Origin of the sequence: Flavobacterium psychrotolerans (assembly GCF_003097635.1) — a bacterium.
Lineage (GTDB): Bacteria > Bacteroidota > Bacteroidia > Flavobacteriales > Flavobacteriaceae > Flavobacterium > Flavobacterium psychrotolerans.
The window spans coordinates 1-57671 of the sequence record NZ_QCZI01000019.1 but is presented as its reverse complement, the minus strand read 5'-3'; the positions used below and the strand labels follow the sequence as shown (position 1 = coordinate 57671).

47 protein-coding genes (1 of these 47 running past the window's edge) are annotated in these 57671 nt (G+C 35.7%); 29 read left to right on the top strand and 18 right to left on the bottom strand.

Annotated features, from left to right (window positions below; all coding sequences use genetic code 11):
* From DB895_RS12740 to topA, 8 genes are all read right to left on the bottom strand, one after another.
* Positions 1-1498: the 5' portion of an FN3 associated domain-containing protein gene (locus DB895_RS12740; RefSeq protein ID WP_166426977.1), read on the bottom strand. Its footprint begins 602 nt before the window's first position; the window shows 1498 of its 2100 coding nt (coding positions 1-1498); its start codon is at positions 1496-1498; the stop codon falls past the left edge of the window.
* Between the two features lie 670 nt (positions 1499-2168).
* Complete coding sequence (locus DB895_RS12735) at positions 2169-3212, bottom strand: NAD(P)/FAD-dependent oxidoreductase (protein WP_116725749.1); 1044 nt, start codon at positions 3210-3212, stop codon at positions 2169-2171.
* A gap of 65 nt (positions 3213-3277) precedes the next feature.
* On the bottom strand, positions 3278-4168 hold the full coding sequence (porN, locus tag DB895_RS12730; protein ID WP_116725748.1) for a type IX secretion system ring subunit PorN/GldN: 891 nt from the start codon (positions 4166-4168) through the stop codon (positions 3278-3280).
* 47 nt (positions 4169-4215) lie between these two features.
* Positions 4216-5769, bottom strand: a complete 1554-nt coding sequence (porM, locus tag DB895_RS12725; RefSeq protein WP_116725747.1) for a type IX secretion system motor protein PorM/GldM — start codon at positions 5767-5769, stop codon at positions 4216-4218.
* Positions 5770-5819: 50 nt separating this feature from the next.
* Positions 5820-6470 carry a type IX secretion system motor protein PorL/GldL gene (porL, locus tag DB895_RS12720; protein ID WP_116725746.1) on the bottom strand — a complete coding sequence of 217 codons (651 nt, stop codon included), beginning with the start codon at positions 6468-6470 and terminating at the stop codon, positions 5820-5822.
* Between the two features lie 55 nt (positions 6471-6525).
* Complete coding sequence (gene porK / locus DB895_RS12715; protein WP_116725754.1) at positions 6526-7953, bottom strand: T9SS ring complex lipoprotein PorK/GldK; 1428 nt, start codon at positions 7951-7953, stop codon at positions 6526-6528.
* A 241-nt stretch (positions 7954-8194) separates the two neighbouring features.
* Positions 8195-9346 carry a formimidoylglutamase gene (locus tag DB895_RS12710; protein ID WP_116725745.1) on the bottom strand — a complete coding sequence of 384 codons (1152 nt, stop codon included), beginning with the start codon at positions 9344-9346 and terminating at the stop codon, positions 8195-8197.
* 3 nt (positions 9347-9349) lie between these two features.
* Complete coding sequence (topA, locus tag DB895_RS12705; RefSeq protein WP_116725744.1) at positions 9350-11866, bottom strand: type I DNA topoisomerase; 2517 nt, start codon at positions 11864-11866, stop codon at positions 9350-9352.
* A gap of 244 nt (positions 11867-12110) precedes the next feature.
* Between topA and gpmI the strand changes: the two genes are divergently transcribed.
* Positions 12111-13628 carry a 2,3-bisphosphoglycerate-independent phosphoglycerate mutase gene (gene gpmI, locus DB895_RS12700; RefSeq protein WP_116725743.1) on the top strand — a complete coding sequence of 506 codons (1518 nt, stop codon included), beginning with the start codon at positions 12111-12113 and terminating at the stop codon, positions 13626-13628.
* 398 nt (positions 13629-14026) lie between these two features.
* Here gpmI and DB895_RS12690 read toward each other — a convergent pair whose 3' ends face one another.
* Complete coding sequence (locus tag DB895_RS12690) at positions 14027-15301, bottom strand: acetyl-CoA hydrolase/transferase family protein (RefSeq protein ID WP_116725753.1); 1275 nt, start codon at positions 15299-15301, stop codon at positions 14027-14029.
* A gap of 155 nt (positions 15302-15456) precedes the next feature.
* Here DB895_RS12690 and map point away from each other — a divergent pair, with 155 nt between their 5' ends.
* The 6 genes from map to DB895_RS12660 all read left to right on the top strand — a co-directional run bounded on the left by map (position 15457) and on the right by DB895_RS12660 (position 21949).
* Positions 15457-16275: a type I methionyl aminopeptidase gene (gene map, locus DB895_RS12685; protein WP_116725741.1), complete on the top strand. Its 819-nt coding sequence runs from the start codon at positions 15457-15459 to the stop codon at positions 16273-16275.
* On the top strand, positions 16275-17045 hold the full coding sequence (locus DB895_RS12680; protein ID WP_116725740.1) for a class I SAM-dependent methyltransferase: 771 nt from the start codon (positions 16275-16277) through the stop codon (positions 17043-17045). The genes map and DB895_RS12680 overlap by 1 nt, the downstream gene beginning before the upstream one ends.
* A gap of 92 nt (positions 17046-17137) precedes the next feature.
* Entirely contained in the window at positions 17138-18391 is a 1254-nt protein-coding gene (locus DB895_RS12675) for a type IX secretion system plug protein (protein ID WP_116725739.1), read from the top strand.
* Positions 18392-18469: 78 nt separating this feature from the next.
* The gene (gene apaG, locus DB895_RS12670) at positions 18470-18856 is read left to right on the top strand and encodes a Co2+/Mg2+ efflux protein ApaG (protein ID WP_116725738.1); all 387 of its coding nucleotides are present in this window, start codon (positions 18470-18472) and stop codon (positions 18854-18856) included.
* 261 nt (positions 18857-19117) lie between these two features.
* Complete coding sequence (gene pruA / locus DB895_RS12665) at positions 19118-20746, top strand: L-glutamate gamma-semialdehyde dehydrogenase (protein ID WP_116725737.1); 1629 nt, start codon at positions 19118-19120, stop codon at positions 20744-20746.
* 171 nt (positions 20747-20917) lie between these two features.
* Positions 20918-21949, top strand: a complete 1032-nt coding sequence (locus DB895_RS12660; RefSeq protein ID WP_116725736.1) for a T9SS type A sorting domain-containing protein — start codon at positions 20918-20920, stop codon at positions 21947-21949.
* A 33-nt stretch (positions 21950-21982) separates the two neighbouring features.
* Here DB895_RS12660 and rsmG read toward each other — a convergent pair whose 3' ends face one another.
* Positions 21983-22612: a 16S rRNA (guanine(527)-N(7))-methyltransferase RsmG gene (rsmG, locus tag DB895_RS12655; protein ID WP_116725735.1), complete on the bottom strand. Its 630-nt coding sequence runs from the start codon at positions 22610-22612 to the stop codon at positions 21983-21985.
* A 105-nt stretch (positions 22613-22717) separates the two neighbouring features.
* Here rsmG and DB895_RS12650 point away from each other — a divergent pair, with 105 nt between their 5' ends.
* The 9 genes from DB895_RS12650 (at position 22718) to DB895_RS12610 (ending at position 30484) form a co-directional block, all read left to right on the top strand.
* Positions 22718-23815, top strand: a complete 1098-nt coding sequence (locus tag DB895_RS12650) for a fatty acid desaturase family protein (protein ID WP_116725734.1) — start codon at positions 22718-22720, stop codon at positions 23813-23815.
* 51 nt (positions 23816-23866) lie between these two features.
* On the top strand, positions 23867-25051 hold the full coding sequence (locus DB895_RS12645) for a pyridoxal phosphate-dependent aminotransferase (RefSeq protein WP_116725733.1): 1185 nt from the start codon (positions 23867-23869) through the stop codon (positions 25049-25051).
* Positions 25052-25143: 92 nt separating this feature from the next.
* Positions 25144-25719: a Crp/Fnr family transcriptional regulator gene (locus DB895_RS12640; protein ID WP_116725732.1), complete on the top strand. Its 576-nt coding sequence runs from the start codon at positions 25144-25146 to the stop codon at positions 25717-25719.
* Between the two features lie 127 nt (positions 25720-25846).
* A complete protein-coding gene (locus DB895_RS12635; RefSeq protein ID WP_116725731.1) occupies positions 25847-26560 on the top strand; it encodes a pirin family protein in 714 nt (237 codons plus the stop codon).
* A gap of 13 nt (positions 26561-26573) precedes the next feature.
* Positions 26574-26858, top strand: a complete 285-nt coding sequence (locus DB895_RS12630; RefSeq protein ID WP_116725730.1) for a GNAT family N-acetyltransferase — start codon at positions 26574-26576, stop codon at positions 26856-26858.
* A 19-nt stretch (positions 26859-26877) separates the two neighbouring features.
* Entirely contained in the window at positions 26878-27102 is a 225-nt protein-coding gene (locus DB895_RS12625; RefSeq protein WP_116725729.1) for a (4Fe-4S)-binding protein, read from the top strand.
* Between the two features lie 142 nt (positions 27103-27244).
* Positions 27245-27775: a YceI family protein gene (locus DB895_RS12620; protein ID WP_116725728.1), complete on the top strand. Its 531-nt coding sequence runs from the start codon at positions 27245-27247 to the stop codon at positions 27773-27775.
* Positions 27776-27991: 216 nt separating this feature from the next.
* Complete coding sequence (gene fabD, locus DB895_RS12615; RefSeq protein ID WP_116725752.1) at positions 27992-28867, top strand: ACP S-malonyltransferase; 876 nt, start codon at positions 27992-27994, stop codon at positions 28865-28867.
* Positions 28868-29062: 195 nt separating this feature from the next.
* Positions 29063-30484, top strand: coding sequence for a peptidoglycan DD-metalloendopeptidase family protein (locus DB895_RS12610; RefSeq protein ID WP_116725727.1), 1422 nt, complete (start codon positions 29063-29065; stop codon positions 30482-30484).
* 67 nt (positions 30485-30551) lie between these two features.
* Here DB895_RS12610 and DB895_RS12605 read toward each other — a convergent pair whose 3' ends face one another.
* The gene (locus tag DB895_RS12605) at positions 30552-31802 is read right to left on the bottom strand and encodes an ABC transporter permease (RefSeq protein WP_116725726.1); all 1251 of its coding nucleotides are present in this window, start codon (positions 31800-31802) and stop codon (positions 30552-30554) included.
* A 160-nt stretch (positions 31803-31962) separates the two neighbouring features.
* Here DB895_RS12605 and purH point away from each other — a divergent pair, with 160 nt between their 5' ends.
* From purH to rodA, 6 genes are read left to right on the top strand one after another with little or no spacing between them, the layout of a single operon-like run.
* Positions 31963-33489: a bifunctional phosphoribosylaminoimidazolecarboxamide formyltransferase/IMP cyclohydrolase gene (gene purH, locus DB895_RS12600; protein ID WP_116725725.1), complete on the top strand. Its 1527-nt coding sequence runs from the start codon at positions 31963-31965 to the stop codon at positions 33487-33489.
* 56 nt (positions 33490-33545) lie between these two features.
* On the top strand, positions 33546-34574 hold the full coding sequence (locus DB895_RS12595; protein WP_116725724.1) for a rod shape-determining protein: 1029 nt from the start codon (positions 33546-33548) through the stop codon (positions 34572-34574).
* 12 nt (positions 34575-34586) lie between these two features.
* Positions 34587-35408, top strand: coding sequence for a rod shape-determining protein MreC (gene mreC / locus DB895_RS12590; RefSeq protein ID WP_116725723.1), 822 nt, complete (start codon positions 34587-34589; stop codon positions 35406-35408).
* Positions 35401-35907 (top strand): rod shape-determining protein MreD, encoded by a 507-nt coding sequence (locus tag DB895_RS12585; RefSeq protein WP_116725722.1) that lies wholly within the window; start codon positions 35401-35403, stop codon positions 35905-35907. The genes mreC and DB895_RS12585 overlap by 8 nt, the downstream gene beginning before the upstream one ends.
* Positions 35904-37808 (top strand): penicillin-binding protein 2, encoded by a 1905-nt coding sequence (mrdA, locus tag DB895_RS12580; protein ID WP_116725721.1) that lies wholly within the window; start codon positions 35904-35906, stop codon positions 37806-37808. The genes DB895_RS12585 and mrdA overlap by 4 nt, the downstream gene beginning before the upstream one ends.
* Positions 37809-37816: 8 nt before the next feature.
* Positions 37817-39073: a rod shape-determining protein RodA gene (gene rodA, locus DB895_RS12575; protein WP_116725720.1), complete on the top strand. Its 1257-nt coding sequence runs from the start codon at positions 37817-37819 to the stop codon at positions 39071-39073.
* 1 nt (position 39074) lies between these two features.
* Here rodA and DB895_RS12570 read toward each other — a convergent pair whose 3' ends face one another.
* Together DB895_RS12570 and DB895_RS12565 are read right to left on the bottom strand one after the other, a co-directional pair.
* Positions 39075-39824, bottom strand: a complete 750-nt coding sequence (locus DB895_RS12570) for a DNA/RNA non-specific endonuclease (RefSeq protein ID WP_116725719.1) — start codon at positions 39822-39824, stop codon at positions 39075-39077.
* Between the two features lie 141 nt (positions 39825-39965).
* Positions 39966-42218, bottom strand: coding sequence for a carboxy terminal-processing peptidase (locus DB895_RS12565; RefSeq protein ID WP_116725718.1), 2253 nt, complete (start codon positions 42216-42218; stop codon positions 39966-39968).
* 178 nt (positions 42219-42396) lie between these two features.
* Here DB895_RS12565 and surE point away from each other — a divergent pair, with 178 nt between their 5' ends.
* The 5 genes from surE (at position 42397) to DB895_RS12540 (ending at position 47340) form a co-directional block, all read left to right on the top strand.
* Entirely contained in the window at positions 42397-43176 is a 780-nt protein-coding gene (gene surE, locus DB895_RS12560) for a 5'/3'-nucleotidase SurE (RefSeq protein ID WP_116725717.1), read from the top strand.
* On the top strand, positions 43163-43435 hold the full coding sequence (locus DB895_RS12555) for a hypothetical protein (protein WP_116725716.1): 273 nt from the start codon (positions 43163-43165) through the stop codon (positions 43433-43435). The genes surE and DB895_RS12555 overlap by 14 nt, the downstream gene beginning before the upstream one ends.
* 39 nt (positions 43436-43474) lie before the next feature.
* Entirely contained in the window at positions 43475-44587 is a 1113-nt protein-coding gene (gene lpxB, locus DB895_RS12550; RefSeq protein WP_116725715.1) for a lipid-A-disaccharide synthase, read from the top strand.
* A gap of 136 nt (positions 44588-44723) precedes the next feature.
* A complete protein-coding gene (locus DB895_RS12545) occupies positions 44724-45197 on the top strand; it encodes a C40 family peptidase (protein WP_116725714.1) in 474 nt (157 codons plus the stop codon).
* A gap of 127 nt (positions 45198-45324) precedes the next feature.
* The gene (locus DB895_RS12540; RefSeq protein WP_317046175.1) at positions 45325-47340 is read left to right on the top strand and encodes a ComEC/Rec2 family competence protein; all 2016 of its coding nucleotides are present in this window, start codon (positions 45325-45327) and stop codon (positions 47338-47340) included.
* Positions 47341-47344: 4 nt separating this feature from the next.
* Here the strand turns inward: DB895_RS12540 and DB895_RS12535 are convergent, their stop codons facing one another.
* The 5 genes from DB895_RS12535 to DB895_RS12515 are packed head-to-tail and all read right to left on the bottom strand — an operon-like array spanning position 47345 to position 55049.
* Positions 47345-47809, bottom strand: a complete 465-nt coding sequence (locus tag DB895_RS12535) for a thioredoxin family protein (RefSeq protein ID WP_116725712.1) — start codon at positions 47807-47809, stop codon at positions 47345-47347.
* Positions 47810-47848: 39 nt separating this feature from the next.
* Positions 47849-49654, bottom strand: a complete 1806-nt coding sequence (locus DB895_RS12530) for a peptide MFS transporter (protein ID WP_116725711.1) — start codon at positions 49652-49654, stop codon at positions 47849-47851.
* Positions 49655-49659: 5 nt separating this feature from the next.
* Positions 49660-51171: a peptide MFS transporter gene (locus DB895_RS12525; protein WP_116725710.1), complete on the bottom strand. Its 1512-nt coding sequence runs from the start codon at positions 51169-51171 to the stop codon at positions 49660-49662.
* Positions 51172-51173: 2 nt separating this feature from the next.
* Positions 51174-52850, bottom strand: a complete 1677-nt coding sequence (locus tag DB895_RS12520; RefSeq protein ID WP_116725709.1) for a peptide MFS transporter — start codon at positions 52848-52850, stop codon at positions 51174-51176.
* Positions 52851-52877: 27 nt separating this feature from the next.
* Positions 52878-55049 carry a S9 family peptidase gene (locus DB895_RS12515; RefSeq protein ID WP_116725708.1) on the bottom strand — a complete coding sequence of 724 codons (2172 nt, stop codon included), beginning with the start codon at positions 55047-55049 and terminating at the stop codon, positions 52878-52880.
* Positions 55050-55228: 179 nt separating this feature from the next.
* On the opposite strand from DB895_RS12515, the gene DB895_RS12510 reads away from it, so the two are divergent.
* Positions 55229-56545, top strand: a complete 1317-nt coding sequence (locus DB895_RS12510; RefSeq protein WP_116725707.1) for a hydroxymethylglutaryl-CoA reductase, degradative — start codon at positions 55229-55231, stop codon at positions 56543-56545.
* Between the two features lie 117 nt (positions 56546-56662).
* The gene (locus tag DB895_RS12505) at positions 56663-57580 is read left to right on the top strand and encodes a GYDIA family GHMP kinase (RefSeq protein WP_116725706.1); all 918 of its coding nucleotides are present in this window, start codon (positions 56663-56665) and stop codon (positions 57578-57580) included.
* The last annotated feature ends 91 nt before the right edge of the window (positions 57581-57671 follow it).

Sequence of the window (57671 nt, the reverse complement as noted above, 5' to 3'; positions counted from 1 at the left end):
CTGAATCTTTAGCAATCGCCTTAACAGTTGTGGTTGCTGAAACACTTAATGGAGCTGTATAAACCGCAGAAGTAGCAGTAGGAGTAGAACCGTCTGTAGTGTAATAAATTGTTGATCCTGTTTTGTCATCTGTTGCAGCAATGGTAACGGCAACCGGAGTACCAGCTACATAAGAAGCCCCAATAGGCGTAATCGCAACACTTGGAGCGAAATTAAGAGCTGATTTAGACCAAACCGCATAATCTGTACCAAAAGCATTTAATACCCAACCCGTTCCAGGGTCATAACTTCCTGGCCCGATTTTTACAACTATTTTATTATCAATAGTAGCAGAATAAAAACTACCTGAATTTGTAACAACTACAGAACTGTATGCGTTAATTCCATTCGTTTTTCGTATCGTCGTTAATTTATTTATAGCCGTTTCATTAGCCGTGTAAACAACCGTTACACCATCTTTTTTATAGGTCCCACCGTAATAATGAGGGAAAAATATACATGGAATACCAGGATGTGTAAGTATATAAGCATATGCTTTCATGATATTATCATTAGACACAAAACTACCCGATTTAACAAAGGTATCGTGATTATCTACAAAAGTAACCGCCTTATCAGCATACCCAAACTGGCCTGCCAATCCTGGATTTCCAGTTAGAGCTCCATAATTACCACTATTAAACGCTGGTTGTAATGCGTTATAATAAAGTGCAAAATCAAAGGCAGCTGATTTTTTCCCAGTTCCGTCTATCCAACTTTTCAAAGTGGCTGAATTTCCATCCCAATACTCCCCTACAGATGCGTATGGAGATGATGCGGTGATATAATCTCCAAAATAACTGGCAGAAAACCCTTTAGCGACATCCCATCTCCAGCTATCAAAACCAAGCGCTTTCAATCGAGTTAAAAATTCTTTTACTCCACTTTGTACTTGAGCATTCGTATGATCTAAATCTCTACCTCCAGGAAAATCTTCTCCAGTGTCAGGATTACCACATGGTCTAACCCCTGTAATTGTACCTGTATTTGCTTCATCTGTACTAGTAATAGAGTGACAATCCCAAGTCGGGTTTGTAAAATCGGTCCAGTTAGTTGATCCACCTCTGTGATTCACAACGATATCAGCCATCGGGTGAATTTTTGGAGTTGAAGAATTTAAAGTATTCAAAAGCGTTGTTAATTGCGCCTCCGTACCGTATGAAGTTTGACTAAAGTTAAATAATTCAGTAGGAATATACCCTGTTCCACCTGTCGATTTACTCGGTGGCGGCATCCAAAGCACATTAATTCCAGCTGCGGCGTATCCTCCTGCACGGTTGTTCAAATAGTTATACAAACCGCCTTCTGATGAAACGGAAGTCTGGGTATAGACGTCCCATCCAAAAGCTTGCATCATAATATCATTTACGTTTGCAGCTGATTGTGCTGAAACTGTCGATGACAGTGGAGAAACAATAAACATCCCTAATAGGAGAATGTTTTTTAAAATAAATTTCATATTCATAATTTTTTGGGTTAATTGGTTTTGGTAATATGGTTAATAAAAAAGTACTTTATTTATATCATGTAAAATGATAATTTATTTGGTTTATTTTTGATGAAACTGCAAATATTCTCTACTTTAATTACGTAAAATTAAATTATATTTTTGCATTTGATGTTAAAATTACTAAAATATTGGCTTGTTCAACACGTGTAAAATTTAATATGGTTACGAAATCGTAGTAGTGTTAATAAATTATTAAAAAATAAATTGTTCTAGCGGTAATTTAGAAGTGTTATTAAAGATTTTGATTCAATAATAAAATTCAATTTGACAATAATCGTTATATAAAGACTAAACCAATATTATTCACGAAAAACACAGCTCAATGAAAGTAAATCAAAATTTCATTGACCAGAAACAAAACCATACTAAACCATTTAAAAACAATAAATTGCAATCAAAATTCAACCCAGCAAAAATAACCAGAATCAAGGGAAGTTAGTTTAGGATGAATTTATATTATTTCACAAATTTAAAAGCAATACAAATTGTTATAAAAAAAGCACTTTTGATTTTGAAGTTATTCAAAAGTATAATTGAGGAAGATATTATTCAGTATGACACATTAAAAAATGAAGGTATCGAAATTTGAGACGTTAATTATATATTTCAGAAGAACACATCACTTTTTATCAAATCGGCAAATATCAAGGGTATTTGCTAAAGGGATTCCAAATTCAATATGATCAAACAATGCTTTTGCCATTGCGGGTCCAAGCATTACGCCACGAGTACCTAACCCATTTAAAATATGCATTCTTGCAAAATTTGGATGAGTTCCCAGCAAGGGTTTTCTATCTTTAACCGTTGGACGAACCCCTGCCAAATGGGATACTATTTCAAAATCAACGGTAAGAATTTCTTTGATCCTGTCGATTAATTCTTGCCTTCCTTCTTCGGTTGGAATAGGCGTCTTGTCTTCCCAATTGTAAGTCGCACCTACTTTAAATAAATCATTCCCAAGCGGTAAAATAAAAACACTGGCATTTATAATTGCATCTAAATTTAAACCCGGAGCTTTAATGATGAACAACTCGCCCTTAGTTCCATCCAAAGGCAAATGATTAAAATAAGGATTGGAATGCATTCCAAAACCTTCAGCAAAGAGGATGTGTTTTGCTTGAATAACTTTATATCTAACACAATCATTCGTAACTTCTAATACATTATAATCAAATACTTCATCTAAAAAAAAATTGCTTTTAATTAAATATTCCTTGTATTTTTCTAACAATAAGGCGACATCTACATAGCCCGTTTGCTTAACTTCTCCGAAATCATATGGAGAATCGATACCATTATACGTTCTAGAAATGAGTGTCGTGGAAAGAAATTGAGACAACCCCTCTTTATCCGAAGCAACAAACCAATTATTTTGCTCTTCAACTGAAAAAAATTTTCGTAAAATAGGCAATTTGAAATCGAACTTAGAATTCAATTTTGACTCAACGGTTTTATAAAACTCATTCAGTAAATTTAATTGTTCCTGAGCTTGCCATAATTTGCTAAACCTTTTTAATATTACAGGATTGTATAATCCTCCGGCAATTTTAGAAGAATTTTGCAAATTGGCATCTACTACAAAAACAGTCTTGTTATTTTGCAAAGCCTGTTCCGCAAATGAAATTCCAGCTAATCCTGAACCAACAATTAAGTAATCAATCATATTTTAAAAATAAAAAAAACTCTTACCAAAATTGATAAGAGTTTTAAAGTTTATTGAAAGTGAAATTAGTAATTCCACATATCTTGTTCGAAATCTCGGATTTTGTCTTTAACCCGTTCGGATTCTAAAAGTTGCATTTGTGAATTTTCTTTCATATACTCTGCAATTTCTCTATCACCAAATATATTTTCTTCCTTGTAGATAACCGCATTAAACCTACGCGAATTCAACAAATCGTCAAATGTAATTGGCATGGCAGAATTTCTATCATTAAAAGCTTTTGCATCATGCAGAATATCTCTAGCTGCAGGAAAATAAATCCAAAAAAGTTCAATATAATCTTGTTCTTCTTTTCCAATAGTAAAAACATCAGGAACAATAGGACACAATCCAATCAAACGATATTTTAATTCACTTTGTCGTTTATCAAAATACCAAAATCCTTTGATTTTGTAATCAGAAACATCAATAGCCGTAATATCCGTTTTTACAATATACTGAGGATCAATAGTAATACCAGCATTAAACTGTTCTCTACCAGCATCTGTGGTATCGATCTTAGACAATGACGCTTCAATATCTTTCATTGTTTTTTTGGTGTTGAAATAACTGTCAGAATAAACTTCAGTTAATTTTCCTTCACGTATGGCTCTTGTTAAAACATCATACAATGGTCTTCTATCTTTACCAATATTTGCAGTATCAATTGGGTAGTACATTGGAAAATTGATTCTTTCATCCAAATCAATGATTTCCCAAGTAGTTTTCCCCATCAATACATCTCTGTCATGAACGTATCCGTAAGGTAATGGCTTGTCATTATCGGAGATTAATTGAGCCGCAGTCTTCTTCCCTATCTCAGCCGGAACTTTTGCATTAAGCAAATTCGATTGCGAAAAAGAAGAAAAACTCCCAACAAGAAATGCAATTACGATTAAAAAATTTCTATACTTCATGTCTGTAAATTAAATGTTCTTAAGCAGAAAACGGTCTAACTTAAATATTATTGTATTTCATAAATTACTGGAGCTGTTCTTGGCAACATATAGTTACCAGCACCAGACAATTTGGTTTTAATTTCAGAAATAGTAACTTGATCACCTCTTCCCGCTTTTGAAAGTACTGCTGCACATTGAGCATTCATTTTATTGCCTTGAACCACAACAGTAGGCTGTCCAGCAACTTTTAAATTAAACCCAACTACATCTAAACCCACTTCAAAATCAAAATCAACCAATTTAGCGCCAACAGATGAAACTGCTAAACTAGTTTTAGGTCCTTTTACCACACCCATTTCTCCTCTAATAGTTCCAGTAGGACCAGGAATTCCTTTGATTCTAAAAATTTTCTTGTCTGAAACTTTTGAGTTATCAGGCAAAGTACCCGTAACATTGATAGTTACTTCTGTTCCTTGTCCAGGACTCATTTTGAAAGAACCTGGTTTTCCAGCAGAGCTTAGACCCGGAGCACTAGCTGTAACTTTATCAGCAGAAATACCCGCGAATGATATTGTCATTGGATTAACAACACCTCTATATACCACATTCATCTTATCAGCAGAAATGGTTGCAGAATTTGGTTTTGGAACAACAACGTAATTCCCTTTAATAGGTAAACTAACCACTTTTCCGTTTTCGTCAAAGTTGAAAGAACCAGATATTTCATGCTCACCGATAGCACCTGCTCCGAATGAAAAGTCTGCCTGTCCGGCCGTAGCTTTCACAGAAGTTCCGTTTACAATAACCGATTTAGCTACTAAATTTGGATCAAATTTTCCAAGTATAATTTTCCCTTTTACGGCTTCTCCTTGAAAGAAAGCAGTTTTTTCAGGAACTACAATTGGTTGGTAAGCTGTTAGCGATGCTGCGGCAACCAAGTCAGATTGGAACATTCCAGTCATTACATCACTTTCCGTTGCTTTAATATCCGCTTGTAATTGTGTCAATTTAGTAACCGATGCTATAAGTGGAAAATGATGAAAATTATAATCCAACCATGGCAAATTAGCTCCTGCTTTTTCAGAATATACTGGTAGTGTAGCAAATCTTTTTTCGATTTTTTTCATTTCCACATCTGCAATAGAACTTCCACAAATTGCTTTAATTCTACCTGGATACCCTTGAATTAATTCTAAAAAGGCCTTTGCCTTAGGAGACTCTTTATCTCCGTGGTAAAACATATTGTCAATATCATCACTTTTATCCATTTGCTCACAAGGATACATCCCTGTTTTTGGATCTATAGGGAATTTTTTAGTGGCTGTAGTTTTGATCTCTTCAACAAAGTTAAAAAATTCTTTACTCATTGCTCTAAGCTTTTCCACTTTAGCCTTCTTGTCACCATATTGACCTGGTTGATCCGAAGCTTTTTGAGCTAACTGTTGAAATGAAGATTCATTTCTGGTATCAGTAATTGCATTAGATTCAACAATTTTATTATTTAATATTCCAAAAGCTGATAATACTTCTTTTGACATATTTAATGCTAACATCGAGATGAAAACCAAATACATCAGGTTAATCATCTTCTGTCTAGGGGTTAATTTTCCTCCTGCCATTTTTTCTAATTAGTTTGTTTTTTGTTTGTAATAAAAATGTAGTTGGATTACTAATTTCCTTTGTTACTCATTGCAGAAAGCATTCCTCCGTAAACATTGTTCAATGAAGACAAGTTTGAAGTCAATGATTGCATTTGATCTTTCAATTTTAAATTGTTTTCAGCTACTTCGTTATTGATTTGAGCATTTTTTGAAGCGCTTTCTAACTGTATTTTGTACAAACTATTTAGAGATTCCATTTGAGTGGCCGCCAAAGATAATTCTTCGCTGTATTTTTTATTAGAAGCTATTGAATCAACTGTCGGAGCAATCCCTTTAGCTGCAGATTCGAAGTTTTTAATGCTGTTACCTAAACTAGCCATTAATTCTCCGTCAATTTTTGCCTCTTTCAACATATTGTCTAATTTTTGAGAAAGTAATCCTTGAGCATCTTTCGATTCTTCAACTTTAACTTCTCTTGGTTTTGCAACACCACCAGCTAATTCTGGGTAAACAAGTGACCAATCCAGTTCGTGATCTACCGGTTCAAAAGCAGACAAACCAAAAATCAAAGCCTCAGTAACAAGTCCAATTGTTAACATTAAGTTCCCTGTAATAAATCCAAACTCGATGTGAGTAATTTTGAATAATGCACCTACGATTACTACTGCCGCACCCATTCCGTAAGCGAAATTCATTGCTTTTTTGCCTAAAATTGCCATAATAAAAAAATTTAATTAGTTAGTTAGTTAAGTTAATATAGTTGAATAAAAATATTTATCTTTTTGGCCCCTTGCCATTTCCGGTTGTAATAGTCCCCATGTAATCTTGAACCGTTCTAAAACCGATATAACTTCTTGCCGTGTCCGCATATTCAAAATCACGAGTCCCTACTTGTAAAAAATAAGCCACATCTTTCCAAGAGCCTCCTCTTACCACTTTTCGCATGTTTTTCAAGTCACCAACACTTGGATTCATAGAGGAAACATATTCGTAGGCGCCTGCATCATAGGAAGAATCTGTCCATTCAGACACGTTACCGGCCATATTATAAAGATTATATCCGTTAGGCTCATAGGATTTGGCTTCTACAGTATACAAAGCTTGATCCGCAGCATAATCCCCTCTATTCGGCTTGAAGTTTGCCATAAAACAACCCCTGTCATTTTTAGCATATGGACCTCCCCAAGGAAAAGTCGCAGATTGCAAACCACCTCTAGCTGAATATTCCCATTCGGCTTCAGTAGGCAATCTAAATGAGTTTGTCAAATCCCCTTTTTTCTTTTCTTTTATGTAAGTGTTCTTTTTCAAAGTTCTCCAAGCACAAAAAGCTTTCGCCTGATGCCAGTTTACACCAACAACCGGATAATCAGAATAGGCCTGATGCCACAAATAATCGTTGTGCATTGGCTCATTATAAGAATATGCAAAATCTTTAATCCAAACTGTAGTATCAGGATATACTTTTATTTGTTCTGTTTTTATGAAAGAACTTCTTTTACCCACTTTAGCTTTAGCCGCAGCTTGAATATCCATCCAAGAATAACGAAACTTCAACTTATTAACATCAATAGTTCTCAAGCCATTAAATGATTCTGCAACCGGCAAATACATTGTATCCATAACCTCTGCATAATATGCATCTGGATATTTCGAAGTATCTTTAATTAATTTTACTTTTTTGTTTAATTTCCTTCCCGCATAAGGATCGTCGCTGGTACCTACACTATAATAATTTTCGTACATGTACTTGTCATAGGCAGTCATTTTAGCGGGATCTTGATCGTTAAAAGCAAAATCAGCAATACTTCCTGAATTTTTACCTTTACCGCCTTTACCTTTACCAGAAGATGTCCCAGCAGTTCCCCCACCGCCAACTTCATCTGCAAGAATAGCCAAACGCACTCTCATCGTTGAATCTTTTACCCATTCTACAAACTCGCGATACTCGCTGTTTGTAATCTCCGTCTCATCCATGTAAAAAGACCTAACTGTCACCGTCTTTGTAGGAGCATCTTGTATGTTCGCCAAATCATCGTCAGACTTCCCCATGATAAAAGCTCCTCCAGGAACCAATGTCATACCGTACGGTTTTTCAGGATTCCATTTCTTTCCTTTTACTCCGACCAATTCACCTTTATCACCTGACCTGCCACAACCAATCAACAAGGCAGAGATGACTGTAAAAGCAATTAATTTCTTCATATAAATTTGGGTTATGTATGTTTTCATATTTAAAGGGCGTAAACCTATTTATTTTTTTTTAAAAAAGCAACTATTTGCAACAATATATATATCTGAATGGCAAATTCAACTGTTAAGACTTAAAAATGATTTATCGACAAAACAGACAATTCAATAATTAAACGCAAAATTTATTTATTCTGCTAGATTAAGTTTATAATTTTAACTGATTTATATCACTATGTCAAAATAATTATATTTTTTAAACAATATTCTTTCTTTGTACTTTCCACCATCTCTCTGGCAATTCTTGATTACAAGCTTCCAAATACTCTTCGTAAGAACATGGTAATAACGTATTTCTTTTTAATTTATTGTTCCCATTTGAAATAAATGGTATTTCTATCCACCATCTTTCCGTTTTGTCGCTTTTATAGAAAACTAATTCTTCGTCTTCAAATGGAATAATGTATTTTAAATAATTCTCCTTGCTTCCAAATGGATACTCATTGGACCTATAGTGGTATCCTTCGATAAAATACCATATAATTTGCGCAATCAGCACTGATTCTTGTTTTGAATTATTGTGATTAAAAATTCCAAATAACGAGACTTTATCACTTATTCCAGAGTATCTTGACAAAGAACATACCTCTTTACCGTTAAATCCATTGGGCGCAAAAGTAATAAAATTACCAGAGTCACATGACTTTACTGCTGTTAAATCCACAACAACAATATCGGCATCCCTAAAAACAGGCTCCGAAATAGCTATATTATTTGAAATATCCCCTAATCTGTAGGCATCAAAAAACATTTTCTCGATTAAATCAATTTCTTCCTGTGAATTATAATACGTTTGGTATCCAACATTACTATAATTAAATAAATTATTGGGTTCGTCTAAAATGATATTGGTAAGATAGGATGCTGCCGAAATCGATTCACTTTCTTTACCGAAATGAAATTTACGATCTATTGCAACCAAATTCACCATTTGTTCCAAGTGATCATAAGCCCGATACATAGGATACGTTAAATCCTGAGACCCACCTATTATGATAGGTATGATTTTATTTTTCAACAAATTTGCGGTAACTTTTTGCAATGCAAAATAGGTATCTTCTTTTGTATTGCCTGGATGCAAATCCCCTAAATCCCCAATAGAGACATTCCAATTCCCGGGAAACAAACTGTATAATTCTTTTCGTATGTCTAAAAGACAAACGTCACTAATTGCGTCTGCATCTCCCCGGTTTTCAAGAACTCCAATAAGTGCAATTTTAATCTCTTTTAATTCCGGAAAATCTTCTTTAGTATGCAAAACCATTTTGCTTCCCAAATGCTGAGAAGACAATCCTTTTACAAAATCAAGTATTTCATTATCGAGTGGAGTTAGAAAATCGAATTCCATTTATTATTTCTTTTTAATAATAGTTTTTTTGACAGCAGATTTTTTAGCTACGGCTTTCTTTACAGGCGATTTTTTAGCAGGCGATTTCTTTTCGATGATTTCTTGAACTTGAGCTAATGTCAATTTTGCTGCATCAATATCTTTACTCAATTCAATTTTAGTCTTACCCTTGGTAATCACCGAGCGTCCCCAACGGGCTTTTTCGACTAAAATTCCTTCAGCCTCCCAATTATGGAGCACCTTGTCAATATTTTTTTGCAATTTATCCTCAATCATTTCCTCGATATCAGATTGCGATAAATTATCGAAATTGTATTTTTTGCTCACATTAATAAATAAACCATCCCATTTGATGAAAGGGCCAAAACGACCTGTTCCTTTTTGAACTCCTTCACCTTTATAAACGGCGATAGGCGCATCGGCCTGGGCTTTTTCATCAATTAATTCCTGTGCCCTGTCTATCGAAACATCAAGTGGATCTTCGCCTTTTGGCAAAGAAACAAAAGTAACCCCATGACGAATATAAGGCCCATAACGACCATTACTTACCTCAACTTCTTCTCCTTTATATATACCTAATTTCTTAGGCAACAAAAACAGATTTAAAACTTCCTCTAAAGTAATATTTCCAATATTTTGATCCGCCATTAAACTGGCAAATTTTTTATCTTCATCACCCGCTTCTCCAATCTGAGCCATTGGCCCAAACTTCCCTAAACGAACGGAAACTTGCTTACCCGTTTTAGGATCTGTACCTAAAATTCTTTCGCCACTTTCTCTATCGGCATTGGCTTCTACATCTTTCACCGTTGGATGAAATTTATCATAGAATTCCTGCATCATTGTTGCCCAATTGACGTTTCCTTCGGCAATTTCATCAAAATCATGTTCCACTTTTGCTGTGAAATTATAGTCCAGAATGTTTCCGAAATTTTTCACCAAAAAATCCGTAACGATCGTACCAATGTCCGTAGGAACCAGTTTGCCTTTATCTGAACCTGTATTTTCTTTCAGCACTTTCTCCCCTACTTTTCCGGATTGTAAAGTAAGTTGCGTATAATTGCGTTCGTGACCCTCAAGATTCCCTTTCTCTACATAATTTCTATTGATAATGGTAGAAATCGTTGGTGCGTATGTAGAAGGACGACCTATTCCAAGTTCCTCTAATTTTTTTACTAAAGAAGCCTCGGTATACCTGGCCGCAGCACGAGAATATCGCTCCGTTGCCGTGATATAATTATTTTGCAATTTTTCGTTGACTTTCATTGCAGGCAACATGCCTTCTTGCTCCTCTTCATCCTCATCATGACCTTCAAGATATACTTTCAAGAAACCCTCAAAAAGTAAAACTTCGCCCGATGCAGTAAAGATTTCGTTATGATTATTGGCTTGAATTTTCACATTGGTTCTTTCCAATAGCGCATCACTCATTTGTGAAGCTAAAGTCCTTTTCCAAATCAAATCATACAAACGCGCTTGATCTCGGTCAATATTTACCGTGTGACGTGACATATCGGTAGGACGAATTGCCTCGTGTGCTTCTTGTGCTCCTTTGCTCTTATTGACAAAAGTCCTAGGCTTGCTGAATTCCTTACCGTATGATTTGATGATTTCGGCTTGAGCGGCGTCCATCGCATCTTTAGACAAGTTTACGCTATCCGTTCTCATGTAAGTTATTAGTCCCGCCTCATACAAGCGTTGCGCCAGCTGCATGGTAATCCCAACAGGCAAATACAATTTACGCGCGGCTTCTTGTTGCAATGTGGAAGTTGTAAAAGGACCTGTAGGTGTTTTCTTTGTAGGTTTCGTTTCTAAATCTGAAACCTTATATATAGAACCGATATTCTTATCTAAGAAATCTTCGGCTTCTTTTTTAGTATTGAAATTTTTAGGCAGCTTTGCCTTGAATGCCTTTCCGGATTCGTTAGTAAATTCGGCCACAACAGAATAGGTTGCGACTGCTTTGAAATTTTGAATTTCCCGTTCCCGCTCCACAATTAAACGAACCGATACGGATTGTACTCTTCCAGCAGACAAACCACCTTTTATTTTTCTCCAAAGTACAGGCGACAATTCATACCCTACTAATCGATCTAAAACACGTCGGGCTTGTTGCGCATTAACCAAATTGTAATCAATTTCACGAGGGTTTTCTATAGCTTTTAGAATTGCTGTTTTCGTGATTTCATGAAAAACAATCCGCTTGGTTTTGCTTTTGTCTAGTTTCAATTCTTCGGCAAGATGCCAAGAGATAGCTTCTCCCTCGCGATCCTCATCACTTGCCAACCAAACCATCTCGGCTTTCTTAGCTAAAGTCTTCAGCTTACTGACCAAGGCTTTCTTGTCGGCAGAAACTTCGTATTTGGGTTTGAAACCATTTTCGACATCGACACCAATTTCTTTAGACGGCAAGTCGGCAATATGCCCGTAACTGGACTCGACTTGATAATCGCTACCTAGAAATTTTTCGATTGTTTTTGCCTTTGCAGGAGATTCGACTATTACTAAATTCTTTGCCATTGCTTTATTTTTCTGCGACAAAAGTATATGATTTTTTTAAATTTTGAGTTTTTTAAATTTTAAAAGTAAATTTTAACGTTGAAATACAAACTTTACTCAAGAGTTGTTTTCTAATTACATTGTATCGTTTGTATATATAAAAAGCAATACAATGGCGTAGAATGCAAAATATTTTATCAAATTATCGACAGTAAATTAGACCCGAAATTTTTAAATACTTTACCTTTGTTAAAAACAATAAACAATGAACAAAAAAGTAATTTTAATGATTCTTGATGGGTGGGGAAAATCACCGGATCCGAAAGTTTCAGCCATAGACAATGCGAATATTCCATTTATCAATTCGCTTTACACAAAATACCCAAGCGCACAATTAAGAACCGATGGTTTAAATGTAGGTTTGCCGGAAGGCCAAATGGGGAATTCCGAAGTAGGTCACATGAACCTTGGAGCCGGAAGAATTGTATATCAGGATTTAGCCAAAATTAATCTTGCCGTAGAACACAAAACCCTAAACCAAGAACCCGTACTTGTCGAAGCCTTTCAGTATGCCAAAGACAATAATGTGAATCTTCATTTCCTCGGATTGGTTTCAGACGGTGGCGTGCATTCCCACACTTCACATTTACGTGGATTGATAGATGCCACTCAAGATTTCGGATTACAGAAAGTTTTTGTCCATGCCTTTACGGATGGTCGTGACGTAGATCCAAAATCAGGACAACAATACATCCAGGATTTAGAAAATTATATCGCCAACACTTCCGTAAAAATCGCTTCGGTAATTGGTCGTTATTATGCGATGGATCGAGATAAACGTTGGGAAAGAGTAAAACTAGCCTATGATTTATTGGTAAACGGAACCGGAACCCATTCTAAAAATGCTGTTGAAAGCATTGCGAAAAGTTACCAAGAAAATGTTACGGATGAATTCATCAATCCAATAATCATGGTAGATGAAAACGATAAACCATTGGCCACCATCAAGGAAAATGACGTGGTGATTTTCTTTAATTTCAGAACTGATAGAGGTCGTGAATTGACTGAAACACTTTCCCAAAAAGATTTCCACGAGCAAAACATGCACAAATTGAATCTGTATTATGTTACGCTTACCAATTATGATGAAACCTATCAAAACGTGAAAGTGGTCTATAATAAGGACAACATCACGGAAACGCTGGGAGAGGTTTTAGAGAAATATGGCAAAAAACAAATTCGTATTGCCGAAACCGAAAAATACCCACACGTTACATTCTTCTTTTCAGGAGGACGGGAATTGCCTTTTGAAGGCGAAAGTCGCATCTTGAAAAACTCCCCAAAAGTAGCCACCTACGATTTACAACCTGAAATGAGCGCTTATGAATTGGCAGATGCTTTGGTTCCCGAATTGAACAAAGGCGAAGTCGATTTTGTATGCCTTAATTTTGCCAATGGTGACATGGTAGGACATACCGGCGTGATGGAAGCGGCCATAAAAGCCTGTGAAGCCGTTGATGCGTGTGTAGAAAAAGTAATTACTGCGGCTCTAGCCAATGGATACACTACCCTAATCATTGCCGACCACGGAAACTGCGAAACCATGATTAATCCGGACGGAAGCCCTAATACGGCACACACCACGAATCCCGTTCCAATTATTTTGGTGGACAAGGAATTGAAAACCATTCACGATGGCGTTTTGGGAGATTTGGCTCCAACCATTCTTGACTTAATGGGAATTGAAAAACCGGAAGTGATGACGAGACATTCATTGTTATAGATAAAAATTTAGACGAGATTAACCATGAAAAAAAATATAGCATTATTTGTCCCCCTTATATTGATTACACTTGTAAGCGGCATAATTATGACAAATGTTCTAAATGGAAAAATTGGAAATCTCGAGTATTGGAGAATTATTAGCTCTATAATTGGATTCTTTACATTTCTACTATTTTCTTTTTTTATCGGATTTAAATTAATGAAAACCATCCCGAAATAAAAAGTATAGATGAGAACACAATAACGATGAAATAGTTGCTCCATTTTCTAACTTAAAACTGCTTGCATGCTAAATGTAATTAGTTTATTATTTCTAACCAAACACCTCATTTTATCAACTAAAATGAGGTGTTTCTTTTTTACATCAATTTTTACTAATTTATTTTTTTATTGGCATTATTTGCAATTCACCAAATTAAAATATTCCCTTTCAATCCATTCCTGATGGTTGGGATGGGCAATTTTCACCAATTCGGCGGAACGCTGTTTGAGTGTTTTTCCATATAAATCGGCAATTCCGTTTTCAGTAATAATATATTGAATGTGGGCTCGGGTAGAAACCACTCCTGCTCCTTGTTTGAGGTAAGGAACAATTCTGCTTTCTCCCTTAGTGGTTATGGAAGGCAGGGCTATGATTGCTTTTCCTCCTTGACTTAATGAAGCCCCACGGATAAAATCCATTTGACCGCCCACACCGGAATACATTCTTGCACCAAGGGAATCCGCACAAACCTGACCTGTAACATCCACTTCAAGAGCCGAATTGATGGCTACCATTTTAGGGTTTTGCCGAATTAAAGCCGTGTCATTAACGATGGACGATTCTTTCATTTCTATAAACGGATTGTCGTTCACAAAATCATACAATCTTTTAGATCCCATCAAAAAAGTGGCCAAAACTCTTCCTCTTGATGTTCCTTTAAAATTGCAGTTGATGACGTCACTTTGGATAAGGTCAATTACACCATCAGAAAACATTTCGGTATGCAATCCTAAATTTTTATGGTGGGTTAATTTGGTTAAAGCCGCATTGGGTATGGAACCAATCCCCATTTGCAAGGTACTTTCGTCTTCAATTAAAGAAGCAATGTATGTGCCAATTTTATCTTCCAATGGAGAAATCGCATCCATTTCATGACTGTAAATGGGCATGTTTACCTCAACCAAATAATCAATTTCGGAAACATGAAGGATTCCGTCCCCAAAAGTCCTCGGCATTTGCGGATTTACTTGAGCAATTACCGTTTGTGCATTTTCAATTGCTGCCAAGGTGGCTTCAACCGAAACTCCCAAGGAGCAGTAACCATGGATATCTGGCGGTGAGACATGAATAAAAACCACATCTATTGGCAATACCTTTTTCCGAAACAAATAGGGCAATTCACTTAAAAAAACAGGGGTATACGAGCCATTTCCCGCCGCCAAAGTATGCCTTACATTACTACCAATAAAAAAGGAATTGACATGAAAACTGTCTGCCAATTCCGGGTTGGCATAAGGAGCAGGACCTTCGGTATGCAAATGACAAACCTCCACATTTCTTAATTCTGAAGCTCTATCGGAAAGCGCCTTTGTTAAAATGGAAGGTGCCGCAGCCGCAGCCTGTATGTAAACCCTATCATCTGATTTTACTGCCTTTACAGCCTCTTCGGCGGTTACATATTTACTCATAACATACTGTCTTTTAAACAAAAATAGCATTAAAAGTAACCATAAAATATGACAAAACTCATATTCTAAGCTCTAATTTATGAAGTATTAAAATTAAGCTAAACCATAATTAAATAATTTTAAATCCTTACTTTTGCAGCCTGAAAAAATGCACTATGATTATCCAAAAAACACGCGAAGAAATTGAATTAATGCGCGAAAGCGCCCTGATTGTTTCCAAAACTTTAGGAATGATTGCCAGCGAAATAAAGCCTGGAGTTTCTACATTATATTTAGACAAATTAGCCGAAGAATTCATTCGAGATCACGGTGCGGTACCAAGTTTTCTTGGATTGTATGGTTTTCCGAACTCGCTTTGCATGAGTCCGAATGCACAAGTTGTTCACGGAATTCCAAATGAAAAACCCTTAGAAAGCGGCGACGTAATTTCAGTTGATTGTGGCGCATTCAAAAATGGATTTCACGGAGACCATGCCTATTCTTTCGAGATTGGGGAAGTGTCCGAAGAAACTAAAAAATTATTACGTGTAACCAAAGAGAGTTTGTATGTTGGAATCCGAGAATTCAAAGCTGGAAATCGAGTAGAAGACGTTGGAAATGCCATTCAAAAATATACCGAAGCACATGGATATGGGGTGGTTCGTGAATTAGTGGGACATGGTGTAGGTCAAAAAATGCATGAAGATCCAGAAATGCCAAACTACGGAAAACGCGGTCGTGGAAAACTTTTTGTTGAAGGAATGGTTGTCGCCATAGAACCGATGATAAACATGGGAACCCGCAATATAAGACAGCTAAAAGACGGCTGGACTATCTTGACTGCTGACGGAAAACCAAGCGCACACTTTGAACACGATGTGGCCTTAATTGACGGAAAACCCGAATTGTTATCCACTTTTGCCTATGTGTATAAAGCCTTAGGAATTATAAGTAATGAAGAAGATGAGTTTAGGAGAGAACCATTAAAAATATAATGAAAAAACTTTTTAAATTCATCCTCAACACCATACCTCGCCCAATATTAATTCGGCTGAGTTACGTTGCACGTCCAATCCTTGCCTTTGCCTTAAAAGGGAATAAATTCACCGATCCAATTGACGGAAAAAACTTCCGTATGTTTTTGCCCTATGGATACGGGACGCAACGCAACAATGTTCTTTCACCAAGTACGCTTTCGCTCGAAAGACACCGTTTACTTTGGTTGTATCTAAAAAATGAAACCGACTTTTTTACTACTGAGGAAAAGAAAAAAGTACTGCATTTTGCACCCGAACAGGCATTTTACAAGCTATTCCGAAATCAAAAAAACATCAATTATACGACCACAGATTTGTTTTCACCACTTGCGGATGTGAAAGCAGATATTTGCAACTTGCCATTTGAAGACAATTCATACGATGTCATTTTATGCAACCACGTCCTGGAGCACATTCCAGACGATACAAAAGCCATGCAGGAATTGTTTCGCGTTTTGAAACCTGGCGGAATGGGAATCTTTCAAATTCCACAAGACTTATCCAGAGCAAACACTTTTACCGACGACACCATTACCGACCAAAAAGAACGCGCTAAAATTTTCGGGCAATATGACCACGTCCGAATCTACGGAAGGGATTATTTTGACAAACTCAGAAGCATCGGTTTTAAAGTTATAGAAGAAGATTATACCAAAAAAATCAGTTCTGAATTAGTAGAGAAATATTGTCTGGCCAAAGGAGAAATCATTCCTGTTGTTTATAAATAACCGTTAAAATCATTCTCCAAAATTCAAAAATCGCGCTTTCTGTAAAGTGATAATTATTTATTACATTTACATTTCAGAAAATACTGTTACCTATGTTTCACACTTTTAAGACATTCTTATTTTCGCTACTGGTTACCGTTTCCGCTTTTGCCCAAATAGAAAAAGAAATCGCGCCACCCTACAATATTAAAACCGTGTCTTTTGTTCAAAACGGACAAAACATCGTTCCTATATTTAAATTAGGAGATAGTTTTCAGTTGCAGTTTGACGATTTATTTGGCAACGAAGCCAATTATTATTACCAATTCGTGCATTGTGATTATGACTGGAAACCCTCACAACTGTCCAAAAATGAATTTCTGCAAGGTTTTGACGACCAACGCATTCAGGACTACACCAATTCATTCAACACGCTCCAAGTGTATTCTCATTACAAAGTACAATTCCCCAATAAAAACACCCAATTATTGGTGAGTGGAAATTATATGATAAAAATTTTGAATGAAGACCGAGAGGTTGTTTTTTCAAGAAAATTTATCATCTATGAAGATCTCGTATCGGTTCCAATGCAAGTAAAAAGAGCCCGAACCGTTCAAGATGTTAACTACAAGCACAACATTGATTTTTCTGTAAAATCCACAACGGTTTTATTCCAAAGTCCACTGAAAAATGTAAAAATTTTATTGCTTCAAAACGGTCAATTGAATACCGGAATAACAGATATAAAACCCATGTATACCATCGGGAATGACCTAATTTACAAATACGATTCCGAAACCCAGTTTTGGGCAGGAAACGAATACCGGTATTTTGAAAACAAAGACATTCGGGCAGCAACAAATAACGTTGGGAAAATAGATTCTAATGGTGGTATTTATAACGCACACCTTTATACTGATAATGCCAGAGCAAAAAACCAATATACCTATTCACCCGACTTCAACGGAAATTTCGTTGTGAAAAACCTCAACGTAGAAAACAATGAAATTGAGGCCGATTATGCTTGGGTATTTTTCAGCCTTTCTGCACCAGCATATTATGGGAAAAGCGACATTTATGTCACCGGGATGTTTAATAATTATGCATTTACTCCAGAATACAAAATGGATTACAATGAAACAAAAGGAATTTATGAAAAAGCAATCATGATTAAGCAAGGATTTACCAATTACGCCTATGCGATTGCCGACAAAAATGGAAAAATTGATGCAGAAAATGCGATTGACGGCAATTTTTATCAAACCGAAAGCAACTATTTTGGCATTGTATACTACAGAGAAAACAACCAACGCTATGACCGCGTAATTGGAAAGGGTTTAGCCTCTTCAACCGATATCACAAATTAGCTCCAAGGGTAAAATTTAACATAAAATGGAGATATGAAACTATTTTTTTGTAATTTTACACCATAAGAAGATATCACAATGGTTTCCCAAATAACAAGAGGTATAAAAATTTCAGTTTTGACGAGTTTTGAAGGCACGTACTTCAAAAATCATAAGATTCATTTTGCCTTTAGTTACGAGATTACCATCGAAAACAAAGGCAAAGATTCCGTTCAGCTTATCTCTCGTCATTGGGAAATTTTCGATTCACTAAATGATATCGAAATTGTAGACGGAGAAGGCGTTGTGGGAAAAAAACCAGTTTTAAAATCCGGAGAATCCCATACCTACAGCTCAGGATGTCTACTTTCTTCTCCTTTTGGATCCATGAAGGGTTATTTTAACATGGTCAATTTTACTACTACAAAAAATTTTCGGGTTGTTGTCCCTTCTTTTAAATTAAGCGCACCGTTTGCACTGAACTAATGCTTTGAAGGCAAAACTCCACCATCCCTAATTGTCTTTAAAATTTTTCATTAAAAAAAGGTGAAAACTACTAGAGAATATCGTTCTCAAATAAATCGCAATAAAATAATCCAAACAAAACTCCTAATAATTAATAAATTGTTTTGTAAAATTGCCATTTCATCTTCAAATTATCAGATTTTCCTTTGTACTTTTGTATAAAATTAAATAATTCATACTAATTGAATTATACTTTTTTCTAATTATCTAATTCAAAACAATATGTTAAAAGGATTTTTTCATGTACCCAAAGCAGTTAATGAACCTATAAAATCATACGCTCCAAATTCTCCAGAAAAAGCAGCCGTTCTTGCTGCTTACCAACAAATGTGGAATTCAAAAATTGATGTTCCAATATACATCGGGAATGAAGAAATCAGGACAGGTAATACTAGAAATATGACTGCGCCACACGATCACAAACACATCGTGGGTACATATCATTTAGCAGAAAAAGTTCACGTAGAAAAAGCTATTTCCAACGCACTTGAATCAAAAACAAAATGGGCAAATTTAGCTTGGGAACAGCGTGCGGCCATTTTCTTAAAAGCTGCAGAATTAATAGCTGGCCCTTATAGAGCAAGGATAAATGCGGCAACTATGATTGCGCAATCTAAAAATATTTTTCAGGCGGAAATTGACGCTTCATGTGAATTGATTGACTTTTTGCGATACAATGTAGAGTTCATGACGCAAATTTATAACGATCAGCCCAAATCGACTTCGGACGTATGGAATAGATTAGAATACCGCCCGTTGGAAGGTTTCGTGTATGCCATAACTCCATTTAACTTTACGGCAATTGCTGCAAATTTACCTGCAAGTGCCGCCATGATGGGAAATGTTGTAGTTTGGAAACCAAGTGATAGTCAGGTTTTTTCGGCAAAAATAATCATTGATGTTTTTAAAGAAGCTGGCGTTCCTGATGGTGTAATCAACGTAGTTTTTGGCGATGCAGAAATGATTACAAATACGGTTCTTGCCAGTCGTGACTTTGCGGGAATTCACTTTACAGGTTCTACTCACGTTTTTAAAGATATTTGGGCAAAAATTGGGATCAACATTCACCATTACAAAACTTACCCTAGAATTGTAGGCGAAACCGGCGGAAAAGATTTTATTGTGGCGCATCCGTCAGCAAATATAAAACAGGTGGTTACCGGAATTGTTCGTGGCGCCTTCGAATTTCAGGGACAAAAATGTTCAGCCGCATCAAGAGCCTACGTTCCCCAAAGTTTATGGAAAGATATAAAATCGCAACTGATTACCGATGTGAAATCGATGAAAATGGGTTCCCCAGAGGATTTTGGAAATTTCATTACGGCAGTAATTCACGAAGGTTCATTTGACAAATTGGCGCGTTATATTGACCAAGCAAAAAAAGATACAGATGCCGAAATCATCGTAGGAGGAAATTACGACAAATCGGTTGGTTATTTTATTGAGCCAACAGTTATCGTGACGACCAATCCAAAATACACCACTATGGAAACTGAATTGTTTGGACCTGTAATGACGATTTATGTCTATGAAGATGCCAAATGGTCCGAAACTTTAAAATTGGTGGATCAAACTTCAGAATATGCTTTGACAGGCGCTATTTTTAGTCAAGATCGATATGCCATAGAAGAGGCGACCATTGCTTTGCAAAATGCTTCCGGAAATCTCTACATTAATGACAAGCCAACCGGTGCCGTAGTGGGCATGCAGCCTTTTGGCGGAGCAAGAGCATCGGGAACCAATGACAAAGCTGGTTCTGCATTGAATTTAATGCGATGGATCTCTCCAAGAACCATCAAAGAAACTTTTGTTGTGCCTGAAGATTACCGATATCCGTTTTTGGGAGAATAGCAGCCTTGCGAGGCAAACGGCAAAGCAATCTCATTCTAGACCTAAAACCCTTACAAGATTTAATTTAAGGTCTTGCGGGGCTTAACCTCCTTTCAAATAGGAAAATCAAACCTTTTTATTTCAAAAAATTTAACCTTATTTTATATAAATTTAACCCCATTTACTTAAATCATGAATACAAAACCTCTACTTTTACTTATCTTTTTTTCATATTTAAGTAATGCTCAAACGCCAATAGATTCATATTTTGGAAGTGACCAAGCTATATACCAAATAGTTAATTCAAGTATTCCTCTTGACCAAACGAATTCGGGTGCAAATGCTGTTTGGAACTTTGATTTATTTACTAATATTGGAGAATCTGATGATAACATGACCGCTCCATCGGCCACCGAAATAGCTACATATCCTAATACCACAAAAAAAGTAACAATAAACAGCATTCTTTTTTCAACAAATAGTACAAATAGCATATCCGAAATTTTTTCCTCCAGTGCGGCCAATATGGTATCAATAACCGGCATGAAAAATACCGATTTAGAACTAAATTACATAAAGAACAATGCCTCACTAGGCACCTTCCCGATGACTTACGGATATTCCAACACAGATACCAGCGCAGGAACTTATATATACGGCATGTATTTGGGCACTTTTACAGGAACCATTACTTCTTCTTTTGATGCTTATGGTACTCTTACTATGAATAATACCGGCAATGGATCCTTTAGCGATGGGGTTTCTCGTTTAAAAACAGTACAAAATATTTCTTTGAATTATGGTGTATTAACCAATATAGGAACTGTTTTACAAACAACCTATAATTACTACAACACGACCAATAACGGATCAAACAGTCTGATTTTGAGAACTATTACAACATCCATAAGTGTTCCTTCACTCGGGATTAATCAAACAACAACACAAATCGAACGTTTTTCTACGATGAAATTAGGAATAAATGATATGGAATTGCAGGCAAATCAAATCCAAATTATTCCGAATCCAATTGAAGATGTCTTAAAAATAAAAACAACCCTAAAAATAGACGCTGTTCGAATTTCAGATATAAACGGTCGGGTGGTTTTGAGCAGTGATTATTCCCAAAATTATCTGGATGTAAGTCACTTGGAAAAAGGCGTTTATTTTGCAACCATTGCAACCGATTCAGGCATAATCACCAAAAGACTTCTAAAAAAATAGAATAAAAGTCCGGCTTAAAAAGCGGGACTTTTATTAGATCTTAAACTTCAAAGGCAAGTGCACTACTTTTTTGGTTTCGAAGAATTCTGCATCAAAAAACGCTGCGATATTGTATTCTTTCGCTTTAGGGAAACCCTTCAATTCTTCCGTCAAATCACCTCCCTTTAGGTAAAGAATTCCGTTTTTCAATTCATGTTTTTGCTGTTTTTTGATTTTGTCTTTGATCCAAGATACGAAATCGGGCATATTAGTAACGGCTCGACTCACGATAAAATCAAAATCCCCTTTTACGTTTTCGGCTCTAATTTGTTCAGCTTTTACATTTTTAAGTTCTAAGGCACTGGCAACCGCTTTTACAACATTTATCTTTTTCAGAATTACATCTATCAAATAAAAACGGGTCTCTGGAAATAGAATCGCTAAGGGAATTCCCGGAAAACCGCCACCTGTTCCGACATCCAAAACATAGGCTCCGGGTTCAAATTTTTGAATTTTAGCTATCGCCAAGGAATGAAGCACATGTTTAGTATACAATTCGTCGATATCTTTGCGAGAAATCACATTAATTTTAGCGTTCCAGTCTTGGTACAATTCGGATAGTTTTTGAAACTGTTCCTTCTGAACATCAGTTATTTCGGGGAAATATTTTAGAATCTCTTCCATGCTTTATTTTTTAACAAAAGTAATACTTTTAGTGTTGAAATATTTAACTCTATTTTATCTGTCAAAAAATTATAATAATTACCTTTGTAGCTTATATTGCATATTATGAATAACAACGCTCCTACTTTTGCAAAGCAAGACAATCTGAAGTTTTTCAGAACGCTTAACTCTAAAGTAAATAACTATTTTAAGGAAAATAATATACAAAAAACTGGAAACTGGAAACTCTATTTAAAAACAATAATTTTATTTACTGTTTTTTTAACTCCCTATTTTTTGATCATAATGTTAACAGATATGCCTTTTTGGTTGTTCTTATTACTTTCTATAGTCATTGGTATTGGCATGGCCGGCATTGGTATGAACGTAATGCACGATGGAAATCACGGATCGTATTCCAACAAAAACTGGATCAATCAGTTTATGGGCGGAACCATTTATATCTTGGCTGGAAATGTTTACAATTGGCAGGTACAACATAATGTACTACATCATACTTACACCAATATTATTGGCCATGATGAGGATTTAGATGCGGGTCGTGTCATTCGTTTTACAAAAGATGCCAAATGGTATAATTTTCATAAATTTCAACATTATTATTCAATATTCTTATATGGTTTATTGACATTTAATTGGTCTTTAACTACCGATTTCAAACAAATGAGAGCCTATTTAAAAAGAAAATTATCATACGGAGAAGCCAAAAGTACCAAATTTCTTTGGACAACATTGGTTATTACTAAAGTCATATATTTTTCTGTTTGGATTGTTCTTCCTATGCTATTAGGAGTAACTTGGTGGAAAGTTTTAATTGGCTTTTTTATTATGCATTATACCGCTGGTTTAATTTTAAGCGTTGTTTTTCAATTGGCTCATGTTGTTGAAGAAACTGCAAACCCGCAACCGAACGAATTGGGCGAAATGGAAAATACTTGGGCAGTTCATCAATTGTTTACCACCGTAAATTTTGCTCCAAAAAACTGGATTGTAAATTGGTACACCGGCGGATTGAATCACCAAATTGAACACCATCTTTTTCCTAACATCAGCCATATTCACTACAATAAAATTGCTGCGTTTGTTAAAGAAACTGCACAAGATTGCAACTTGCCTTACCACGAATACAAAACAATGCGAAGCGCGGTAATTGCACATTTCAAACATTTGAAAGAACTTGGGGCAAAACCACTTATACAGTAAAGACGCACCGCAGTACATCTCAACAAAGAAATAACTACAATACATTTATAGATGAATCCATTATCAGACAGAATAAACAATCTGGCTACGTCACAAACATTAGCCATGGCTGCTTTAGCCCGAGAATTAAAATCTCAAGGAAAAGACATTATTAGTTTAAGTTTGGGCGAACCCGATTTTAACACGCCCGACTTCATCAAAGAAGCCGCCAAACGCGCCATAGACGAAAACTACAGTACCTATTCTCCTGTAGATGGATATGGTGATTTGAAAGAAGCCATTTGCAGAAAGTTTAAAAGAGACAACGGATTGGATTACAAGCCATCACAAATCGTGGTTTCAACCGGGGCAAAACAATCATTGTACAACATTGCACAAGTAATGTTAAACGACGGTGACGAAGTGATTTTGCCAGCACCATACTGGGTTTCTTATTTCGAAATCGTAAAATTATCAGGTGGAGTTCCTGTCGAAGTTCCAACATCTATCGAAAGTGATTTCAAAATTACGCCAGAACAATTAGAAGCAGCCATCACACCAAAAACAAAAATGATGTGGTTCAGTTCCCCTTGTAATCCAAGTGGTTCAGTATACAACCGTGAAGAATTAACGGCTTTGGCCAAAGTATTGGAAAAATACCCAAACGTATATGTTGTTGCCGACGAAATCTACGAGCATATCAATTTTTCTGGAACTTTTTGCAGCATCGGATCCATTCCAGGAATGTTGGAAAAAACCATTACTGTAAATGGAGTTGCAAAAGCTTTCGCAATGACAGGATGGAGAATCGGATATATTGGCGGACCAGAATTCATCGCAAAAGCGTGTACAAAAATACAAGGACAAGTAACTTCAGGAGCAAATTCTATCGCACAACGTGCAACAATTACTGCCGTAGATGCTGATCCAAGCGTGTTAAACGAAATGGTTGCCGCTTTCAAAAGCCGTAGAGATTTAGTTGTAAGATTACTTCAAGATATTCCTGGAATCAAAATCAACGTTCCAGAAGGCGCATTTTATGTGTTCCCAGACGTTTCTTCTTTCTTCGGAAAAACATTAAAAGGAACATTCATCAAAGATGCCAACGACTTCTCTATGTATCTTTTGGGCGAAGCAAATGTAGCAACTGTAACAGGTGACGCTTTTGGAAACCCAGATTGCATTCGTTTTTCTTACGCTACAAGTGAAGATTTATTGACTGAAGCATTAAGAAGAATTAAAGCAGCTGTAGCATAACTAATTCACTGCATAAAACACAAAGCCTCAAGGATTTCTTGGGGCTTTTTTGTTATATTTGGTCTTACCCACAAAAGTAACAATCTGAACAAATGAATTTAATTCTTGAAAATATAAGCAAACACATTAACCTGACTCTGCAAGAGCAAGAACTCTTTTTGTCTAAAACCGAAACGCACCATTTCAAAGCAAAAACCATTTTGCTCAATGCGGGTGAAGTTTGCAAAACTTCCTATTTTGTAAATTCGGGTTTGTTGCGAAGTTTCAACATCAACGATAATATTGTAGAACACGTTTTGAGTTTTGCCTGTAGTGGCTGGTGGATTAGCGATATGTACAGCCTGCTTTCTCAAAAACCGGGAAACCTTTTCATTCAGGTGCTGGAAGATGCGGAGATAGTTGTTTTATCCAAAGAAAATCAGGAAATACTTTTTCAGGAAATACCCAAACTCGAACGCTTTTTCCGAATTTTAACAGAAAATTCATTAGTGGCATATCAGGAACGATTAATGGATAATCTGAGTTTATCAGCAGATGAACGCTTCGAAAAGTTTTGCAGCAAACACCACGACTTAATCCAGAAAGTTCCCCAAAAACAAATTGCCTCCTATCTGGGCGTGACTCCTGAATTTTTTAGTAAAATGAAAAGTAAGCTTCTGAGAAAATAGTTTTCAGTCCTATCAAATGCAAACTGCGACTGAATACTGCTTACTAATTTTCTTAATCTAGGTTAAGTGCCTTTTGCTTACATCGAGCGTAAATTTGTATAACAAAAAATAGCTAAATTTATTTATTATGAAAACTACAGTTTTACACAAAGCAAATACAAGAGGACACGCAGATCACGGATGGCTAAACGCTTATCACAGTTTTAGTTTTGCCAGTTGGTACAACCCAGATAGAATACAATTCGGAATGTTGCGCGTTTTAAATGATGATACCGTGGCTGGCGGAATGGGTTTTGGCACACACCCACACGACAATATGGAAATTATTACAATTCCATTAGAAGGTGATTTGGCTCACAAAGACAGTATGGGAAATGAGTCTATCATAAAAACTGGAGATGTACAGGTAATGAGTGCCGGAACTGGAATTCAACACAGTGAATTTAATCCAAATGCGAGTCAGCGCACCAAACTTTTCCAAATTTGGATATTCCCAAAAATCAGAAACGTGGAACCCCGCTACCAACAAATCACTTTGGACACTACGGAACAGAAAAACAATTTTGCCCAAATATTGTCTCCAAATCCTGATGATGCGGGAGTTTGGATCCATCAGGATGCTTGGTTTCATCTAGCCGATTTTAACGCCGGATTTGAGAAAACATACGAATTGAAAAAAGAAGGAAACGGTCTTTATGTTTTTGTAATTTCTGGAAACATCACAGTTGACGGTCAAAAATTGGAAACTCGTGATGGTTTGGGCATAACCGATTTTAAAACTTTAGACTTCAAAGCTATAACAGATGCGAAATTTTTGTTGATGGAAATTCCGATGAAATAATAAATTAATAACAATGGAAGAACATATAGGATTAGAATTAAACGGCACGAAAGGTTACTTTTATGTTTCGATTGACGGGAAACAAGAAGGCAAAATGACTTTTGTTTTCGCTGGAAACGACAAGATTATCATTGATCACACTGAAGTCAATCCAGGGAACAATGGAAAAGGTTTTGGCCGAAAAATGATGATAAAAGTGGTCGAATTTGCAAGAGAAAAAAATATTACAATTATTCCACTTTGCCCATTTGCGAAAAATGTTTTTGATAAAACTCCCGAATTTAGTGACGTTTTGTAAAAAATTAAATTAAAAAATTATGAATCCAAAAGATATAATAAAAGAATACACTAACGGCGAGATTACCGTAGTATGGCAATCCGGAAAATGCACTCATTCTGGAAACTGCGTTAAAAATAATCCAAATGTGTTTCAACCTAAAGAGAAACCTTGGATAAGAATTGATGGTTCGCCTACTGAAAAAATCATTGAAACAATACAAAAATGCCCTTCTGGCGCTTTGAATTTCTATAAAAACGAGTAAAATATAAAACTCATCTACTTAAAAACCAGAAAACTGAATTAGTTCTCCGGTTTTTTCTTTCTTAATCTAGGTTAAGTGCTTTATAGGTATTGTCGCAGTAAATTTGTCTTATCAAAATGATATAATAATTAAAAATAAAATTATGGCAACTACAAAATGGGCAATTGACCCAACACATTCTGAAATTGGATTTAAAGTAAAACACATGATGTTTACAAATGTTTCTGGTAAATTTGAAAAATACGATGCAACTATCGCTACCGAAGGTGACAACTTCGAAAACGCCAGCATCGACTTTTCAGCAAATATTGATTCCATCAACACCAATAATGCTGACAGGGACAACCACTTGAAAAGTGCAGATTTCTTCGATGCGGAAAATCATCCGAAACTAATTTTCAAAGCGACTTCATTTACTAAAAAAAACGATGAAAACTATGATTTAACCGGAGATTTAAGTTTGAGAGGCGTAACAAAATCGGTGAAATTTCCAGCAGAATTCAGCGGGCTAATGAAAGATCCATGGGGAAATACAAAAGCAGGATTAAATATTTATGGCAAAATAAATCGCAAAGATTGGGGATTAAACTGGAATTCTGCTTTAGAAACAGGTGGAGTTTTAGTGAGTGAGGAAGTTCGTTTAAATATTGAATTGCAATTGGTAAAACAATAATCAACTTCCCTTTTTTTTAAACAAACCTTATCTTCAATATGAAGCATAAGGTTTTGTTTTTACAACCATTTTTTATCTTTCAAAATAAATTCTAAAAAAACACTATTTTTGCCTTTCAATTGAAAGCATTGTTTTTCAATATTTAAATCTTTAAATTAAAAAATGAAATGCCTTTGGCATCCCATCAGACAAATAAAAAACAATAAAAAACTACAGATGAAAGCATACGTATTTCCGGGTCAGGGTGCACAATTTCCAGGAATGGGGAAAGACTTATATAACAACTCCCCATTAGCCAAGGAATTATTCGAGAAAGCCAATGAAATTCTTGGTTTCCGTATTACGGATATCATGTTTGAAGGCACGGCTGAAGAGTTGAAAGAAACTAAAGTTACTCAGCCAGCCATATTTTTGCATTCCGTAATCTTGGCGAAAACTTTAGGTGAAGATTTCAAACCAGAAATGGTGGCAGGACATTCGCTTGGCGAATTTTCTGCACTGGTTGCTAATAGTGTTTTATCTTTTGAAGACGGATTACGATTGGTTTCGCAACGGGCTTTGGCCATGCAAAAAGCTTGTGAAATAAAACCGTCTACAATGGCGGCAGTGTTAGGATTGGCCGACGAAATTGTAGAACAAGTTTGCGCATCCATTGATGGAACCGTTGTAGCAGCAAATTACAACTGTCCAGGCCAATTGGTGATTTCAGGAGAATTTTCGGCTGTTGAAAAAGCATGTGAAGCGATGAAAGTTGCTGGGGCAAAACGGGCTTTGTTGTTGCCTGTCGGTGGTGCTTTCCACTCCCCAATGATGGAACCTGCCAGAGAAGAATTGGCTGCAGCAATTGAAACAACAACCTTCTCAACTCCAATTTGCCCTGTGTATCAAAACGTAACTGCAAATGCCGTTTCTGATCCTACAGAAATCAAGAAAAACTTAATTATACAATTGACCGCTCCAGTAAAATGGACGCAATCCGTGCAACAAATGATTAAGGACGGAGCGACCTCATTTACGGAAGTGGGCCCCGGAAAAGTATTGATTGGGTTGGTAAATAAGATTAATAAAGAAGTGGAAACGATTTCTGCTTAGATTTTCGTTCCTGCTGCCTTTTTAAAGACAGTACAATCCTTAAAAATAAAATCCTTACAGACAGTTGTTTGTGAGGATTTTATTTTTATATTTGATTTTCTTAAAGCATTTGTATAAATCAATATTGCTTTAAATTCAGTTTAGAAAGATCTTAAACTTTAAGTCAATTGTCCAAAAATTTCAAAACCAAATATCATGAAATTAACATTTACACTCCCATTATTGTTTTTATTATGTAGTTATTCTAATTCTTCTTTTGGACAAAATTTTATTAAAGAAGAAAACATTGAGTATTCATTTACAAAAAACGACGCCAAAAACCCGTGTATATCCATGGAAGAATATTCAATTTTGGATAAGGAATGCTCAGTAAACAGGAAACGTTTAGGTCTGGACAGGAACATTCAAAAAGGAGCCCTTAACACTTCCCTGATTTGGCCTCTAAGATCCGCTGCTGGTTTTACGGACAAAGAATACCATTTTATTGGAGCTTATGTAGACCAGAATAAAACGGCGAGTACTTTCTCTGATTACAATTGTGAAACCAACACTTATGACGGCCACCAAGGAACTGACATTGCAATTTGGCCTTACGGATTCTACAAAATGGACAACAGCCAAGTAGAGGTAATTGCAGCAGCGCCAGGAACAATTATACAAAAAGCAGATGGAAATTTTGATAGAAACTGTGCTAAGAATTCATTAACTGCAAACTCCATTATCATTCAACATGCCGATGGTTCACAAGCTTTGTATTGGCACATGAAAAAAAACTCAGTGACTTCCAAAATAGTCGGTCAAACCGTTGTTGCTGGAGAATATCTTGGGGTAGTTGGAAGCTCTGGTAGCGCATCGGGACCACATCTCCATTTTGAAATTCGAGCTGGAAATACAAGTGATACTTATAAGGATCCTTTTTCGGGGACTTGCAATCTGTTAAATGCAAACTCTTGGTGGACATCCCAAAAACCACATTCTGAACCAGTAGTAATGAAAGTTTCCGTTAATACCACCGATGTTGTCATGCCGGGTTGCCCAACTACTGAGACACCCAATGAAAGTAACTCATACACCATTCCTTTTCAAGGTGCTGGTTTACCTGCTGGTTATGCCAAGTTTTATATCTTTTTGAGAGAAATTCCTGCTGGCTCAACAATTGACCTCAAAATATTAAATCCGGATGGATCCGTTTTTAATAGTTGGACTTATAGTGTCTCAACCTTGAATAAGATAAGCTATTGGGGATTTTCTAAAAAACTACCCACCAATGCCGGTACTTATACTTTTCAATCGTCTTATAATAGCGTTATTTCTTCTAGAAAATTTGATATCGTAAATCCATTAGGAATTCCTAAATTAATGGACGCTGAGCTCTTCCAAATTTTCCCTAATCCGATAAGCAACTCGTTTAATATTGCTGGAGAAAATATAGAAAATGGAAATTATAATTTCACCTTAACCAACATCGCGGGACAAATTATTAAAAGTGAAAACTCCAAAATCGAAAATAATACGTTCCAAAAAAGTTTTTCTGTTTCAGAGTTATCAAACGGCGTCTATTTTATGACTATTGATGGAGAAAAAACAAGAACCATAAAAAAGCTTTTGAAACAGTAAAAATAGGAGCCCCATTTTTTTTTTGTTATCACCAGAAAAAACTATACTGTGAGGTAGGGGACAATTATTACATTCCTGTGCGAATCGCTTCCACAGGATCTAACCGAGAAGCAGAAATAGCAGGCAGAATTCCCGAAATCAATCCTATAAGAGCAGCTAATCCCGTTCCGAGAAGCACATTTCCAGTACCGAGGAAAAAATCAAAATCCAATGCTTTGGTTAAAACCATAGAAATAATCCAGACTAAAAGCAATCCTATAATTCCGCCAATTACGGATAATATTACGGCTTCAAACAAAAACTGCAACAATATGAATTTGTTTTTAGCTCCCAATGATTTTTGGATTCCTATAAGATTTGTTCTTTCTTTTACAGAAACAAACATGATATTTGCAATACCGAACCCTCCAACAAGCAACGAAAATCCAGCAATTATCCAACCCACAACATTCATTTGACTGATAATGCCATCTAAAAAGTCGGTAAACCCCGAAAGCACGTTTATGAAAAAATTGTCCATATCTCCCGTTTTTACCCCTCTATAATTTCTTAATTTTTGGGTCAATTCAGCTTTAAAAGCCTCGATATCTATCCCTTTATTGGGCTTTAAAATAATAACTGGAGTCAAAAAATCGGCATTATCGCCATACATTCTTCTCATAAAATTGGAAGGCAAAAAAACGGAAGAGTCATTACTGTCCCCAAAAAGCCCTGCTCCTTGTTTTTTCAAAACACCAATTACAGTAAAATTCTGCCCGTACAATCGAACCTTCTGACCAATAGCTTCATAATTTTCAAATAGATTTTGAGCAACTTCATGGCCTAAAACTATCAATGCGTCACCTGAATTAGATTCCGAATCATTATAAAACCTACCTTCTTGAAAATCAAGCTTTTGAATATCATCAAACTCAGAAGAAACGGGGACCACATTCAAATCACTCACGGTTTTTGCCTCAAATTTTATATTTTCCCTTTTGGTAAAAAACTGGTAACATAAATTTTCAGCCCCATTCATAGAACTTTTCAAATATTGGTATTCTTCATAAGTAACATCGGGGAACTGTTCTCTTTTCCATTGGGGAATTTCTGTGGGCCCAAAAGAAAATTTCATTAAATAAATGGTGTTTTTGTCTAAACTGCTCAGATCTTTTTTTATTTTACGGTCCAATGAATCTACTGCGGCCAGTACCGCAATAATAGAAAAAATACCTATTGTAACTCCCAATAACGAAAGTACCGTTCGCAGTTTATTGGTGCGAAGCGCATTCATTGCAAAACTAAAACTCTCTTTAAGCAATCGAAAATAAACGATCATATATCAGGATTTATTTTATGGTAAAATTCATTATTTTTTATTCAAAAACCTAATGAAATCCAACTTGAAAGTTTGTCCTTATTTTTAAAATATTGTTACACAAATACATTGAATTTTATATTTAAAAAAATTACTTTTGCACTTTCAAACATAACTACAGATGAACACAACAAAAACCATTCAATCGGCATTAATATCAGTCTTTTCAAAAGACGGTTTAGAGCCCATAGTTCGCAAACTACACGAACAAAACGTAACACTTTATTCTACCGGCGGAACAGAAGATTTTATTAAAAACCTAGACATCCCTGTTGTTGCCGTTGAAGATGTTACCACCTATCCCTCAATACTAGGAGGCAGAGTAAAAACATTACACCCGAAAATTTTTGGAGGAATTCTGAATCGTCAGGACAACGAAAGTGATGTGCAACAAATGGAAGAATTCCAAATACCGCAAATCGATTTAGTGATTGTAGATTTGTATCCGTTTGAAAAAACTGTGCAATCTGGAGCTCCAGAAAGTGAAATTATCGAAAAAATTGATATTGGCGGTATTTCATTGATTCGTGCAGCAGCAAAAAACTTTAAAGATACCGTTATTGTATCTTCGGTTGAAGAATACCAATTGTTACTGGATTTGATTTCTACCCAAAATGGAGCAACTACAATAGAGAACAGAAGGCTTTTTGCAACAAAAGCATTTCATGTTTCTTCCCATTATGACACTGCCATTTTTAATTATTTCAACACAGACGAAACCATTTACAAAGTGAGCATTGCTAACGGTCAGGTTTTAAGATATGGAGAAAACCCACATCAAAAAGGATTTTTCTTTGGCGATTTTGACACCATGTTTAAAAAACTACACGGTAAAGAATTGTCATATAACAATTTATTGGATGTTGATGCGGCTGTAAATTTAATTTTGGAATTCAAAAATGAAGAACCAACTTTTGCCATTTTAAAACACAACAATGCGTGTGGAATTGCAACAAGAAACAGCATGAAAGAAGCTTATTTAACGGCGTTGGCTAGCGACCCAACCTCAGCATTTGGAGGTGTTTTAATAGCAAACGGAAAAATTGATAGCGCTACGGCTTCAGAAATAAATAAATTATTTTGTGAAGTAGTCATTGCTGCAAGTTATGATGAGGAAGCAATTGCTATTCTTTCAGAAAAGAAAAATAGAATTATTTTGGTGCAAAACGAAGTGGAATTGCCACTAAAACAAGTGCGAACTTGCTTAAACGGACTATTGGTTCAAGATAAAAACAATATCACAGATACTAAACAAGACTTAAAAACCGTTACAATTACATCTCCTACTCCGCAAGAAATTGAAGATCTGATATTTGCTTCCAAAATTTGCAAAAACACCAAATCAAACACAATTGTTTTTGCTAAAAACAAAACATTAATTGCTTCAGGAACTGGACAAACCTCAAGAGTGGATGCCTTGACACAAGCCATTGAAAAAGCGCATACGTTTGGTTTTGATCTAAATGGAGCCGTGATGGCAAGTGACGCTTTCTTCCCTTTCCCAGATTGTGTAGAAATTGCCAAACATGCGGGAATTACAGCCGTTATCCAACCCGGAGGTTCAATAAAAGACGAATTAAGCATTAATTATTGCAATGAAAATAAAGTTGCAATGGTATTTACAGGAACACGCCATTTTAAACATTAATTTGTTTAACTTTGCACGTTATTATATTAATAAATAATTAAACCCTTAAAAAACTTATGGGATTTTTTGATTTCATGACTGAGGATATCGCGATAGACCTTGGCACCGCTAATACACTGATTATTCACAATGACAAAGTTGTCATTGATTGTCCATCTATAGTTGCTCGTGATAGAGTATCTGGTAAAATAATTGCCGTAGGTAAAGAGGCAAATATGATGCAAGGTAAAACCCATGAAAACATAAAAACCATTCGACCATTGAAAGATGGTGTTATTGCAGATTTTGATGCCTCGGAAAAAATGATCAGTATGTTCATTAAAAGCATACCTGCATTAAAGAAAAGAATGTTTACTCCTGCCTTGCGTATGGTTGTATGTATCCCTTCTGGAATTACTGAGGTAGAAATGCGCGCGGTAAAAGAATCCTGCGAGAGAGTAAACGGAAAAGAAGTCTATTTGATTCACGAACCAATGGCTGCAGCTATTGGTATTGGTATTGACATTATGCAACCAAAGGGAAACATGATTGTAGATATTGGTGGTGGAACAACTGAAATAGCGGTTATCGCTTTAGGCGGAATTGTTTGCGACAAATCAGTTAAAATTGCGGGTGATGTTTTTACCAATGACATTGTGTATTACATGCGCACGCAACACAACTTATTTGTTGGAGAAAGTACGGCTGAAAAAATAAAAATTACTATTGGTGCTGCAATAGAAGAATTAGAAACACCACCAGAAGACATGTCGGTTCAGGGTAGAGATTTATTAACTGGAAAACCGAAACAAGTTGATGTTTCATACAGAGAAATTGCCAAAGCATTGGATAAATCTATTCAACGAATTGAAGATGCAGTTATGGAAACTTTATCACAAACACCCCCTGAATTAGCGGCTGACATCTACAACACAGGGATTTACCTTGCCGGTGGTGGCTCAATGCTGAGAGGTCTTGACAAAAGAATTTCGCAAAAAACGGATTTACCTGTTTATATTGCAGAAGACCCTTTAAGAGCTGTTGTTCGAGGAACAGGAATGGCCCTTAAAAACATTCCTAAATTTAGAAGTGTTTTAATAAAATAATACGCCTAATTAATGCAGCAAATATTTAATTTTATATTTAAAAACAGCCATAGATTGCTGTTTTTGCTGCTTTTGGTTGTTTCGTTAGTGTTGACTATACAATCCCATTCGTACCACCGTAGCAAAGTGATTAGTTCTGCTAATTTTCTGACTGGCGGTGTTTATGAAAGAGTTAATTCCTTTAGAGAATATTTGAATCTTAAAACTCAAAATGATGAATTGGCACTTGAAAATGCCAGATTAAAAAGCATCATCTTTAATGCTGAAGATACTACTTCAATTCCAAAAATAGACTCGATAAAAGGAGTTGACAAAGCTAACATTATAGTTTCTAAAATAATTCATAATTCCTATAATGTTTATGAAAATTACCTCACCATCAACAGTGGCTCAGCTGATGGGGTAAAATCGGATATGGGGGTTGTAAACAGTGCTGGTATTATTGGAATTGTAGATAAAACTTCAAAAAATTATGCAACTATCATCAGTATCTTAAATGTAAAATCGCAAATTAACGCAAAAATAAAAAAATCAAATCATTTTGGCTCATTGGTTTGGAACGGAAAGAGCACTGGATTTGTCCAATTAATAGATGTCCCAAGATTGGCATCCGTAAGAAAAGGAGATACTATCGTAACTGGAGGTCAATCCGTTATATTTCCAGAAAATATAGGCATTGGCACTATTGATAAAATTTACATTGACAATCAAACCAATTACTACACCCTGAACGTAAAACTTTTCAATGACATGACGAATTTGGGGCATGTTTATATTATTAAAAGTAAAGATCGAGAAGAAATTACCAATTTAGAGAAAAAAGAAAATGAATAGCGCTTTATTAGTAAATATGGCTCGATTTATACTGCTATTAGCAGCTCAAATTCTCGTTTTCAATAATGTGAATTTTTTGGGTTACATAAACCCCTATCCTTATATTTTATTTATAATTCTATATCCTGTTAATGGCAATAAATCGGGGCTTTTGGTCTCCAGTTTTTTATTGGGAATTATCATGGATATGTTCTGTAATTCTGGGGGAGTTCATGCAGCATCAAGTTTGGCTTTAGCCTATTTCAGGCCTTCTGTTTTTAAATTTTCATTTGGGTTGAGTTACGAATACCAAACAGTAAAACTGAATGATTCATTAACACCAGAACGATTTTCATTCATTCTAATTTCGGTAATAATTCATCATTTCGCCTTATTTTTACTGGAAGTTTTCAGACTGAACTTCATTTGGGAAATTTTACTAAAAACGCTACTCAGTACGATTTTCACCACCATCATCTGCATTATCATCATCTATATTATTAAGCCAAGCAAACGATGAGAAAAGTATTATTGCCTACAATAATCATTATAGCAACTATTTTGCTAATCTTAAGGCTTTTTTACTTGCAAATTATTAATGATTCCTTCAAATTAAAATCAGACAATAACGCAATAAAAATTCAATATGACTATCCGGAAAGAGGCTATATCTATGATAGAAACGGAACGTTACTTGTAGCGAACCAGCCTTCTTATGACATCATGGTTATCCCAAAAGACCTGAAAAATATTGACACATTAGAGTTTTGTCACCTATTGAACATTAGCAAAGAAGAATACATCCGTATTATCGCTAAAGCGAAAGTTTACAGTCCAAGATTGCCTTCCGTATTCTTACCTCAATTGAACAAATTAGAATTTGCCGCTTTTCAGGAAAAAATTAGAAAATTTGAAGGTTTTTACATCCAAAAGAGATCTCTTCGGGATTATCAAGTTGCATATGGCGCAAATGTTTTTGGATTTATCACTCAAGCCAGTGAAAAAACGGTTCAAAAAAATCCATATTATAATAACGGCGATTTATTAGGAAAACAAGGGGTTGAGGAAAGTTACGAAACTACCTTACGTGGTATAAAAGGGGTGAAATACATTCAGAAAGACAAATACAATCGAGAGATTGGTTCTTATAAGGATGGAGAATTTGACACCATTGCGGTTCAAGGAGAAGACATCAATCTAACTATTGATGCTGAACTTCAAAAATATGGGGAAGAACTGATGGTAAACAAACGAGGGGGAATTGTTGCTATTGAGCCAAAAACGGGTGAGATTTTAGCATTAGTTACAGCACCATCCTATGACCCAGCAATTTTAGTGGGCAGACAACGTTCTAAAAATTACACAAAGCTTTACCGAGATTCGATTGCGAAGCCATTGTATGATAGGGGTTTATTAGCAGAGTACCCTCCCGGATCACCATTTAAAATTCTAACTGGTTTAATTGCTTTACAAGAGGGTGTTATAGACGAGCAAACAACCGTTTTTTGTCGCCATGGTTTCAGCTATGCCAGAGGGAGATTTATGAGATGTCACTGCCACGGAGGAGCTCAGCAACTACATAGAGGCATCTACGAATCCTGTAACGCATATTTCGGAACTGCATACATGATGACCATCAATAAATACGTAAGACCAGCAGATGGCGTTGATGTCTGGAGTAACCATTTAAAAAGTTTCGGTTTGGGCCAATTTATGGGCTATGATTTACCTACGGGGAAAAAAGGAAAAGCACCAACCTCCAAAACCTATAAACGAATTTATCCTAATGGTGGCTGGAGAAGTACCGCAATCGTTTCTAATGCTATAGGTCAAGGAGAAGTATTGATGACACCAATACAATTAGCGAACATGATGGCAGCAGTAGCCAACCATGGTTTCTATTATACGCCTCATATCATCAAAAAAATAGAAGGAGAAGTCATTGACAAAAAATTCCGAACCAAACATGTAACCACTATAGATAGAAAATATTTCCAACCTATGATTGACGGTTTGTTTGATGTATATAATTTAGGTACTGCAAGCTCACTCCGTGTGGAAGGAATTGATATTTGCGGAAAAACAGGGACTGCCGAGAATTTTGCCAAAATAAACGGCAAGAGAGTCAAGCTTCAAGATCACTCAATATTTGTGGCATTTGCGCCAAAGGACAATCCTAAAATAGCAATTGCCGTTCTCGTTGAAAATGGGTATTGGGGAGCACGTTGGGCAGGACCAATAACCAGTTTGATGATAGAAAAATATTTAAAAAAGAAAATTACCCGAATCGATCTAGAAAAAAGAATGCTTGAAGGAAGTCTACAGGCTGAATATGCAAAATATACCGGCAAAAAAGAAATTGATTCTTTGCTGCTACAAAAACCTAAAGATGTTACCCCTGAAGAAGGAACTGAAAACTAATTCCAGAGATGAAAAACCAAAGTGTTACAAATAATTTAGATTGGATGAGTGTTTCCCTCTATATCATTTTAGTGATTATGGGTTGGTTAAATATTTATTCTTCTTCCCTATCATTATCTGATGATAGTTTCATTTTTGATTTATCTCAATTTTATGGAAAACAATTGATGTATATTGGATTAACCATTCCACTCATTTTTGTTATCTTATCCGTTGACGGTAAGTTTTACGAGAAATTTTCCATAGTGATTTTCGGAATCGCACTCCTTTCTTTAGCTGGACTATTTGTTTTTGGCAAAACCGTAAAAGGTCAGGCCAACTGGTACTCCTTTGGGTCTTTTGGAATACAACCCGCAGAGTTTGCTAAAGCTGCAACCGCATTGGCGTTGGCTAAATACCTGAGTGACGTTCAAGTAAACCTAAAAGATGTCAATAGACAAATTCAAGCTTTAGGGATTATTTTTTTACCTATCCTTCTTATTGCGCCTCATGATCCTGGGAGTGCCTTAATTTACACCATGTTTGTTGTTGTGCTCTATCGAGAAGGACTTCCTTCTTGGTACCTTTGGACAGGTTTTATTGCCATAATTTTATTTGTTTTAGCCTTAATATTTGAACCATGGGCAGTAGCATTAATGGCGCTTGGGGTGATTTCACTAGTTTATCTAAGAAGCAGATTAATAGACCGGAACATTCTGGCAAGTGTCGTTATATTTGTATTGATTTCAGGATTTGTTTTTTCCGTTGACTACGTGTTTGATCATGTTTTCAAACAGCACCACCGAGATCGTTTCAATATTCTGTTAGGAAAAGAAGTAGACATGAAAGGGATTGGATATAACACAAACCAATCAGAAATTGCTATTGGCTCAGGAGGCTGGTTTGGGAAAGGGTTTCTTGAAGGCACACAAACTAAAGGTGGCTTTGTCCCTGAACAACATACCGATTATATTTTCACAACCGTTGGTGAAGAATGGGGATTTGTGGGCTCATTAGTAGTAATTGCATTATTCCTAAGTCTAATTTTTAGGATAATTTATCTTTCCGAAAGACAAAAAACAAAATTTAGCAGAGTCTATGGGTATTGCACTGCTGGAATTTTATTCATCCATTTTTTTGTAAATATAGCCATGGTTGCGGGCATATTTCCAACAATTGGGGTTCCATTGCCTTTCTTTTCTTATGGAGGATCTGGACTTTGGGGGTTCACCATTTTGTTGTTTATTTTCTTAAAAATGGATGCCAACAAAGTAAATGAGTGGTAGATTAATTAAAGCTCCATACTTTATAATCGCTTTTTTGCTCCAAATTATTTTCAATTCTATCCTCTAATTGCGGGAAGAAATCGATTCCAGTCATTTTTTCAATCGAATCTACAGAAACGACAAATGTATATAAAGCGGCATCGCTTTTCTTATGTGGAACTAAAAAACCTACCATTTTGCAGGTACCATTTAGATTACAAAACAATATTTTATAAAAATAATTGGGTACGGCAACATTTTCTTGACCTATAGTTTTTAAATCTTTTTGAAGTACTCCTCCGGTTACGACATAAATTCCATTATATTTTTGAGACCAGTAGCGCGTTTTATCCTCTAATCGTTTCCAAACGCCATCATTAAAACTATGTTTTTGTGGTGAGATATTTGAAGTATAAAAAGTATCGTCAAATGCTTCTTTAGAAAATCTCATATCTGCTGCGGCACATAAATGCCCTCTATCAAAACCTGATTTCTTATAATTATCCAAATGAGCCGATTCAGAGCTCACTTTTGGATCCGACATAAAACGAGGCCTTTTAAAATGATTCGTTGTACCATCATGGCTTTTAAGATAATACGTTACCCATTCCGCTTGTTCATACTTTTCATTATAGGATAGCGCATAAAAATCATGCTTAATAATTTTGTTTGTTGTTGAAGTCGGAAAATAATCGAAACTCGAAGGAATATTGCTTTTTGATGTTCCGAAAAAGGAAAAAATTAGGGCAATGGAGAACAACTTGTATATCATAAGTAGTATAAAATTTGATACTTCAGTCTGAAATCATATGATTCAGAAAAACAAAAACGCCCCAGAAAAATTTTTGAATTTCTGAAGCGCTATGCTTGTAAATGATTAATGGTTTTTACTCATTCAAAAAAGTGACTTCTATTATGATTTTACTAATTTATCCTTTTTTAATGTTGTTATACCTTTTTTCACAACGGTTTTAGGTTGCAAATCGTCAAGAATATTAAGAGCTTCTTCTACATAAATATCTTTAGATAGACTTTCATGCCACCTTTCTCTTTTTTCTTTTAAAGCTAAATCCGTTTTCATGGCTTCAACTTCCTTTGGTAAGGATGAAAATTTCAATTGATTTTGGTAGTCGGCTATCGATTTGTATTTTTTAGCTTTTTCCTCGATGGCATTTTGCTCTGCTTTGAATTTATCGATATTTAAACTGTAAACATTTTCTTTATTCCTATCGTCAATCCACTTGGCATTTTCTTCAATTAATTTAAATTTGTCGTTTGATGCAATTCGCTTTTTACTGTTATCAATGGCTTGATTAAAATTAGTCTGTTTGTTCCAAAAAGTATATTCGGCTGCATCAATTTTATCCCAAGGCATGGCATTGTCAATATCACGTTCACCCATCTTTAAATATGCGTATCTGTCAGGCATCGCAACATCACTAGTAACACCTTCAAGCTGTGTAGAACCTCCATTTATTCTGTAGAACTTTTGGGTAGTGGTTTTCAAAGCGCCTAAATCGCCAACGGCACTATTTCTAACAAATTGATTCAAATCGATTACATTTTGAACCGTACCTTTTCCATATGTTTGTTTACTTCCAATAATAATTCCTCTCTTGTAATCTTGAATTGCAGCCGCTAAAATCTCCGAAGCTGAAGCTGAAAAACTATTTACCATGACAACCAATGGCCCATCCCAATGTGTCTTTTTATCTCTATCGTACAACACTTCTTTTTTTCGTCCAGCAGATTTTATCTGAACAATCGGCCCCTCGTCAATAAACAATCCTGCAATATCAACAACTGTTTTTAATGAACCTCCCCCATCGTCACGAACGTCAACGATAATTCCCTGAACACCTTCGTTTTTCAACCGGTCTACTTCAATAGCCATGTCTTTTCCAGCATCACGACCATCATTATTTTCAAAATCAATATAGAATTTTGGCAAATAAATTATACCGTACTTCAATCCATTTTTTTCAACAATACTCGACTTAGCATAAGTTTCCTCAATTTCAACAATATCTCTAATAATGGAGATGACTTTGATAGTCCCGTCCACTTTTTTTACTGTAAGGCGAACTTCAGTCCCTTTAGGCCCTTTAATTTTTTTTACAACATCATCCAGATGCATCCCAATAATATCAACAGCTTCATCATTGCCTTGTGCTACCTTCATAATAACATCTCCAGCTTCCAATTCTTTTCCTCTCCATGCGGGACCTCCAGAAATCAATTCTGAAATTTCAGTATAGTCATTCTTCTTCTGAAGCCTAGCTCCAATTCCTTCCAGTTTTCCGCTCATGCTCACGTCAAAACGCTCTTTTTCATCTGGCGGAAAGTAATTGGTATGCGGATCAAAACGCGTAGCAATGGCGTTGATGTAAACAGAAAACCAATCGTTTCTATCTAAATCTCCCACAAAATCATAGTATTCATTCAATGACTTTAGGGAACTCTCTCTAGTTTCTTTTTCTAGTTGTTCAAAAGTTTTAGGCGGACTCTTGTCTGGCGTTTCATTCGGCTTTTCAAATTGGTCTAAACGTATGGATTTAGCCAAGTCATCTGCTTTCTTTTTGTTTTTATCTGATACTATACCATTTTTTTTGTCTTCTTGAATCTTCAAACGGTCTGTCAATGAGGAAAGTGTCGATAATTTAATTTGTTTTCTCCATTTCTCTTTCAATTCTTGAGTAGATTTAGCAAATGGCAATTTTTCATAATCGGTATTAAAATCTTCCTGAACATTATAATCGAAAGGTTTTTCAAGAATTTCTTTATAAAAACTTTTACTCTCCGAAATTCTTTTCAATAATCGGTCATGGGTTAATTCAAAAAACGACAAGTCCTTGTTTTTAATTTGGTCATCTAATTGTGTTTCAAATTGGGCAAACTCATCTATATCCGACTGCAAAAAGAATCTTTTTGAGGGATCCAAGGCTTCGATATAATCTTTATAAACCCCTTTTGAAAATTTATCATCAATCGCAGCAGGATCATAATGACCGCGTTCAATGACAAATGTCAGTAATTCAAGGAGTAATTTATCTTTTTCAGGATCTCCCTGAGTCTTCGGAATAAAACTCCAAAGCCCAACAGATAAGGCTACAACAACCAACAGTATCTTATAATTCCTTTTCATAAATTGAAAAATAGTATGCATTAATTTTTTAAACTAAATTACACAAAAAACCATGCCAAGTAATTTACCTCAGCCTAATTTTTTGTTAAAGATACGAATTTACCAACTTCCTGCTAAAAATGCTTATTTTTGCCGAGTTTCTTAAAAGACAAACAAAGTCTATCTTATATTATTTAGACACAATAACCGACACGTTAAAATGAAAAAACCATTAATATTAGTAACGAATGACGACGGGATTTCGGCTCCGGGTATTCGGGCTTTAATCGCAGTAATGTCGGAACTTGGAGAAGTGGTCGTGGTGGCGCCTGACAAACCTCAAAGCGCCATGGGTCATGCCATAACAATAAATAGCACCCTATATTTAAATAAGGTATCGGCAGAAAACGCAGCAATTACTGAATACAATTGTTCTGGAACTCCTGTAGACTGTGTGAAACTTGCTGTAAACGAAATTCTTCATAGAAAACCAGATTTATGTGTTTCAGGCATCAATCACGGATCCAATTCTTCCATAAATGTGATTTATTCCGGAACGATGAGTGCAGCAGTTGAGGCCGGAATTGAAGGAATTCCTGCAATCGGATTTTCATTATTGGATTATGACTGGAATGCCGATTTTGAACAAATTAAATCGTTTATTCGGAAAATTACAATTGAAGTGATAAAAAATGGCCTGCCCGAAGGCGTAGTATTAAATGTAAATTTACCCAAACTACCCGAAAACGAAATTAAAGGCATAAAAATTTGTCGTCAGGCGAAAGCATTGTGGATGGAAAAATTTGACAAACGAAAAACGCCTCAAGGAAAAGATTACTACTGGCTAACCGGGGAATTCGTGAATCAGGACAAAGGAGAAGATACTGATGAGTGGGCGTTAGAACACGGCTATGTTTCAGTAGTTCCCGTACATTTTGACATGACCGCACATCATATGATACAACAACTTAACACCTGGAATTTAAATGAAAAAAACTGATTTATTAATTGGCGCTTTAATTGGAATCATAACTTCGGCCATTGGCAGTTATCTCTTCATGGAATTCTTTACTGGATATACTTTCATTGAAGGAATACAAATCATGAAATTTGAAGGTAAACTAGGAAAAATTATAACCTTGGGATCCATCTTGAATATCGCAATATTTTTTATTTTACTGAAATTCGATAAAGAAATCATGGCAAGAGGTGTCGTATTGGGAACCCTTATTTTAACCATCATAACATTATTTGTTTAAAGATATAAAATAAAAAGAACGAATAAGCGTTTGTAAAAAATGAAATACTACATCATAGCCGGAGAAGCATCTGGAGATTTGCACGGATCCAATTTAATGAAAGCGCTTTATCAACAAGACACAAATGCTGATATCCGATTTTGGGGAGGTGATTTAATGGAAAATGCTGGTGGAACACTAGTAAAACATTACCGAGATTTGGCTTTCATGGGATTTGTTGAAGTGATTTTTAATTTAAAAACGATTTTAAATAACATCACTATTTGCAAAAAAGACATTATAGAATTCCGTCCAGATGTGATAATTTTCATTGACTATCCCGGTTTTAATATGCGAATCGCAAAATGGGCAAAGGAACAAGGAATAAAAACACATTATTATATTTCACCACAAATTTGGGCTTGGAAGGAAAACCGTATAGAGGACATTAAAAGAGATTTTGACAAACTATATGTAATTTTGCCTTTTGAAAAAGATTTTTACGAGACGAAACATCAGTTTGCGGTAGAGTTTGTGGGTCATCCCTTGATTGATGCCATCCATAATAGAAAAACCGTTGATATAACAACTTTTAAAAAAGAAAACAAGTTAGAAAACAACCCTATTGTTGCCATACTTCCAGGAAGCCGAAAACAGGAAATCACCAAAATGCTCCCAATAATGCTGAGTGTTGCAACTGATTTCCCCAATTATCAATTTGTGGTTGCCGGTGCTCCAAGTCTGGAATATGCTTTCTACAAGCCTTTTTTAAAGGCAAAAAACGTTCTATTTATTTCTAATAAAACCTATGATTTATTAAGCCATTCCACAGCAGCATTAGTAACCTCAGGTACGGCAACACTGGAAACCGCTTTGTTCAAAATTCCCGAAGTTGTTTGTTATAAAGGGAGTTGGGGATCCTATCAAATTGCAAAACGCATTATTACCCTAAAATACATTTCGCTTGTTAACCTTATCATGGATAAAGAGGTGGTAACCGAATTGATTCAGGAAAAATGCAACTCGAAAAACATCAAAATAGAATTGCAAAAATTACTTGAACCAGATTATAGAAAACATCTTTTAGAAAAATATGATATTCTGGAAACTAAATTGGGCGGAATTGGTGCCAGCGAAAAAACGGCAAAATTAATTGTCAAAAATATTTCCTAAATTTGTTTTTTAGCGATAATTTTCTAAACTCGTAAAAATAATTATTTTGAAAAAACTCCTACTCGTCTTTCTTATTCTTGTATTTTTTAGCGCGTGTAAGTCTTCATCCAATATTGTCACGTCTAAAAACGAAGCCATGAAAAGGGGAACTTACAATGAACGTAATTCAAAAAAAACGAAATCGAATGAGAAAAATGATTATGGTGGATCCAAAGAAAATTCCCATTATCTGGTAAAACGATTAATCAACACCGCCACAGACAATCTCGGAGCCAATTACAGAGCTGGGGGAATTACGCCTCAAGGTTTTGATTGTTCCGGATTGATGTATGCCACTTTCCTAAAGTTTGACATTGTCTTGCCAAGATCCTCCGTAGACATGGCTAAAATTGGAACAAAAATTGACCTCGATGAAATCCAAAAAGGAGATCTGATTTTCTTCAAAACCAATGGAAAAAGCGTGATTAATCATGTCGGATTGGTAACCGAAGTCAATGACGATGAAATTAAATTTATTCATTCCTCTACCCAAAAAGGTGTTATTGTTTCCTCTACAAAAGAACCCTATTACAAAAAAACTTTTGCACAAGCCAATAGAATTTCATTATAACACGTACTGTCTTGTTAAAATTAACTACTTTAGATTCTTGAAAAAGTTAATTGAACCAACCGTCTAGACATATCATGGTTTGTTTTAACTTATTCCATTATAAAGAATAGTTCTATATATGAAAGTAATGCAATTCCCATTAGCTAAAATAACCATTGGGTTCGTTTTAGGTATCATGTTGTCATTTTATGAAAAACCAAATCCAGAAACAGCATTCTTACTGTTAATTGTTTCCTTTATTGCATTTTGGGCCACATATTTTTTTTCAAAAAAAGATTTTACCCAAAAGATTTATTTCGGAACAACCCTCTACACTCTTTCCTTTCTTATTGGAGTAACCACCCAGGTAACCCACACAGATTATTTTAAAAAAAACAATTATATACACCTAGTAACTGAATCCGAAAAAGACCATTTGGTTGAAGTTGTATTGAGAGAAAAACTGAAGAGTACCAGCTTTAGTGATCGGTACATAGCCATTGTTAAGCGTTTGGACAACAAAGAAAGAACCGGAAAAATACTGATTAATTTCTACAGAAGCCCCGTTAACACCAAATTGAAAATTGGAACCAATATCCAAATTAAAGGAGCTATTATTAAACACAAACCCATCAACAATCCAGACCAATTTGATTATGGAAATTACTTAATCCAAAAATCCATTTTCGCTCAAATGTATGTTGATGCTTATGACATCAAGATAAGTTCTAAAATCGATACCGATTTTTGGTTCTACTCGGATTGGCTTCGCAATAGAATATTAACCAATTTAAAAGAAAGCGGATTTGCAAATGATGAATTACACGTTGTAGCCGCTTTAATTTTAGGACAACAACAGGATATTTCTCCTGAAATTTTGCATGACTATCAGTTTGCCGGAGCCATTCATATACTATCGGTTTCGGGACTACACATTGGGTTCATTGTGCTGTTCATCAACTTTTTACTGAAGCCATTACCCAAAAACAAATTTGGCTCCTACCTAAAACTAAGCATCATTCTGTTTTCGTTATGGGGATTTGCCTTTCTTGCCGGACTTTCGCCTTCAGTAGTTCGATCAGTAACCATGTTTTCGTTTGTGGCAGTTGGAATGCACCTAAAAAGAAAAACGAATGTTTATCATACCTTATTGGCCTCCATCTTCTTTATCTTGCTTTTCCAACCTTCATTCCTGTTTGATGTGGGATTCCAGTTGAGTTATGTAGCATTGTTTTTCATACTATGGTTACAACCATTACTATCAGGGATTTGGACACCAAAAAATAAAATTCAAAGCTATTTTTGGGACATTCTAACGGTTTCTTTTGCGGCTCAAATTGGAGCTTTCCCTCTCAGTATTTATTATTTCCATCAGTTTCCAGGATTATTCTTTATTACTAACCTAATTATACTTCCGGGACTTGGGATAATCATGGCTTTGGGCGTTTTTCTGATGGTTTTGGCTGCATTAGGTTACATCCCTCTTGTCCTTTCAAAAATGCTGGAATGGAGTATTTATATATTGAATAAAACCATCAACTGGGTCGCCTCTTTTGAACGCTTTATCATTCAAGATATTCCCTTTAATTTATATATGTTGATTAGTTTATATTTAATGATAACGGCTGTAATCATTTGGTTTAAGAAACCGAATCCCAGCAAAATGATGGCCGTTTTAGTAACTGTATTGCTTTTTCAAGTATCCTATTTTGGAACGATTTGGAATACTCAAAATCAAAAAGAATTAATTGTGTTTAACGTTAAAAAGTCAACACTCATAGGGGAAAGAACAGGTAATGACGTTACATTATTTAGTAAAGATTACGTAGTAAAAAACACCGTAATTAAGTCCTATTTGGTTGCTAACTTTAGCGCTGTTGAAAAACAAAAACCTTTGCAAAATGTTATCTATTTCAACAGAAAGAAAATTCTAATTATTGATAGTTTAGGCATCTATTCTAATACCATAAAACCAAATATTATGGTGATTACGCAATCCCCAAAAATAAATTTAGAACGATTGTTTCAAAAAAACCGCCCCGAAATGGTAGTTGCTGATGCCTCTAATTATAAAACCTACATTAAAATTTGGAAAGCGACCTGCTACAAAGAAAAAATCCCTTTTCACGCAACTGGTGAAAAGGGATTCTATAAATTACAATGAGAAATTATTGTTTTACCGATAATATCTGGTTGGCTGCTTCCAACCATTTAGATGGTCCACCAGCAACATAACCTGTACTTCCTAGTTTGTCTAAATTTATTTTACCGTCTTTTTTCGTTGGGTTTGAAAACCAAACTGTTGGGTATCCCGCAACTTGAAACAACTGCTGCAACTCATTATTTTGCTTCTGAATTTCTGGTTGTTGTGGCGATCTTCTTGGAAAATCAAGCTCTACCAAAACTACATTTTCTTTTGCCCATGTGGCAAATTCCTGAGTTTTCAGCACCTCTTTTTGCAATCGAATACACCATCCACACCAATCGCTTCCTGTAAAAAATAATAGTAGTGGCTTTTTGGTTTTCATGGAAACTTGAACTGCTTTTTCCATACTAGTTTCCCAGGCCAACTCTTGTGCCTGAACCGCCATTGAACCCATAACCAAAAATACTATTGCAACTATTTTTTTCATCTTTATCTATTTTTTAATTTATTTTCAAAAACAATGCCATTATCGAACACCATGCATCAATTTTTTGATCACTGGCGACATTACTATAGAGAACACTGCCACAGTCAAGGAAATAAGAGTCAGCATCCAAAAAAAATAACTCAATCCGTGTTCGTTTGCAATTTTATCAATATTTTCTCCAAACATTCCCGCTCCTTTCATCCCAATTGCGACTGCAAGATACCAAACTCCAAACATAAATGCAATCATTCTGGCAGGAACCAATTTACTCACGTAAGACAATCCTACAGGAGAAATGCACAATTCGGCCATTGTGTGGAACAAATATACTAAAATTAGCCAAATCATACTTACCGATGCTGTTTTTGCTCCAGCCTCAATTCCATTTGCACCAAAGGCCACACAAGCCATTCCCAAAGCGAGCAATCCCATTCCAATTCCGTACTTTATATTAGCGGAAGGATTATATTTGCTTTCCCACCATTTTGAAAATAATGGCGCCAAAGTAATTATAAATAATGAGTTTAAGGTAGAGAACCATGTGGCCGGAACTTCCGTTAATGCAGTGGTTACCTTATCAATCTTTAAAAATCCCAACATATCATCTGATAATGATAAATATCCCGCAGTATAAAAATCTTTTAGCAACATCCAAATGGCAATACCCCAAATAATAATAAAGCTAGTGCTTAATATAAACGCTGCCAATTTGTACTTTTTAAACGTTTGCGAAAACAACATCGATAATACCCAAGTAATAATGGCCAATGGCAATATTGTGATTAAAGAATTTATCACTAAAAAAGTTATGCTCCAATTCCCTACCAATACCCTATTTGTATAATCGTTGGCAAAAATGGTCAAACTGTTTGGTGATTGCTCAAATATTGCCCAAAAGAAAATGGTTAGAAAGGCAAAGAAGGTAACTGCCATCAATTTCTGTTTTGTGATTTGGGAATATTGGGTAAATCGATAAAGGAGCAATACAATGAATAAACCCAAAGCGGAAACAATCGCAATGGAGTTTCCGTTTTCGCCCAGGAATCCAAAAACGTTTATTCTGCCTCCTGAAATTTTAGATGCAGGATCATTTAATATCCATAACAACCCTAAAATACAGGTTGTAGCAATTACTACTAATTGTATTGGTGTAAACGGATTTCTTTTGTCTGTGTCCAAAGCTTCTGCTTTTGCTTTGCTTTCCTTACTCGGCTTCAAGCCGATATCTCCAAAAATATTTTGGGACAACCAAAACTGTAACATCCCGAAAAACATGAAAATCCCTGCCAAACCAAAGCCATAGCTCCAACCCACTTTTTCGCCCAGATAGCCACAAAGCAATATTCCGAAGAAAGCTCCCGCATTGACTCCCATATAAAATAAAGTATAGGCACCATCTTTTTTCTCGGGACGGTCTTTGTACATTTCGGAGATTATGGAAGTCATGTTGGGTTTGAAAAAACCATTTCCAAAAACCAATAAAACCAACCCTAAATAAATAGAAAATTCACTTTCTAACGCCATGGAAGCATGCCCTAATGTCATCAGAATTGCTCCCACGACAACGGCCCATCTGAAGCCAATGATTTTATCGGCAAAATAACCGCCCAACATGGTTGACAAATAAACCAAGCCTACGTAAGAACCGAATAAGGCCGATGCGTTTTCACGAGTCCATTCCCAACCTCCATTGACAGTCGAGGTGGTCAAGAATAAAATGAGTAGGGAACGCATGCCATAAAATGAAAATCGTTCCCACATTTCGGTGAAAAATAAAACAAATAATCCTGAAGGATGCCCTAAAACGGGATTTTTAAAAAACTGATCGGTTGTATTTTGACTCATAATTTTTATTTTACGTCCTGCATTAGTTTTTTCACCAATGGCGAAATTAAAATCAAGAGTAATCCTGCAACCAAAGCATAAATAGCAAGTTGCTTATAGCCATCAGCATAAATCATTAGCTTTTCTAAATTGGTCGCATTTTCTGAAGCTCCTGCAATATTGGCGCCTAATAATCCAGCAAAATATTGACCGTAGGCACTGGCCAAAAACCACATCCCCATCATCACTGCTTGCAATTTAGATGGTGAAAGTTTGGTCATAATTGACATTCCGATAGGCGACAAGCACAATTCACCAAACGTGATAACAAACCATCCAAAAGTGAATAAATCTAATGAAGTGATTCCATTGGCATTGGCAAAAAATTTAGTGTAATAAAAAACATAAAATCCTCCAGCAAGGAAAAGAAATCCCAATCCGAATTTAATGACAGTATTGGGTTCTATTTTTCTTTTAGCCAACCAAAGCCAAACCAATCCCACCAATGCAGCAAAAGCAATCACAAAAAAAGAATTGGCTGAATTGTTCACTCCATTAGGGTCTAATGAGACTCCAAGAACTGTTTTGTTCAAATTACTCGCGGCAAAAAGGCTTAATGAACCTCCGCTTTGCTCAAAAAATGCCCAAAAAACAATGGAAAATAATATAAAAACCAAGGCCGCCAATAATTTTTTATTTTCCTGAATCGAAAAATTCTTCATTTCATATAGCAAATACAGTAACGAACAAGGACCAATGATGTACATAAATATATCTGTATACTCAGAATTAGAAACCAACAAAATTACTATGGGAATTACCAATAATGAACCTAAATAAGTACTAAATTCATACGTCTTCCTTTTGGAATTTTCCAAATTTAGCAAAGGAGAAATTCCAATATCGCCGAGAGATTTTTGAGTTTGAACAAATGTTAACAGACTTATGACCATCACAATTGCTGCAAATCCGAAAGCAAAATTCCATCTTAAATGTTCTGAAATTACTGAAGAAAGCATATTCCCATTAGCCACTGCAATACATAAATATCCACCGATTAGAGCACCTAAATTTACTCCTGCATAAAATAAAGAAAATCCGGCATCTCTCCTATTATCATCGTCTTTATATAATTTCCCAACCATAGTAGAAATGTTCGGCTTAAAAAAACCCGTTCCAATAATAGTAAAACTTATCCCAAAAAAGAAAAATTGTTTTGGATCGATTGCTAAAATAACGCTCCCAACTATCATTAAAATTCCACCCCAAAATAATGATTTTCTATAGCCCAGAATTTTATCGGCAAATAAACCTCCGATGAAAGTAAAGGCATAAACAAAAGCTTGCGTGGCTCCATACTGCAAATTGGCAACTTTATCATTCATCATCAATTGGTTGACCATAAAAATAACCAACATCCCACGCATTCCATAGAAACTGAATCGTTCCCACATTTCACTAAAAAACAAATACCACAATTGCTTAGGGTACTTGCCTTTAAAGTTTTGTATCTCTTCAACCGTTAAGTTTTGTCCCATATTTATCTAACTCCATGCATTAGTTTTTTCAATACCGGAGTCAAAGCAAATAAAATAACCGCCGCAAGACCCGTTAAAACTACAAATACCATGAAAAATTCAAAAAGGTTATGAATCTCAAATCCTGCAAAAATGGGATTATGGTCGCTAATTTGATTTTTAGACAATAACTGCAATTGTTCCGAAGTTGGTGTAACTGTTTTGTCTAAAACGGCTTGTAAATCAATTCCTAATTCTTTAGCTTTAATGAACTTATCTCCAGTTGCAGGCATGATAGACCCGAGAGTTCCTGCTAAGGCATAACCGGAAGCATTGGATAAAAAGAAAACACCATAGAGCAAAGATGAAAAACGCTTTGGCGATAATTTTCCTACCAATGACAGTCCGATAGGAGACAAACACAACTCTGCACATGTTTGAATTAAATACAAAAGTATCAACCATTTGATTGCTAAAAGTCCGCTATTACCCAAATCTTTAACATTGTAAGCAATAATAAAATAACTCAACGCAATTAAAGCTAGACCGATTGATTGTTTCATAGGTGAAATTGGCTCCCTATCTTTACTTCTTAAATAATCCCATAACATACTAAATGGAACCGCAAAAGCAACTACAAATAATCCATTAAAAATTTGTACCATCGATGGTGGCATTTGCCATCCAAAGAAATTCCTATCGGTTTGGTTATCCGCAATAAAAGTCAACGAAGAACCTGCTTGTTCAAAAGCCGCCCAAAAGAAAATAATGAAAAAAGCCACAATATAAATTACAAATATCCGATCTCTCTCTACTTTAGTCAACGAGGTATCAGAAACAATCAATCCTGCTAAAGTCAATCCACTAGAGTAAATCAATGTGTAAATTAAATTTTGGTCAAAAACGAAATGAATTATTGCTCCAAGAGATAAAAAAACGATCCCTGCAATTATTAATGCCTTTTGAGAAAAAACTGCTTTTTGAGATTCTCCTTCTTCAAAATCGGATGCGTCATTCTTGGATGGCAATCCTCCTAAAGGCTTACCTTCTGGCGTAACTACATACTTATTTTTTAAAACATAAAAAACAGCTGTCCCGATTAACATTGCTACCGATGCGGCAAGAAAGCCCCATTTAAAAGCGTGAATATCTCTAATACCTGCATTGTCTTTAACATCACCAATAATTGGGCAAATCAACTGTCCCAAAAATGCCCCTAAATTGATTCCCATATAAAAAATAGTAAAAGCCGTATCCAATTTGCTTTTCTCTTGTTTTGGATACAAACTACCTACCATACTGGAGATGTTGGGTTTAAAAAACCCATTGCCAAAAATGATAATTCCTAGAGCCGACCACATTAATGTAGTGGCTAAACTTATATTGGTACCAAAAACACTTGCACTGAAGAACAATAAAAATTGTCCAGCAGCCATCATCAAACCTCCCAATAAAATACAGTTCCTATTTCCAAAAAAACGATCGGCAACAAACCCACCCAACATTGGCGTTAAATAACAAAGTCCCAGAAAGCCACCGTAAATTAAGGATGCATCTTCTTCTTTCATCATTAAAGAATTTACTAGGAATAAAGTAAGGATTGCCCGCATTCCATAAAAATTGAAACGTTCCCACATTTCAGTTCCAAATAATACCCAAAGCCCTTTTGGATGTCTTGTATTTACTGGTGTATCTGTCATTTTATATTTTGTTAAATTTGTTCGTTTTTATAAATTTTCTTTAATAAAATTAGTCATTTTGGTGTACAAATGAATTCGAGTATTTCCGCCATAAATTCCATGATTGTTATCCGGATAAATTTGTGAATCGAATTGCTTATTGGCCTGAATCAAAGCTTCCATCATTTGCATGGAATTTTGCACATGCACATTATCATCTCCCGAACCATGAATCAAAAGGAATTTCCCTTTGAGTTTGTTTACATGATTTATGGGCGAATTATCGTCATAACCACTTTCGTTTTCCTGTGGGGTTTGCATGTATCTTTCAGTATAAATACTGTCATAAAATCTCCAATTAGTCACTGGAGCCACCGCAATTGCCATTTTGAAAACATCATTCCCTTTCATGATACAATTTGAAGCCATAAATCCGCCAAAACTCCAACCCCAAATTCCAATCCGGGATTTATCCACATACGGGTAATTGGCTAGCGCTTTAGCAGCATCAATTTGGTCTTCCAGCTCATATTTTCCCAATTCTTTTTGAGTGCATTTTTTGAAATCGGCACCTTTAAAACCAGTCCCTCTACCGTCAACGCAAGCGACAATAAATCCTTGTTGCGCGAGCATCATAAACCAATAATCGTCGGCACTATTCCATTCGTTATTCACCTGTTGAGATCCTGGCCCGGAATATTGATACATCAATACCGGATATTTTTTTGAAGCATTAAAATCCTTTGGTTTGATAATCCATGCGTTCAATTCATTCCCTTTCGCTGTTTTTAAAACAAAAAATTCTTTGGATGGCAAATTGTAACCTTTTAATTTTGTAGCCAATGCCTCGTTGTTTTCAATAACCTGAAGTTGATTCCCGTTTTTAGCCTCATGTAAAGCATAAGTTGTTGGCTGTGTAGCACTTGAAAAGGTATTGATGTAATATTGAAAATTGGGACTGAAAGTAGCAGCATTGGTTCCGGTTTGCGTTGACAAAAGCACTTTGTTTTTACCGTCCAAACCAATTTTATAAACCGCACGATTGATGGAACCGTTTTCAACCGATTGGTAAAATACTGTATTGGTCTTTTCGTCAAAACCATAATAAGAAGTCACTTCCCATTGGCCCTTTGTAACCTGATTTCGTAATTTTCCCGCTTTGTCATAAAGATATATATGATTAAAACCGTCTTTTTCACTGGTCCAAATAAAACTATTGTCTTTCAAAAAGGTCAAATTATCAGTGACATCAATGTAAGCTTTGTCTTTTTCATTCAATACCACTTTGGCGGTTCCCGAATTACCATCAATAAAAAGCAAATCCAAATTGTCCTGATGACGATTCAATATTTGAGCAGACAAAACATTAGCATCGTTCGTCCATTTCATTCTAGCAATGTAAAAATTATCGTAGTTGCCTAAATTTATTTCCTTAGTTGTGGCTGCAAATACATCATAAATATGCAATGAAACTAATGAATTTCTTTCGCCTGCCTTTGGATATCGGAACGTTTCAACCGTTGGGTACAAATCTTTATTAAAAAGCGTCATCGAAAACTCTGGAACTTGGCTTTCGTCAAAACGAATGTAAGCTATTTTTTTGCTGTCGGCACTCCAGTCGAATGCTCTCACAAAAGAAAATTCTTCTTCATAAACCCAATCCGTAATTCCGTTGATGATGTTGTTTTTCTTTCCGTCAGTGGTAATTTGAGTTGATTCGTCGGCAGCGATATCATAGATGTAAAGGTTGTTTCCTTTGGCAAACGCAATCTTTTTCCCATCAGGCGAAAAAGTGGGTTCCTGCACCTGAAAATCGAACAACTTTTTTAGTTTTTTTGTCGCGATGGTGTACAAATAATAATCGGCTGTGAAGGAATGACGAAAAATTTGTTCGCTATTACACGCTATTAAAATCATTTTTTCGTCAGAGCTGAAAGCATAACTGTCAATTCCGTCAGCCAGCTCTTTTTTTTCTTTAGTGTCAATTAATGTGGTAACTTTCTTCAAAGTCGCAAAATCGTACAAATCAATTTGCATGCTTCTGGTTGTCCTGTCAAAATTCAAAACCGTATATTGATTCGTGTTTTTCATCGACTGTAGTTCAGACATCCCTTTGGCACGAAATGCACCCGAATAGATGTCCTCAACGGTGATTTTTTGTTGTCCGAAAACAGTGATACTCAAAAATAAAAAGGAGAAGGCAATTTTGTTGAAATTCATAAAATAAGTATAAAGCTAAAAGACATCAATTTTAGTGAAAAAAATACAAATAATGGCATTGTTTTGTGTTAAATGCAACATTTACATGCTATTTTATTATTTCAAAGAAATAAACTTATTGCTAAATAAAAACATCTAAAGCTTATCTTTGCGAAAAATAATTATTTAATTGATTGATAATGAATAATACTGTCTCCGGATTTTCTAAATTGTCTAAAGAAGAAAAAATCAACTGGATTGCCAAAGCGTATTTTTCTAATCCCTTGGAGGCTGTTGTGCTGCTTAAAAATTATTGGAATACCGATACGAAAATCCAGCAATTGCATGATGAATTCATAGAAAACACCATCACTAATTTCTATTTGCCGCTTGGTGTCGCACCAAATTTCCTCATCAACGGCAAGCATTACACCATTCCGATGGTTATTGAAGAAAGTTCCGTAGTTGCTGCGGCAGCCAAATCGGCTAAATTCTGGGCTACCCGTGGCGGATTTAAAACTACCGTTCTCAACACCGAGAAAATAGGACAAGTTCATTTTATTTATGAAGGCGATGTCGTAAAACTGGAAAAATTCTTCACGGCAACTAAAAATAAATTCTTTACCGAAACCGAAAGCATCACCAAAAATATGCAAAAACGGGGTGGCGGAATCCTAGATATTGAATTAAGGGACAAAACCCATTTAATCGAAAATTATTTTCAATTGCATGCCACTTTCGAAACCAAAGATTCGATGGGTGCCAATTTCATTAATTCCTGTTTGGAGCAATTTTCCAAAACATTAAAGGAGGAGGCTCTTTTATATGAATTGTTTTCTGATGAAGAAAAAAACATTCATGTCGTGATGAGCATATTGTCTAATTATGTGCCAAATTGTGTTGTTCGTGCTGAAGTTTCCTGCAAAATTGAAGAATTGGGAGAGAAGAAAATTGAAAACCCACATGATTTTGCCGAGAAATTCGTGAGAGCCGTGAGAATTGCCGAAGTAGAACCCTTTCGAGCCGTAACCCACAACAAGGGAATTATGAACGGAATTGATGCCGTAGTGCTCGCTACAGGGAATGATTTTCGCGCTGTAGAAGCCGGAATACATGCCTACGCCTCCCGAAACGGACACTACTCCAGTTTATCCCATGCTAAAATTGAAGACGGTATTTTTTATTTTTGGATAGAAATCCCGTTGGCATTAGGAACCGTTGGCGGTTTGACGTCTTTGCATCCTTTAGTAAAATTTTCTTTGGAAATGCTGGAAAAACCCAATGCAAATGAACTGATGCAAATTGTTGCCGTCGCCGGATTGGCACAAAATTTTGCCGCTTTGCGCTCGTTGACTACAACCGGAATTCAGGAAGGACACATGAAAATGCATTTGAACAATATCATCAATCAATTTGAAGCTTCGCATGAAGAACGCCATTTAATAAAAACCCATTTCAAAACCAACGCAATTTCACATGCCGCAGTGGTTGATTTTATTGAAAATTTGAGAAAATAATTAGGAACTATTCCCGCTATTTGTTGCAATCTTTTATTTTTTAAAGAAAAAATAAAAGGATTTCCACTTCTATCGGGGTTAAAAAATCACCTTATTTCACGCCTCGAAACACCTGTCATGACAACAAAAAAAACATACTACAGCAACGGAAAATTATTAATAACCGGCGAATATGTCGTTTTAGATGGCGCATTAGCCTTTGCTTTACCAACAAAATTCGGACAGGATTTAGTAGTTGAAAATGGAACAAAACAGGAAATTAGTTGGAAAAGTTTTGACCAAGACGGAAGCATTTGGTTTGAAAAAACGATTCCCTTCTCTGATATTGTTAACAAAACGGTATTTGAAAACCAACCCGAAAAAAATACTTTAATTGCCATTTTGCATGAAGCTTACCGTTTAAATCCAAAATTTATAAATGAGTCCAAAGGCTACATCGCAACTACCCATCTTACCTTTCCTAAATTTTGGGGCTTAGGCACTTCATCAACCTTAATCAACAACATTGCACAATGGATCAACATTGATGCTTATACCTTACTTAAAAACAGTTTTGGCGGCAGCGGCTATGATATTGCCTGTGCACAAAACGACACGCCCATTCTGTACCGACTGGTTGATGGAAAACCAATTATAGAGAAAATTTCTTTCAGCCCCGATTTTACAAAACACCTTTATTTTGTTTATCTCAATAAAAAACAAAGCAGCAAAACCGCCATTGACAATTATTATAAAAAACAAAATTCCGTTGACCGTTTAATCCCCACAATAGATACAATTACAAAGACAATTATACACTCAAAAGATATTGAAACATTTGTATCAGAAATTGAAAATCACGAAAAAATCATGAGTGGTATTTTAGAAACCAAAACTGTAAAAGACACTTTATTTCCTGACTTTACTGGAACCATAAAAAGTCTTGGGGCTTGGGGCGGCGATTTTGTATTGGTTGTTTCCAAAGAGAATCCCACCTATTATTTTAAAGAAAAAGGGTACGAAACGATTCTTCCTTGCAGCGAAATTATATTGTAAAAAAAAATCCCGACTTTAGACTGAACCCAAAAGTTTGGACAAATTTATAATTAATTTTGATAATAATGGGCACGATATTGTATCGGGCTCA

Bases quoted from the DNA above. Each gene is read 5' to 3' on its own strand.
- DB895_RS12735 (WP_116725749.1), bottom strand. From the start codon at position 3,212: ATGATTGATTACTTAATTGTTGGTTCAGGATTAGCTGGAATTTCATTT.
- porN (WP_116725748.1), bottom strand. From the start codon at position 4,168: ATGAAGTATAGAAATTTTTTAATCGTAATTGCATTTCTTGTTGGGAGT.
- porM (WP_116725747.1), bottom strand. From the start codon at position 5,769: ATGGCAGGAGGAAAATTAACCCCTAGACAGAAGATGATTAACCTGATG.
- porL (WP_116725746.1), bottom strand. From the start codon at position 6,470: ATGGCAATTTTAGGCAAAAAAGCAATGAATTTCGCTTACGGAATGGGT.
- porK (WP_116725754.1), bottom strand. From the start codon at position 7,953: ATGAAGAAATTAATTGCTTTTACAGTCATCTCTGCCTTGTTGATTGGT.
- DB895_RS12710 (WP_116725745.1), bottom strand. From the start codon at position 9,346: ATGGAATTCGATTTTCTAACTCCACTCGATAATGAAATACTTGATTTT.
- topA (WP_116725744.1), bottom strand. From the start codon at position 11,866: ATGGCAAAGAATTTAGTAATAGTCGAATCTCCTGCAAAGGCAAAAACA.
- gpmI (WP_116725743.1), top strand. From the start codon at position 12,111: ATGAACAAAAAAGTAATTTTAATGATTCTTGATGGGTGGGGAAAATCA.
- DB895_RS12690 (WP_116725753.1), bottom strand. From the start codon at position 15,301: ATGAGTAAATATGTAACCGCCGAAGAGGCTGTAAAGGCAGTAAAATCA.
- map (WP_116725741.1), top strand. From the start codon at position 15,457: ATGATTATCCAAAAAACACGCGAAGAAATTGAATTAATGCGCGAAAGC.
- DB895_RS12680 (WP_116725740.1), top strand. From the start codon at position 16,275: ATGAAAAAACTTTTTAAATTCATCCTCAACACCATACCTCGCCCAATA.
- DB895_RS12675 (WP_116725739.1), top strand. From the start codon at position 17,138: ATGTTTCACACTTTTAAGACATTCTTATTTTCGCTACTGGTTACCGTT.
- apaG (WP_116725738.1), top strand. From the start codon at position 18,470: ATGGTTTCCCAAATAACAAGAGGTATAAAAATTTCAGTTTTGACGAGT.
- pruA (WP_116725737.1), top strand. From the start codon at position 19,118: ATGTTAAAAGGATTTTTTCATGTACCCAAAGCAGTTAATGAACCTATA.
- DB895_RS12660 (WP_116725736.1), top strand. From the start codon at position 20,918: ATGAATACAAAACCTCTACTTTTACTTATCTTTTTTTCATATTTAAGT.
- rsmG (WP_116725735.1), bottom strand. From the start codon at position 22,612: ATGGAAGAGATTCTAAAATATTTCCCCGAAATAACTGATGTTCAGAAG.
- DB895_RS12650 (WP_116725734.1), top strand. From the start codon at position 22,718: ATGAATAACAACGCTCCTACTTTTGCAAAGCAAGACAATCTGAAGTTT.
- DB895_RS12645 (WP_116725733.1), top strand. From the start codon at position 23,867: ATGAATCCATTATCAGACAGAATAAACAATCTGGCTACGTCACAAACA.
- DB895_RS12640 (WP_116725732.1), top strand. From the start codon at position 25,144: ATGAATTTAATTCTTGAAAATATAAGCAAACACATTAACCTGACTCTG.
- DB895_RS12635 (WP_116725731.1), top strand. From the start codon at position 25,847: ATGAAAACTACAGTTTTACACAAAGCAAATACAAGAGGACACGCAGAT.
- DB895_RS12630 (WP_116725730.1), top strand. From the start codon at position 26,574: ATGGAAGAACATATAGGATTAGAATTAAACGGCACGAAAGGTTACTTT.
- DB895_RS12625 (WP_116725729.1), top strand. From the start codon at position 26,878: ATGAATCCAAAAGATATAATAAAAGAATACACTAACGGCGAGATTACC.
- DB895_RS12620 (WP_116725728.1), top strand. From the start codon at position 27,245: ATGGCAACTACAAAATGGGCAATTGACCCAACACATTCTGAAATTGGA.
- fabD (WP_116725752.1), top strand. From the start codon at position 27,992: ATGAAAGCATACGTATTTCCGGGTCAGGGTGCACAATTTCCAGGAATG.
- DB895_RS12610 (WP_116725727.1), top strand. From the start codon at position 29,063: ATGAAATTAACATTTACACTCCCATTATTGTTTTTATTATGTAGTTAT.
- DB895_RS12605 (WP_116725726.1), bottom strand. From the start codon at position 31,802: ATGATCGTTTATTTTCGATTGCTTAAAGAGAGTTTTAGTTTTGCAATG.
- purH (WP_116725725.1), top strand. From the start codon at position 31,963: ATGAACACAACAAAAACCATTCAATCGGCATTAATATCAGTCTTTTCA.
- DB895_RS12595 (WP_116725724.1), top strand. From the start codon at position 33,546: ATGGGATTTTTTGATTTCATGACTGAGGATATCGCGATAGACCTTGGC.
- mreC (WP_116725723.1), top strand. From the start codon at position 34,587: ATGCAGCAAATATTTAATTTTATATTTAAAAACAGCCATAGATTGCTG.
- DB895_RS12585 (WP_116725722.1), top strand. From the start codon at position 35,401: ATGAATAGCGCTTTATTAGTAAATATGGCTCGATTTATACTGCTATTA.
- mrdA (WP_116725721.1), top strand. From the start codon at position 35,904: ATGAGAAAAGTATTATTGCCTACAATAATCATTATAGCAACTATTTTG.
- rodA (WP_116725720.1), top strand. From the start codon at position 37,817: ATGAAAAACCAAAGTGTTACAAATAATTTAGATTGGATGAGTGTTTCC.
- DB895_RS12570 (WP_116725719.1), bottom strand. From the start codon at position 39,824: ATGATATACAAGTTGTTCTCCATTGCCCTAATTTTTTCCTTTTTCGGA.
- DB895_RS12565 (WP_116725718.1), bottom strand. From the start codon at position 42,218: ATGCATACTATTTTTCAATTTATGAAAAGGAATTATAAGATACTGTTG.
- surE (WP_116725717.1), top strand. From the start codon at position 42,397: ATGAAAAAACCATTAATATTAGTAACGAATGACGACGGGATTTCGGCT.
- DB895_RS12555 (WP_116725716.1), top strand. From the start codon at position 43,163: ATGAAAAAAACTGATTTATTAATTGGCGCTTTAATTGGAATCATAACT.
- lpxB (WP_116725715.1), top strand. From the start codon at position 43,475: ATGAAATACTACATCATAGCCGGAGAAGCATCTGGAGATTTGCACGGA.
- DB895_RS12545 (WP_116725714.1), top strand. From the start codon at position 44,724: ATGAAAAGGGGAACTTACAATGAACGTAATTCAAAAAAAACGAAATCG.
- DB895_RS12540 (WP_317046175.1), top strand. From the start codon at position 45,325: ATGCAATTCCCATTAGCTAAAATAACCATTGGGTTCGTTTTAGGTATC.
- DB895_RS12535 (WP_116725712.1), bottom strand. From the start codon at position 47,809: ATGAAAAAAATAGTTGCAATAGTATTTTTGGTTATGGGTTCAATGGCG.
- DB895_RS12530 (WP_116725711.1), bottom strand. From the start codon at position 49,654: ATGAGTCAAAATACAACCGATCAGTTTTTTAAAAATCCCGTTTTAGGG.
- DB895_RS12525 (WP_116725710.1), bottom strand. From the start codon at position 51,171: ATGGGACAAAACTTAACGGTTGAAGAGATACAAAACTTTAAAGGCAAG.
- DB895_RS12520 (WP_116725709.1), bottom strand. From the start codon at position 52,850: ATGACAGATACACCAGTAAATACAAGACATCCAAAAGGGCTTTGGGTA.
- DB895_RS12515 (WP_116725708.1), bottom strand. From the start codon at position 55,049: ATGAATTTCAACAAAATTGCCTTCTCCTTTTTATTTTTGAGTATCACT.
- DB895_RS12510 (WP_116725707.1), top strand. From the start codon at position 55,229: ATGAATAATACTGTCTCCGGATTTTCTAAATTGTCTAAAGAAGAAAAA.
- DB895_RS12505 (WP_116725706.1), top strand. From the start codon at position 56,663: ATGACAACAAAAAAAACATACTACAGCAACGGAAAATTATTAATAACC.